The organism is Paraburkholderia sp. Ac-20342 (assembly GCF_017104985.1).
In the GTDB taxonomy this organism is placed as follows: Bacteria; Pseudomonadota; Gammaproteobacteria; order Burkholderiales; family Burkholderiaceae; genus Paraburkholderia.
Genome location: NZ_JAAGPQ010000003.1, coordinates 56,721 through 114,391 on the forward strand (window position 1 = coordinate 56,721; position 57,671 = coordinate 114,391).

The window sequence follows — 57,671 nt, forward strand, 5'->3', positions numbered from 1 at the left end:
ATGCCGCACGCCACGGTCAGCAGGCCGTCAACGTCGAATGGGTGCTGCTCGACGGCGGGAACTCGGTCGACGACGCGATGATGGCCGGCACGCTGGACTTCGCGAGCGCCGGTGCACCCGGCTTCATCGAGTTGTGGGCCCGTGCACGCGGCATACCGAATGTGGAAGTGATCGGCATATCGGGGCTATCGACAACCGCGTTGTCGCTCAACACGAACCGGCAACAGATCGTCTCATTGGGCGACTTCACCCAGGCTGACCGGATCGCCGTGCCGGGAATTCGCACGTCGCTGTCCGCAGTCGTGTTGCAGATGCTCGCGGCCAGGTTGCTCGGAGCGCAGCACTTCGCCCGGCTCGATTCCATCACCGTGAACCTGCCTCATCCCGAAGCAATGCGCGCGCTGTTGCAGCACGAACAGGGCATTACCGCGCACTTCACGTCGCCGCCGTTTTCGACGCTCGAACTGCGTCAGCCCGGTATTCACCAGGTCGCGGACTCGGTCGATGTGCTGGGGCCGCTGACGCTGGACGTCGTATTTTCGCCGAAGCGCCTGGTGGACGACGAACCCGCGATGGTATCGGCCTTCCTCGACGCACTGGCCGAGGCGAACCGGCTCATCCGTCAGGACCCCGGCGCTGCCGCCGCGATCTACGTCGCGGCATCGGGCCTGAAGGTGTCGAAGGAAGATGTCGTGCAAATGCTCGGTACGCCGCACACGCGCTTCTCGCTACAGCCGGATCAATTGATGGATTACGTCCAATTCCTGTCGATGGCGGGCACGATCAAGAACAAGCCTCGCGCGTGGCAGGACATGTTCGTCGCGGAGCTCGGCCAATACCCGGCCTAGCGCCCCGGCTGGCGGAGAGTCATTCGATTGCTTGTCCGCGATTTTTCGTCGATACGCGCGACATCCTTTAAGGATGCCGTATCAGTTCATCAACATGAATATCTGGAGGAATACGCGATGAACGCCAATCCGGTCACAGAACAGCGCAATACGGAGGAACAGCAGGTCATGGCAAAGATGTCCCGACATCTTCTGCCGATCCTCGTCGTCATGTTTCTGATTTCATTTATCGACAGACAGAACGTCGGGTTCGCGAAGCTGCAGATGGTTCATAGCCTCGGCATGACCGAAGCCGCATTCGGCCTCGCCTCTTCGCTGTTTTTTATCGGCTACCTGATTTTCGAAGTACCTAGCACGCTGGCGCTGCATCGTTACGGCGCCCGTATCTGGCTTGCCCGCATCATGCTGACGTGGGGCCTCATTACCGTGTTGATGGGCTTCACCACGTCCGTGCCGGTTTTTTACGGCCTGCGCTTCGTGCTCGGCATCGCCGAGGCGGGCTTCTATCCCGGCGTCATTTATTACCTGACGCTCTGGTTTCCGCAAAGCTACCGTGCCCGCGTTCTCGGTGTCTTCACGCTCGGCAGCGCGCTTGCGAACATGCTCGGCTCGCTCGTGGGCGGCCTGCTTCTGAGCCTCGACGGTGCCGCCGGCCTCGCGGGCTGGCAATGGGTATTCATCGCGACCGGGTTGCCTGCCGTGCTCGTCGGGGTTCTTGTGTTTCGCATCCTGCCCGCGTCGTATCGCGAAGCGCGCTTCCTGAACGAGCGGGAAAAGCAGGTAGTCGCCGCGGCACTCGAGCGCGAAAAGCCCGCGAACGCCGTGCACTCGCAACCGTGGAAGGCACTGCTGGACCCGCGCGTCATGCTGTTCGCCGGTACGTACATGCTGATGTCGACGTCCCTGTATGGCGTGACCTACTGGCTGCCGACAATCGTGAAATCGTTCGGCGTGTCGAACACCACGAACGGTCTTCTGAGCATGCTGCCGTGGGCGCTCGCGGTCCTGTTGCTGCTGTATCTGCCGAAGCGGCTGCGTCATGGCAAAAGTATCCTGCGCACGATCGCAATCGTCGCCGCACTCGGCTCGCTCGGTTTTCTTCTCAGCCTGCTGCTGCCCACTACACCGTTGCGCTTTATTGCGCTGGTTCTTGGCGGTGCGTGCATTCCGCTGCTTTACCCGTGCTTCTGGTCGATGCCGCCGCGCTATTTCACGGGTGCCCGCGCAGCCGCGAGCGTCGCGGCAATCAATTCGATCGGCAATCTGGGCGGCTTCTTCAGCCAGAACCTCATGCCGCTCGCCGGCAAGCTCACGGGAACAGCGTTCGGTCCGATGATCGTGCCTATCGCCTGTCTCGCGCTGCTGGGGCTCGGCGCCATCGTGGCCTGGATGCGCGCGGGTGAAGAGCAACTGGCCGTTGCAAGAGCCTGAACGAGGCTCGATGTCGAACCACGAAGCCGATACGAGCGACGACGTTGTGTCGCCTGCCATGCCGCCTCGATTTGCACGCTCGGTCCGGATACGGTGAGCGCGTGCGGATCGAGGCACAATGATCGAACCCACGGGCGCCTGTGTTCCTGGTGTGACCCAGGCGTGCCCCAGGTGTGAAGGTGCGCACCACTCGCCAGCGTACGGTCGGAAAATCGCCCGACACAGTGCTGCGCACATAGCAGCCGGCGTAACGTCCGGCCGCCCGTGGCCACTTATTTTCCCCCTCTCTCCACGCCCCGATCTGCGCGAACTATCTCGCGCACGATGACGCACGCGGCGAGTCCCGTCGCTCATACCACTCGGCATCCGACGTTCACAAACGATGGTGTGCTTACTGACTGAGTGGCGCGATGAAATCCGTCCTGTGGCAGCGCATCCATATCGTCCCATGAACCGAACGTCGAGGATCGTTCTCGCGAAAGAACTTCGACAAGTTTCGGCATGCCTGGAAACATTTCAAACAGTAACCCGTAAGCATCAGGCCGATGCACCGCACCGGCCGGTGCACGTCTCGAATCTACCCTGCATAACCAAATCCCCAGCCGACGCGCCATCACATCGATCTCTTGACTGTCTCTTTATTCTGACTATGATTCACGCACTCGCATCGTGTTAAACAAGTTCAATCGAATACTTGATGCGCATGCGAGGCCGACATACGGGGGATCACTTTGACCACAGACCAGCGCAACGCAATCCACTCCCTATAGTCAGGATGGCAGATCAACTTGCCATTTCCTTACCGGATTTTTTTGACCGGCTGATGACAGCTCGCGCGTAGCCGATCCGGCGTTTGCCGATCGACGCACGACAGAACGATTCGACTGGATTTATCTGCACATAACCGTTGCGCCAATGGCTAGCCAGGCCGTCGGCTGGCTGTACGCACCTCTATGCAATAGACAGATTTTTCCCTGAACAGTGGGAGAAAGGCGTAGTAGACGTAGCTCGATCAGCATGGATTTTCGAATGGGTCATTTACTTCGCATACCTTATGGAATGAAAGCATGGCCCGAGTTCCATTCAGCGCAAGACTCTTTGGAGAAGAGAATCATGACGGACAAAGTCTTATCGTGGTTGACCCTGCACGACCCGGTATTGTTCACGGGCCCGAATGGCATTCATACGCCTGAAGTCAAGGACACGCTGCGCATGGTCGCAGCGGCAAATGGCTCCACCGAAAAGGCGCCGTCACAAGCGACGCTGACGGGTGCGGGCGCATCGGCCGCCATCGCCACGGACAAACAGGCGCAAGCGCTTCTCAAGGCGAAGGGTCCGAGCGATCCCGGCTTCCTCGACCTATGGAACCAGGACCTCGTCGGCGGCGCAATGACGCTCTCGGAAATGGCGCGCAACGCGGCCGGCTATCAGCCGCAAACGCTGACCAACGACTCGGCATCAGCCGCCGCCTATCAGGAATATCTGCGCCGGATCGGCAGCTGCCCGCTGTTCGTGCTGAAAATGTCGGACCGGCTGACCATCACGAAGCAGACCTCGGACTGGAACACGCTGATCGACGCGATCGCCGACACGTTCACAGGCATCGCCAACGAAGACAAGAACTCGATCGTGTCCGGCCTCAAGCAGTTGGCGCAGGCTGCTTCGAGCACGATGGAAACGACCGAGACCGAAAACGTGTTCGTGCAGAACGCGATGAACGTCGACGGCGTCATCAGCTTCTACCTGTACAACAGTACCGTCAGCTTCTACGAGAAAAAAGGTAAGGGCTACGACACGAAGCAGAGTTCCTACGACGTGACACGCCTGCGCCTCGAGTTCCAGAGCAAGCTGTGGCCGCAATATGCAGCAGCGGTTGCAGCCAAGTACACGTCGAGCATCGACGATTGGCTCAACAGCAACGCGACCAGCACGGCCGGCACGCAGCCGATCCCGGCGCTCAACGGCTAACCGCGCGGGTCGAGCTGGCCGGATGAGTGCCTGACAGCAGCCGTTTTGCTTCATCCGGCCGGATTGCATCAAGGCGCGCGGCAGCGCGCGTACGTGAGGTTCCGTTCAGTGTCATGACGGAATCTCGCGCATTGCCCTGCCGCGCCAGCGCGATCCTCATCGAATGTTCGCGCTGTTTTCCACGCCCTCGTCGTGAAGGTGAAAACTGATGGCTGAGATCAATACCGGTATCGCCGCGTTCGAACAATGGGTCGCTCGCAACGCCCACCCTCATGCGCCCGATACGGTTCGCGACGTCGCCCGCAAAATCGCCGTGGTGTCCAGCAGCGTGTTGGCCACCCTGCCTCACATCGAGTCGCTGGTGGCGACTGCGAACGGACAGCCGGTGGTGTCGAACGGCAAGCTGGTCGGGCCGAACGCACAGCAGGTATTGAACGCCGACCAGGCGGTTGCGCGCGCCCGCGCGTCGGGCCAGCCGCAACAACTGCAAGCCAGTCTCGCGGCCAGCCCCGCGACCGGCTGCGCGATGGCGATGAGCCTCGCGCAACGCGCCTCGGGTTTCAACCCGTCGAGTCCCGCGGCGGCCGGCAATCTCAACGGCTTTCTCGCCTACGTCGGTCAACTCCTGCAATGCCCGCTATTTTCCGCGCAACTCAAGGACGAAGTGACGCCGAACATGTCGGGTGACTGGAACTCGGTCATCAACCAGATCGTCGGGTATTACGTCGGCATCGCCGCTCAGGACCTGCAGGACATTCGCGCCGGACTCTGGTCTCTCGCACAGGCCGCGTCGAGCACGCCGTCGACCAACGAAACGCAGAACCTCTTCACGCAGAACACGCTGAATGCCGGTGCCGATTTGCAGGTGTACCTGTATCAGAGCTTCATCGACATGAGAACCGATGTTCAGCACGGCGGCAAGCATTCGCCCGATACCGTGACCAACAACGCATCGCTGCAGTTATGGCGCACCATCCTGCGCTTCGACAGCCAGCATTGGCCCGCGTACGCGCCGGTCATCATGAGCCAGACCGACGCCACGCTGCAAAGCTGGCTGAACGATACGACCACGCCGCAAGGCCCCGTTAAAGTTAACTGGAATATCTGATGAACCGTCGCCTCGAAGACTGGCGTAGCGCCGACGCGTTGCGGCCAGATGAATCCGTTTCCGCGCGCGATGCGCGCATCGCGATCGTCGGCATAGGCTGCCGGTTTCCGGGGCCCGCCATCTCGCCCGACGCCTACTGGCGCATGCTGCTGGAAAGCACGAGCGCGGTTGGCGAAGTGCCCGCCGGGCGCTGGAGCCTCGAACGCTTTTTCAACCCGGACCCGAACGTGCCGGGACGCGCCTATGTACGGCGCGCGGCGTTCCTGCAGCAACCGCTCGACCGCTTCGACGCGGCCTTCTTCGGCATCTCGCCGCGCGAGGCGATGCTGCTCGACCCGCAGCAGCGTCTGCTGCTCGAAGTCGCGGCCGAAGCACTCGACGACGGCGGCATTCCGCTCGACCGGCTGCGCGGCTCGCAGACCGGCGTCTATGTCGGCGGCTTCATGCTCGACAACCAGACGCATCTGCTCAACACCTACAACCGCGACACGATCACGACCCACACGGCGATCGGCTCGACGATGGTGATGCTGTCGAATCGCCTCTCGTATACGTTCGATCTGCGCGGTCCCAGCATGTCGATCGACACCGCGTGTTCGTCGTCGCTCGTCGCATTGCACGTCGCTTGCAGCGCGCTGCTCGCGGGCGAATGCGAAATGGCGCTGTGCGGTGGCGTCAACGTGATGCTGCGGCCCGAGTATATGGTCGCGATGTGCAAGGGCGGCTTTCTCGCGCCGGACGGCCTCAGCAAGGCGTTCGATGCAAGCGGCGACGGCTACGGCCGCGGCGAAGGCGCCGGCCTGCTGATCCTGAAGCCCTTGCATGCAGCGTTGCGCGATGGCGATCCGATCCGCGCGGTGATCGCCGGAACCGGCATCAATCAGGACGGCCGCACCGAAGGCATCACGACGCCCAACGCCGCGGCGCAAAGCGCATTGATCCGCCAGGTGCAGGCAAGCGCGGGCGTGAGTCCCGATGCGATTCAATACGTCGAGGCGCACGGCACCGGCACGCGCGCCGGCGATCGCGCCGAAAGCGGCTCGATCGGCGCGAGCATTGCGACACAACGCAACGGTCACGACGCGCTGCGCATCGGCTCGGCCAAGACCCATATCGGCCACCTCGAAGCAGCGGCCGGCATGGCCGGCGTCATCAAGACCGTGCTCGCGCTCGAACATCGGGTGATCCCGCCGAACCTGCACTTCAGCACACCGAACCCCGACATCGACTTCGCTGCGCTGCGCCTGCACGTTCCGGTCACGCCGGAACCGTGGCCCGCGCACGATGGGCCGGCCGGTGCCGCGATCAACGGCTTCGGCTACGGCGGCACCAACGCGCACGCGATTCTCTTCGAAGCGCCGCAGCGCCCGTGCGCCGTGCCGGAAGAACGGACTCGCCCCGCCGTGTTTCCGCTATCGGCCGCGAGCGAATCCGCGCTCATCGCACGAGCCCGTCAGTTCGCCGATCTGCTCGACGGTAATCCCGCCATGACGCTCAACGACATCGGCTACACCGTCGCGCGCCATCGGACGCAATACCCGCACCGCGTCGGCATCGTTGCGGATTCGCCGGACAGGCTCGCGCAGCAGTTGCGCCTGCTCGCCGACAAACAGGCCGTGGATTCGCTGACCGTCAGCGGCCCCTATACGGCACACACGCAACGCAAGGTCGCTTTCGTCTTCACGGGCATGGGCCCGCAGTTCTATGGCATGGGCGTCGAATTGCTCAAACAAGAGCCCGTCGCGCGCAGCCTGTTCGAACGTTGTGACGCAATCTGGCAGCCGCTCGCCGGCTGGTCGCTCGGCGAACTGTTCACGCACGCGAGCGGCGAGCCGATGACGGCGCCCGAGCATGCGCAAATCGGCAACCTCGTCTTGCAGTTGATGCTCACGGAAGTCGCGCGCAGCTATGGCCTGCACCCCGAGGCCGTGGTCGGCCATAGCGTCGGCGAAATCGCGGCGGCTTATGCGAGCGGCGCACTCAGCCTCGCCGATGTACTGCTGCTGACCTATCATCGCAGCCGGCTCATGCAGCGCACGGCCGGGCTCGGCAAGATGCTGGCGGTCGACCTCGGCGCGCACGAGATCGCGCCGTTCCTCAAAAGCGTCGAGGGCCGCGCGACGATCGCGGCGGTGAACAGTCCCACGTCGGTCACGGTCGCGGGCGATGCGGACGCCATCGTTCAGCTTAACGAAGTACTGACGGTCGAGCATATTTTCAGCCGCATTCTCAAGGTCGAAGTCGCGTATCACAGCCATCACATCGATCCGTTCGAGGCCGAATTCAATGCCTCGCTCGCGTCGCTCGTCGCGCATGTCCCGAGCTTGCCCGCGTATTCGACCGTGAGCGGCACGCTGCTCGACACGGCGGCTCAAACCACTGCGTACTGGTGGCAAAACGCGCGTCAGCCGGTGCGCCTCGCCGACGCGCTCGCCACGATGATTGCCGACGGCTACGACACGTTCGTCGAAGTCGGTCCGCATCCGGTTCTTGCTGTCGCGATCAATGCGTGTCTCCGGCATGCCGGCGCCGAAGGTATCAGCGTGCCGTTGCAGCGGCGCGATCAGGACAGCCGCGACACGCTGCTCGGCTGCGTCGCGCAACTCTATTGCCGTGGCGCCGCAATCGACTGGCGCGCGCATTATCCGGCGGGACAGCGCGTGGCGTTGCCCAACTATCCGTGGGATCGCGACGTGCTCTGGAGCGAGACCGAACTCTCGCGCGCGGACCGGCTCGGCAGCAACAAGGTGCATCCCCTGCTCGCGCAGCGGCTGGACGAACCGCACGCGGCATGGGACGGCGAACTGGCCGCGCATCTGTACCCCTATATGCAGGACCACCAGGTTCAGGGCGAAGCGATTCTGCCGGCCGCCGCCTTCATCGAAATGGCGCTCGTCGCCAAGCGTTCGAAGGGCGAGCCCATTGCCATCGACGCATTGACGATTCATCGCTCGCTGAGCCTCGCGCATACGCCCATCGTGCGGCTGCAACTCGACGACGAAGGCTCGCGCTTCACGATTCACAGCCGTGCGCGCGACGCCGCATCGCCGTGGTCGCTCGGCGCATCGGGACGGCTCTCGGCAATACCCGCGCCGGCGCGCAGTGCCGCGCTCGACCATGCCGCGCTGGCGGCCCGCTGCTCGCTGCCGGTCGATCTCGACTCGTTCTATCGCACCTTTGCCGGTCTCGGTCTGCAATACGGCCCCGCGTTTCGCTGCCTGCAAACGGTCCGCACGAATCCCGGCCGCGACGAAGCGCAAGCCAGCATCGAGATTCCCGTCGAGCATGCGGCCGATGCCATCGACTACTACGTGCATCCCGTGCTGCTCGACGGCGCACTGCAAACCCTGCTCGCGCTGAAAACGGCGGACGCGCCGACGGATCGCTCGATCTACCTGCCCGTTTCGATCGATCAGGTTCGCTTCCAGCACAAGCCGGGCACGATGGCGATCTGCCATGCGCGGCTGACGCGCGAGCCCAGCGGAGAAGCCGACGAAGTCTCCGGCGATCTGGTTCTCTACGATGCGCACGGTCAGGTGGCGGTCGAACTCTTCGGCGTGCGCGCCCGAGCCGTAAAAGTCGTGGCCGAGGCGGAATCGTCACGCGATGCACTTCTGTACAAGACCGACTGGCGCAAGCAGACCGCCAAAACCGGCAAGGCATTTCTCACGCAACAATGGCTCATATTCAACGATGCCGGCGGAATGGGCGACGAACTGGCCGCACGGGCGCACGAACAACGCATCGCCTGCATCACGGTGACACCGGGCGAGGGTTTCCGTCAGACCGGCGACGCCAGCTATGAGGTGGCGCGCGAGTCGCGCGACGACATGGCGCGCCTGATGGCCGCACTCGCCGACCGTAAGCTCGACGCGGCAATCTATCTATGGGGACTCGACGCCGCCACCAACATGTCGGCAAGCGAATCGCGCATCGCGACCGGCATCGTCGATACGATCGACCTGCTGCATATCGTGCAGGAATTCGAGCGCGCCCGTCCCACCGACGATCTCGCGCTCAGTATCGCCACGCTGCGCACCCAGCATGTCGTGCGCGACGAACTTCACGACGCACCGGGCCAGCACGCGCTGCTCGGCGTCGGCCGCGTTCTGACGCTTGAGCGGCCGCAGTCGCGCGTGCTCATGATCGATCTGAACAGCGCGCAGCCGCTGAGCGCGGCCGGAACGCTGCTCGGCGAACTCGTGAGCGGCAGCGACGAAACCGAAGTGGCGTTCCGCGACGGCGAACGCTACGTCGCGCGCATCGTGCCCTGGCGCGAACCGCGCCGCGAACCGGCGCGCTCCACGCCGGCCACCGGCTACGCGATGCAGGCTGTCGCGCCGGCTCCGAACGCGAGCATCGTCTTCCATGAGATCGCGCGCTGCGCGCCACGCGACGGCGAAGTCGAGATTGCGTTGCAGGACTATGCAATCGACGTCTCCGATACCGGCGAACTCGACGGCCGCGCGAGCGGCATCGTCGTGACGGCGGGCCGCGAGGCCGGCGGCCTGCAAGTTGGCGACCGCGTCGCAGTGCTTGCGCCCACCTCGTCTCTCGTATCGCACGTCACAGTGCCTCATGCGTATGCAGTCCCATGCCGACCGGCGGTTGCCGCGCATCCCGCCGCGACCCGGCTCGACTGGGCGCTCGCGTGGCACGCGCTCTTCGACGTCGCGCAGTTGCGTCACGGCGAGTCGGTGCTGATTCAGCGCGCCGAAAGCGGCTTCGGAATCGCCGCGGCGCAACTGGCGCGCTGGAAAGGCGCGACCGTGTTCACGACCGCGGGCACGGCGGAACAATGCGACCTGCTGCGCGATTTCGGTATCGCCCATGTTTCCGATGGCCGCTCGCTGCGCTTCGTCGATGAAGTCAGCGCATGGACCTCGAACGCCGGAGTCGACGTGGTGCTGAACCGCGCATCGGGCAATCTGCGCGATCGATGCTTCGGACTGCTCGCCTCGCGCGGCAGGTTTGTCGACATCGCAAAAGCATCCAGCGCGCGGCAGCGTGCAAGCGTGCCGCCGGAAGTCTTCGAACGCGGCTTCGTCTATGTGCCGCTCGATCCCGAACGCGTCCGCCGCGAGCAGGCCGACACATTACGCCGCGCGCTCGATACGCTGACACCGCTGCTCGACGACACGACGTTCAAGCCGCTGCCGACCTCGGCATTTCTTCTCTCACACGTCGACGAGGCCTGGCAGATGCTGGCCAAAGACACGCACAGCGGCAACGTCAGCATCGATTTGCGGGATCAGGTCGTCGAACTGGAAACGTGCCTGCCGCGCCCACTCGCGCATGAACAAGCCTGCTATCTCGTGACGGGCGGCTTCACCGGCCTCGGTCTCGAAACCGTCAAATGGCTCGCGATGAACGGTGCGCGCCATATCGCGGTATTGAGCCGCAGCGGTCCGCGCACGGAAGAGGCACAACGTGTGCTCGATTCGCTGCGCGATGAACAGGTACAGGTGCGGAGCGAGCAACTCGACATCGCGGATGCGGCCGCCGTGCAACAGGCGATTGCGAAGATCGAACGGAATATGCCGCCGATACGCGGGGTGATCCATTCCGCCGGACTCGCCGAAGATGCCGGCATCGCCACGTTGCAGGCCGCGGCGGTCGAACGTGTGATGCAGGCCAAGGCGGTCGGCGCATGGAACCTGCATTGCGCGCTCGCGCAGTCGAAGCTCGATTTCTTCGTCTGCTATTCGTCGGTGAGCGCGGCGCTCGGCAATGCGGGCCAGCTCAACTATGCGGCGGCCAATGCATTCCTCGACGGACTCGCGCTGCACCGGCGCGCGCAGGGTCAAGCGGGCACGAGCATCGGCTGGGGTGTCATCGGCGATGTCGGTATGGTCGCGCGCGATGCGTCGCTCGCCGGCCACCTCGACCTGCTCGGCTTGCGCGGCATGGCGTCGGCGCAGGCACTCGCGGTTCTCGAAAGCGCGCTGCAGGAGCACTGGGGCCAGTTCGGCGCGTTCGACATCGACTGGCAACGCTGGCAGGAACGCCTCGCGGGACCACCGGCGCGGCGCCTGTCGGAAATGCTGTCGGTATCGGCCGATAATAGTCATCCCGCTGCGCCGTTCCGCCAGAACGTCGCGACGGCTGCATCGGAAGAGCGCTGGCAGAAGGTCTACGCCGAAGTCGCGGAGCGAATTTGCGGCGTGCTCAAGCTGCCCGCGAGCCGCGTCGATGCGCTCAGCAACCTCACCGATCTCGGCGTCGATTCGCTGATGGCGACCGAGATCGCACTCGTGCTCGAACGCTGCACCGGATACCGGTTCCGCGCGCTCTTTCTCGTGCGCGGCCCGACCATCGCCGAACTGTCCACGCAGATTCTCGATGACATCCTGCAAGCGTAGAGGCGCAACTCGCGACGGTGCGAATACCGAAGAACCGCCGTCGCGAGTCATGCAGACCCGGCGATGATTCACGATCGCGTCACCGCTGAAATCGAGGGCGACTTCGTCGTGTTCATGATCGGCATGCGCATCAACCGGCTCTGGAAAATCCACCGCTGGTTGCCGGTGGTGCGCGCGCTACCGCGCATGCTGCGCGAGTTGAAGACGATGCCGGACGCGGGCCTGCTGTCGTACGAAATGTGGCCTGGACGTACCACGATCGCCGTGCAGTACTGGCGCTCGCTCGAACAACTGCGCGCCTATGCCGCGAATCCCGCAGCGAAACATCTGCCCGCGTGGCGCGCGTTCAGCCGTTTGAGCGGCACTCGCGGTGACGTCGGCATCTGGCACGAAACCTATCTCGTGACTGCCGGTTCGTTCGAGAACGTTTATGTGAACATGCCTCGGTTCGGGTTGGGGAGAGCCGGGGTGTTGAGGTCGTCGCGCAATACGTGAGGCGGGATGTGAACGTGCTTCGTGTGGTGGTCGGGCCCGGTGGGGCGCACTCGCCAGCAACTTAAGGTGCCTGAGTGTCCGAGGTTACAGGCTCAACTCCAATTCCTACGCAATTCGAGAGAAGTCGGTATGCCGCACAGCGACAACAGGCGACATACCGAACACTCGGTTAACGGATTCGAGATTCGCAGGAAACTTCAATGCCTCCTATGAGTTTCCAACGCCGCTCGATGGATGGTCATGAAATTCAGTGCACGCGTTATTGCCTATTCAGGAAGCACGACTATCAATCGGAGCCCCAATAGCCGGGGCGTTTACATTTTGCTTAAGCAGAGCCATAAACTGCTCCGGAGTGTGAGTGCCTTTGTGTGGAAGAATGCTAGCGAACGCGGCACCAAAAAACTCGTGCTTCAACGCGTCAGAATCAGATTCGAACAAGCGAATCGCAGATGCCAGGGAAGTCTCATCAATCAATTTGATCGAATCGTTTTCGGATAGATCGATGACCGCATTTAATCCCAGACTGACGCCGTCCTGGGTGTCATAATTCGAGTCATCGAAGCATTTTTCCAGATCGGAGGTAATCACATCTGAGCACTCGCTCTTAAATTTTCTGATGAGATCTGCTGCACGGTCGCGAACTTCCCGATTTCCCAGGTCTGCCGGCTCGAGGCCGTTGCTCTTATCGCCGAATACAAGCTCTACCGCTGCGGCATAGAAAGGTTTCGCTCTTGAGAGTTTTTCATTCAAGACAGATACCTCACGATTCAATTGGTCTGCCGGGACAATCTCTCTATTTACATAGAGCCCTGTAACATTAAGGAATAGATTTCCGGGTTTGGCCTGCACATCAACGATCCGCTTGGCGATCTCAGCAGCCGACGTTCCGATCTGATTACGCCCGTTTATAGCTCTCAAATTGCGCTCGTCAAGCGTATTGAACAGAGGACCACCGGGAGTGGGATTGCCGAGTTCTTCGAAAAATTCTCGCTTGGCGGTTTGTCCGATCGATTCATTCTTTTCGCACGCACCGTTAGTCTGGACAACCAGTTTTCTCCGTTGACTGTTTGCCGCGACCAGGAGTAAACCCGATTCAGTGTGCACCATCATCATGACAGCACCACTCGCATTCACGGAGTGGTTCATTGCATGTTCCAGCAGCCCTCGATTCTGTTGCGTCTGCCTCCCCGTCGGTAGAGCATCGAAGAGCGAGTCAATCACGCGCCATGTTGGGATTTTCAGCTGTCTCGCTGTGTAGTCCAGGATCGAACTGGATACAAAATCCGGGTTTTCATACACGTCACCTGGAAGCCACCCATCCTTGAGACCGACTTTCGGAAGCTCGTCGAATTTAATCGGACTGACAGGTCGAGTGGTGTGCTGGATTGCGTTCATATTTGGTACCGTGACAAGGTTCTTGTCCTTGACCAAACCGGCGAGTGGGCCATCGACGTTACGACGCGCCCGAGTCAGACTTGCCGTGGGAGGACCGCTCCGCTCAAGTGGGTCTGATAGGGCAGGGGAAACCGTAGTGCGGTTGGAAATGGAGGGTAATCTGGACATAAACGGGTAAGTTCGAGTTAAAAACGTTTTTGTACGGAAAAAATGAGTTCCGTACTCGGTGTAGGAATGCCGACGACCAGCGGACTATCTGGGAAATGTTACATACACATCGTTTTTGCCTGAGTCGCTTTGCGAATACCGTGCACACGGCACGAAGTTAGTCCCGATGGTCGATCACATGGACCGTTTAACAGCAGGTAAACCTCGCAGGCCATTTCCGCCATGACCGCTTCGCATTTAATGAGCGGACTTCGCTTCTGTCGGGACTTTTCCAGTAGAAAGAATGAACCTAGCAGACAGTTGAAATAGCTCCTGCCATCATCATTGGAACGGAAGTGGTAAGTGTCGAAAAAAGAACGGACAACACTGAGATCGAAACTATGCGCAAAGCTGACGGCTACGGATCATGCAAAGACGGTGCTCTTCTTGCATCGCAGTTGAAGGACGGACATCTACAGGCAACACTTTGCCTACATCGAACACGGCACTTCGCGGTTCCACGCGTTGATGATGGTCGGCATGAGAATGCTTCGGCCGTGTGCCAACGCGCCAGCAATAAAGTCCAACGGCCTGCTTTCGTCCGTGACATTGGACGTCGGCATAATCACACGCAGATGACTCGGACTATTTTTACGCCGTTTCAGAGACAACAAAAGACCTCTTGTGCTGTACAGCCGTTCAACCAGCATGCAGGTTGATCGATTTTTTCATCTATGCACTCGATTGTGATTTTCCGTGAATGCTATTTATAGGTTCTCAACCTCTACTTTTAGGTTTTCAAAATGCAACGAATTACCGATCAAGTTCGCCATCTTTGGGATCATGTAAAGGGCAAGTCGTCAAATATTAATGCAAACCCGACTACCTATTCCAATCGACCTGCACGAAGCGCCTCACTAGATGGCCTGAACAATTTGCCAACGGAATTGAAATCTCACATCGCGAGCCTCGCACTGAGGTTCCCCCGGTTTTTCGCTTTCCAGAGGCCCCGGGTTATGCCGCCGCATCCCTTGTCCGCTGAGCCGCAAACCAGTCTTGCATGAACTGGGTTGGCGACATGAAGCCAAGCGATGAATGACGACGACTGCGGTTGTAAAACACTTCGATGTATTCGAACAAGTCCGCGACGGCTTCGCGATGCGCGCGATACCTCGTGCCATGCACCCGCTCGTTCTTCAGGCTGTTGAAGAAGCTCTCCGTCGGTGCGTTATCCCAGCAACTGCCTTTGCGGCTCATGGAGCATTGCATGCCGTACGAGTCCAGCTTGCGCTGGAAGTCGCGGCTGGCGTATTGACTGCCCCTATCCGAGTGATGCAGCACGCCGGGCGCGGGCCGGCGGCGGAACCATGCCATCGTCAGCGCGTCGGTCACGAGCTCCGTCGTCATGCGCGGCTTGACGGACCAGCCCACGACCTCCCGATTGAACAGGTCCAGCGTGAGAGCCAGGTACAGCCAACCTTCGTCGGTCCAGATGTACGTGATGTCCGAGGTGAACACCTGATTGGGCTCGACCGGCGTGAAGTTGCGGTTCAACACGTTTGGCGCGACCGGCAGTTTGTGCCGGGAATCGGTTGTCACGCGGTAACGGCGCTTGTGGCGGGCTCGAATACCGTTGGCGCTCATCAACCGCTCGACCCGTGCCTTGCTGGCCGGGAAGCCGCGCGAGCGAACCTCTTCGGTCATGCGCGGCGAGCCGTAGGCGCCCTTGACCTCGGCGTGAATCGTCCGAATCAACGTGAGCATCTGTGCATCGGTTAGCCGCTGGCGCTCGGGCGTGCCGCCGCGCTTCCATGCACGATAACCGTTCACGCTCACGCAAAGGACCTCGCACAGCGCGGCAAGCGGATATTGCCGGCACTGTGTGTCAATCCAGGCGAACTTCACAGGAGGTCTCTATGAACGCGTCCCGTTTTGCAACAGCTTTCGTGTGTTCAGATTGACAGGATGGGTCGCAGCTCTCTATCCGGCCTTTATGCAGCCGGTGCTGCCGCTGCGGGCCCCTATGAAATTCGCTGACTCGCACCTCATTCCTTCGGCGAGCTCGAAAGCTCCTCCTCCTGTTCAGGTTTTGCGAGTCCCGGTCCTACCTGGCTGGTCATCACACTCGATTGCTGCGCAACCTTTCGACGTTCACCCTTTGCTAAACGTTACTCTTCTCCGTGGCATCCACCGGTCAGGCCGGTTTCATGCTCACGTAGTCTTTTTGGTACGCCCTGTCGTGGGCAAGCACGGCCCAGATCGTGCGCGCCATCTTGTTGGCTAGTGCGACGACCACCACATTTCGCGGTCGCCGTTTCTCTATTTGCTCGACCCACCGGCCTGGCTCTTTCGCGTGCGTTAATACACTGCGAGCGCCGTGAATCAGGAGAGTCCGCAAATAGGTATCACCCCTCTTGCTGATGCCGTGCAGACTTACCTTACCGCCTGAGCCGGTCTGCCTGGGTACGAGACCTGCCCATGCAGCGAACTCCCTACCCGAGTTGAATGCGTTCGCGTCGCCTATCATCGCGACCGCTGCGGTTGCCGTCAGTAAGCCCACACCAGGAATTTCGCTAATCGCCTTGACCGCGGAGTCTTCCTTCTTCCACTCGCGCATGCGCCGCTCAATCTGAGCAATCTGTTCGTCCAGCTTCGCCAGCCCGTTCCATTGATCACGCAGAGTGTCTATCAGGACCGCCGGCAGCCGATCCGCAAGCCGACCGAGTACTTCCGGTATCGTCTTGTCGAGCGCCGCTCGTCCCTTGTTCATCACTTCGCCGTACTCCGTCATCAATCCGCGCAGCGCATTCACCTGCATCGTGCGGAACTTCACCAGTTGCTCCCGCATACGGTGCAATCCGAGCATAGCCTGTTGCATCTCGGTTTTCACCGCTACAGCCTTGCTTGGCTGCTGTACTGCCAGCCAGATTGCCTTGGCATCCGCCGCATCGCTCTTGTTGCGAATGTTGAACGCCTTGACAAATTCCGCCGGCATTAGCCGGACCTTATGGCCCATCCTGGTCAGTTGCCTCGCCCAATGGTGCGCGCCGCCACAGGCCTCCATCCCTATCAAACACGGAGCACGGTTCGCAAAGTGCTCCAGAAATTTTGCCCGCTTAACCGGCTTGTTCACGACCTCTCCGGTTTGCTGATCGACGTAATGCACCTGGAAAACCTGCTTGGCGATGTCTACGCCCACAGCCATACTGTTCATTGTGGATCCTCCGGTTGCCGGGAAATGCTTGCATTTTCCACCTGGGCACACATCGATGCCGTTGGCCCGTGAGGATCCACCTTCCTTTGCTTACGTTCACGGGTGGGACGCGTTCATTTCATTCCTTCGCGAAGAACGCCGCCGCTTTTTTTGCGATTTCCAGCTCCATCTGCAAGCGTTTGTTTTCCGCTCGAAGTCGCGACAGCTCCATCTGTTCCGCCGTGACGGCCTTCGCCCCGGGACCATTCAGCTTGCCGGCCTCAAAAACCTTCAGCCAGTTGCGCAGGGTCTGCGTCGACATACCCAATTCGCGGGCCACGGCGCTCACGCCTTGCCCGTCCTTGATTCGTTGCACGGCGGCTTCCTTGAACTCCGCCGTGTACACCTGGTGCGGTACCTTGAACATTGCTTTTCTTCCTTTGGGTCGAGTTTATACGCGACCTGCTGGAAGACGAAATTTCAGGGGAAGCTCACACAACCTGAAATTCGAAATAACTTGAGACTACTCAACCACGAATGGTCGGCCATCGCGAATTATGCAACGCAAGCAGTCGTCCTCCGGGACGTCGAACATCTGACAGATGTTCTGAATAAGTATCCGATGTTGCGTGATATTGAGGCGGTTGGTCACAGGCTGGAAGAAGCGAAAGATGATGTAAAACAGGAAAGATTGACCGACAAGGAAGCGCAAGAAATTGCGAATTCAGCCGTCAACGTCACCCACCTTGATCTAGGACACAATCGGATCGGTGACGCGGGCGCGCAAGCACTGGCGACGAATCGTACGTTTACCCGTGTGAATCTTGAACGCAACGCCATCGGGAATAGCGGCGCGCAGACCTTGGCAGAAAATGACACGCTCATTGCGCTTGATTTGAGCTTCAACAACATCAAAGATGCTGACGCGAAGGCACTAGTGAACAGTACCTCCCTCGTCTATCTTGATCTGCGTCACAACCCCATCATCCCTGAAGCAAAGGAATGGATTCGGGATAAGGCAGCTGAAAATGAGATGGAGGTCCATCTGTCGGACTAGACCTGAAAGCCGTGGCGAAATTAAATTTCGGGTCTGTCTGTGCGGGACGAACCTGTACAGCGGCAAAACGTGAGGAAAGTGTCGCGTTGCTGCTTTCCCGCCATGTAATCGTTTGCCAGGCGTTAAGGGGTAATTGCGTGGCCAGTTCCTTGACCGCGAACGGTTCATGGCCGGGCGCACGCCGCAACAATGTCGGCGGCTTGCTGCGGACCTGGATGGAAGTGGTGCCGTACCAAGCGCCCACACAGAGGTGCCCGACTGCCCCCTACCGCGTAGAACAAACCCAGTCCCGTTACGCCATCCCGGAAAGCGGTTTCGTCGCCGCATCCGGCATCGGCCAGCACGATCCCCGGCGCAACGCCGGATGCTATAGCCTCGCGAAGCTGGGCCAGCGCAATCTATGGCCTGCTTTCGAAGGCCAGATCGTCTGGGGAATGCCAGCGCAGCGGGCACGTTCCCGGCCGTCAATCCATTCCCTGGCAACATACGTGTGACGTCAGGACCTCATCCACCAACGACTGTTTGAATTTCCGGCAAGTACTTTGCCATGTACTCCCCCAAAGAGAGCGGACGGGCGTCCAACATTTAATGGCATCGAGTTCACTCGCGGGGCTTTCCCTCCTGCATCCAGCAGGACTCGCGGCATCACACCGCGAGTCCCGCACCTTCAAGAGAACAATCTTTACTTCACATTCGGAAACACCGGCCAGGACGATGCCTGATCGCACAGCGACAGCTTCGGATTCTGCGCGACGATCGTCGCCGCGGGGTTCGTGTCGCCCGCCGCGCCCGCGTCGTCGCTGCCGTTGACGGTCAGGTTCAGCGTGTTCGTCGTGGCCGTGTACTTGCCCGCGCCGCTCGACGTGTTCGTCAGAATACCGCCTGTACCGTGAGCGAACGACTGGCCGATCAGGCTGACATTCGCGCCGAGGTTCAGCGTCGCATTGGCCGCCTTCGATTGCGAAGAACCGTCGGTCGAACCGATGTTCACCACGCCCTTGCTCAGGTTCGAGATGCCGAGCACAACGTCGTTATCCGCGACCACGTTATTCATGTTCAACTGAATGACGCTTTGCGTATTGGCGAAGCTCGTATCGGCATGCAGGCCGCGGAAGGTCAGATTGCCGCCGCCCGCTTTACCCGCAGCCTTGTTGGCCGGAATGTTCATCATCCGGACGTTGCTGAGGTTGATGTCGTGGAAGCTCGGAATCAACCAGCCAAGACCGGTGTACGAAATCGGATCGGCACTCGGGCCCGTGTAGTACATGTCGAACACGAGGAAGTCCTTCACCCCACGCATACATGCGCCGTCGTAGTAGATGTTGCTGACGTCGCCACCGCGCGCCTGGCCGCTCTTGATGCGCAGACCCACGATGCCCATATCCGTCGACGCATTGGTGCCGTCGTAGATATTGTCGAAGTAGTTGTCGTAGAAGTGAATGTTTCGGATACCTGCATTGGTCGGGCTGCCGATCGACAGGCCGTGACCGTTGTAGTTGTGGTTGTGCGCAACCGTAATGCCGTAGGTGCGGTTCGACGAAACGTCGCGGTTGCCGTCGATGCCCCACGCCATATTGGCCGCCGCCGAGCCGTTCTGTGCGCCGTGCGTCGCGGCCGGACGCGGGTCCTGCAGGCCGCCCTTGAACGCGACGTTGTCGTCGGACGGGCTCAGGTAGTTGTAGACGATCGCGACGTTCTTCACATAACCGTCGAAGTAGACCTGCCCCGCCGACGTCGTCGTGCTGCCCGTGCCGAGCGCAGCGTGCTCCGGCCCCGCCGCAACGCTCGGATCGACGCCATCGGTGTTCTTCACGCCGGTCGAGCTGGCGTCGATCGTCGCGCCCGTGTAGAGATGCGAGTACGAACCGCTGACGCCGTCGAAACCGTCGTTGTTCATGCCGACGCTCGCCTGGTTCGCCGCATCGGGCAGCAACGGCGTGATGATCTTGATGCCCCACACGCTCAGGCCATCCACGCCGTCGGCTTCGACGGTGAAGAAGGTGCTGTTGCGCAGCGTGATCTGATACAGCGAGAGGTTCTTCGATTGCTGCATCCAGACCATGCCGGGGTTGCCCTGGAAGCTGTACGGGCCGCCGCCGATGTCCTTGTTGCCGTGATACGAGATGTCCCACCAGCTCGCCGGTACCCAGCGCGCGCAACCGGCCGTGCCGGCATTGCAGCCCCCGCCCGTGACCGTCATGCCGCCCGGCACGCTGGTCGCCTGGCGGTTCACCACATAGGTGACGGCCGGCGTGGTGAGCGTCGTCTTGCCCATCGCGGTCACGACGTCGCAAGCGGTGCCTTCGGGCGCGAGCGTGCCCGCGCGGTAAGCCGCGATCGTGTTCGTGCAGCTGAACTTCGGCGTCGTGACGCCGCTGATGTTGTTGCCCGAATACGTGAACGCCTCGGTGACGCCGGTTGCCCAGCGGATCGTCGGATACTGCGACGACGAGCTGATGAGCGGCATATAGCCACGCGCGTCGATCGAGCCGTTACCCATGATCGAGGTATTGACCGTATGCGTACCGCGAATCAGCGGATAGCAGTTCTGCATGCCGCTGACGCCCGCGAGCGTCGCCTGGCCCGCGTTGACAGTGCCGGCCGGTGCGGGCAGCCCGCTCGGATTGTTGATCGCGGCACCGCAGGTGATCGCGTTCGGCCGGTCTTGCGCGCTCTTGTCGTAGACCACGACGTCGCGGCTCGCGAACAGCGTGACGCCGTCGTCGATCCACAGCGTCACGCCCGACGGCAGCACGAGCGGACCGCTCAGGAACGCATTGCCCGCGCCGCCGCTGTTCCTGACCAGACGCACCGCGAATTTGGTGGCCTTGTAGGACGGATCCGAGAGTGTTTCGCTTGAGGCACCCGCGATGTTGACGAGCGGATTATTGGCCGCCTGTTGCGTGGCAGCAGCCTGCTGATCGGCCTGCACGATCTTCGCGCCGACTTCCGCGTCGACGGTTGCGCCGCATGCGTCGAGCGCGGCCTGGATGCGCGCCTGGTCCGGATTGTTTAGCGCCATCGTCGCGCCACCATAGGTCGCGGGCGTCGGGTCCGCGCTGACCGGCAGCGAGCCGTCCGCGTTCTTGACGAGCTTGTTGCTGGCTTCGAGAACCGAGCAAACCTGGGTATCCGACGGCAATGCCGGGGAATCGGGCAGGTTCGCGTCGGCGGCGTAGCGGCCCGGCGTCCAGGCCGGGGTAGTCGGCGTGGTCGGGTTGGTGGGTGGGGGCGTCGTCGAGCTGGTGCTGGAGCTTGCAAGGCCGTTTCCATCGCCGCAACCGGCAACGGTCAGGACCAGCAGGCCGAGCACGACCAGCTCTCGGGCTGAGCGCATCTTCATGAGTCATCTCCTTGGGGTAAATCCAGTCCGTGCTCTTGTCAGACCTCTTCCGCTCCTCGTGTCGATGCCGGGAACGCAGCAGATCAGGCAGAGACGTTAGTGTTTGTTATAAGACATCGTATAAGACACAACCTAAATTCTGGGCGGCGAGCCGGTCCGCGAAAACTTCCACGGATATCGCGACACGTATGCCGACAGGGCGATACAGCCACGGACCGAAAGCCTGAAAACCGCGCTGCAACAGGAATTTTCATCCTGCATGAGGCGATGTCTCGCCGCTGATTGCCTACTAGGCCAGCCGCCCGGCAATGACCGGCCTCGGCAAACTTCACGGAGCAAAGTCGTCGAGCAATGACGTAATTCATCGTACAACGTGTGCCGAATAATGCGTCAGCCGACCCGGCTCTTTCAATTACAGTAAACCCCACCCTTTCGGAGCAGGATCGCGTTGGGACGAGGTAAAGAGAGGCTGAATGGCGCGATTTTCGGACATGCCATCCGGCTTGATCGGTCGAAGTTTGTGAGGCTCATGTTGTCAGTCATATTTATCCAAAACCTGACAAATCATGAGCGCAGCGAGAGACCTTGCTGACAGATACGGACGGATCGCCCATGCGATCGTCCGCGCCGCGCAACCTCATGCCACGCGAGCACCCGACACCAGACGAACCACACAGGGCTTCTTCTGCAAGAAAGGGGGACGCTAAAGAATTTCCCCGATGCGTCGTTAATCCTTACGGCGACTTGATCGACATCTTCGGCCCCCGTTCTTTGGCAACACGCCCGCGTGCCATGCGATTTGATACCGCTGCTCAGGCGACGCATTCCAGGTGAGCCGACGTGCATCAGCACCTTACGTCAAACCACATCTCCTGAAGGGACTCCTTTTGAACCAGTTTTTCTCGACTGTCAGGTCCAAGATCATCGTGGTATTCGTGACCTGCATGGCACTCACCTTGATGATCGGCGCCTTCGGCCTGCGTGGGATATCGGCACTGAGCGAATCGCTACATGACACCTACGCCAACATCGTCATCCCGATGAACAACGTGAATGCCAGCGGCGCCGACCTGCTGCATATCCGCCTGATGCTCTGGCGCACGCTGGCGCAAAAGGACATGACGCTGGTTTCGAAGACGCGCAACTATTCCGCACAGTTGGAAAAGGACTGGAAAAGCTACTACCCGAACGGCGTGTCGAACAGCGAAGAACGTGCAGTGGCCGACAAGATGGATGGTCAGATTACCCAGTACCGCGAAGCCGTCGACAAGGAATTGCAGATCATCGAGCAAGGCTATTTCGACCAGGCGGCCAGTTGGCAGGGGCAATCCGTCACTCCGGTGGGAGACAGTCTCACCTCCCTGCTTGCGCAGGATGCGCGGATCAACGCCAACCATGCAAGAGACAACGACCGCGATGGCACGACTCGCGCCGGACAACTGAAATGGATTTCCGGCGCGCTGCTTCTCGCCGGCACCTTGTTGTCCATCGGCGCGGCGGTCTATCTGGTACGCGCCATTACGCGGCCGCTGGACCGGACCGTGCGCATCGCCGGCAACATTTCGCAAGGCCGGCTCGACGGTCAGATCACCGTGGATGTGGGCGGCGAGTTCGGCCAGTTGCTGGAAGCCATGAAGACCATGAGCCGGCAACTGGCCACCACGATTCGCGGCATTCGCGCCGGCAGCGAATCGGTAACGGTCGCTTCGGGGCAGATTGCCGCGGGCAACCAGGACCTCTCGGCACGCACCGAAGAACAGGCGGCGTCGCTCGAACAAACCGCCGCGAGCATGTCCCAACTGACCGAGACGGTCAAGCAGAACGCCGAAAACGCCCGCCAGGCCAATTCGCTCGCGGCCAATGCGCGCGAGATGACCGATGCGGGCAGCACGGCAGTCGGCACGATGGTGGCGACGATGCGGGAGATCAGTACCGACTCCGCAAAAATCGCGGAGATCACCGCGATGATCGAGGGCATCGCGTTTCAGACCAACATCCTGGCGCTGAATGCGGCAGTCGAGGCAGCCCGTGCCGGTGAGCAGGGCCGCGGCTTCGCGGTGGTCGCCGGCGAAGTGCGCTCGCTGGCGCAACGCGCGTCGGCGGCGGCCAAGGAGATCAAGGAGCTAATCGAGGCGTCGTCGGGCAAGGTTCAGCGCGGTGCGCAGCAGGCCGGCGAAGTGGGCGGAACCATGGACAAGGTCATCGAAGCGATTGGCCGGGTATCCGATATCGTGGGCGAAATCTCGGCGGCCTCGGACGAGCAAAGCAAAGGCATCGTTCAGGTACACCAGGCGATCAACCAGATCGACGAGGTGACGCAGCAAAACGCGGCACTGGTGGAAGAGGCTGCTGCTGCGGCTCAGTCGCTGCAGGAACAGGCCGGCAAGATGAAAGCCGACGTGATGTTCTTCAGGCTCGGCGAGGAAGTATCGTCGGTCCAGCAGGCTGCTTTCAAGGAGACGAGAGCCGCGCAGCCGGTGAAGCCGCAGGTGGCGAAGGTAACAGCTGCGGCCCTGCCGGCACCGGTTGCGGTCGCGGCAGCCAGCAATGCGCAGGAATGGGAAAATTTTTGAGCGGCGTGAAGTGCTGCTGATGGCTTTGAAAAGAAGCCCCGTCGCCGGGGCTTTTTCTACTTCGTGCGATATCGCCGCCATAGCCTCATGATTGCCGCATAGGCAAGCGTAGTTGCGATGAGGTTCATTGCTACCGTGATCCCAAAAAATAAATCGTCGGGGTCACGGATGCCTAACCGGTTAGCGGCGTTCAACCATGCGAGCGACTGGCTTTCTGTCCACTCAACGGGGTAGGGATGGACGTACGGCAGCAAAAGACGGAACAGGCCGCAGAACAGAACGACCTTGAACACCCTACGGGCAAGTGTTGCCATATGTCACTACCTCGATCGTTTTATATGCGTGGAGCCCCGGATTACGCATGGGGATCGTAGCGAACGGGGCGTCCATCTACTTCGCGCGATACCGCCGCCATAGCTTCATGAGCGTCAGATACACCGCAGTGGTGACGATCAATTGAATAGTCACCCACACCACGAAATATAAGTCCTCGGGATCGCGAATACCGAGCCATTCCGAAGCATTCCACCACACGAGCAACTGGCTCTCCGTCATCGGGTCGGGGTACGTATGGACATAACGAATCGCAAGAACAAACAGGCCGAGAAACAGCGCGACCTTGAAAATCCTACGGACAAGTGTTGCCATATGTCACTACCTCGATCGTTCCATACGCGTGGAGCCCCGAATTGCGCACCGGGATCGTAGCGGTGTGCAAAAGCGCACGCCGGATAATCAAAAAGTCAGTATGACGCGACAGGGTGATGCAGCCTAATGAAGTCCCTTGGCCGCCTGCTGGATGTAACCGGAACTGCCCACGCTTGACCCCATTGACCCAGGTCACATCATCAATCACCCTATCATCCCGGTATAGGGCGAACCATTCAGCGTGATCGGACGGAGTCCCCTTGATGGCATTCCATGTATCTTTCGTCCATGCATAAGTCTTCGAACGGATGCCACCAGTAGGACGCGCGACGATCCAGTACTTACCAGCGGGAATCGGACCGTTATCGGGCACGGCCGTGCAGCCACCCCGATTGCGGTATTGCTTGTCACCCGAATACGCCTCAAATGTGCCGATACCCAAAAAGCTGAGCGGCGATAGAAGCTCGTTATTGACCAGAAACTTTCCCGTAAGAGCCATCTTTCACGCCTCCCTATCCACGCTTACTGCACGAGTCTGTGTATTTGATATTCCCATCAAGGCAATGTCACGTAGTGCAAACATGCTAAGTCAGACCTCCTAATATTGAGAGAAGCGTTTCAGTCAAGGCACGCCTTGCTTGATCAACGACTTCGCTACACTGCCCCAATAACGGAGAATCAGGAAGTGATCCAGCGCAAAGAAGAATGTGAATTGACGAGAATTAACGCCATCGCAAAAAAGCCCGCGCAAGGCGGGCTTCGTCGGGGCAGTGGGCGGCACGCTGAAGTCACCTGTCCCCGGTAGCTTGTGTGGGTACGGCGTGCGCATGTCAGCACTAGCCTCGATCCACTTCACGGTAGCCGCGCGCAGGTCGCCGCCTTTTTGCTGTTCCGGTTCGTAGCGGTTGTGTTCGGGGTTGCGATCGCGGCAGAAAACAATGTGTCGGAATGGAAAATTTTTGAGCAGCGTAAACCGCCGTCGATCGAAAAGCCATAAGCCGGATAGAGGCACGCGCCCCTATCCGGTCCATGACTTGATCCGCCCTATTGCAAGCCGCCTGAAAACACCCTATTGCGTCGTATAACCGCCATCGACCACAAGGTTTTCTCCATTGATCATGGCCGCAGCATCGCTTGCGAGATAGAGCGCGGCGAACGCAATTTCATCGGGTTGCGCGAAGCGGCCCGACGGAATCTTGCGCTTGAACTGCGCGCCGACTTCGCCGGCCCATGCGCGCCGCCCGAGTTCCGTTTCGACGACGGTCGGTGAAATCGCGTTGACGGTAATGCCGCGCGGCCCCCATTCGCCGGCCAGCACGCGGGTCATGCCGAGTAGCGCTGCTTTGCTGGCACTGTAGGCCAGATGCTTGTCGAGCCCCACGAGCGCCGCCTGCGACGCCATGTTGACGATGCGGCCCGCGCCCCGCTCCAGCATGTGCCGCCCGACCTCGCGCGTGTAGAGAAAAGGGCCCCTGAGATTGATCGCCATAGTCTGATCCCAGAGCGCCGCGCTCATGTCCTCGGCCTTCTCGATCAAGCCGATGCCCACGTTGTTGACGAGTACGTCGATGCGTCCGAAACGAGCAATAACGTCCGCCACGATAGCTTGCGTGCGCGCTTCGTCGCTGACGTCGCCACACCATCCGGCACTGCCGTTGCCGAACGACGCCGCAACGCGTTCGACCTCGTCGCTGATGTCAACCAGCGCGACGTGCGCGCCCTGGGCCACGAACTGGGTGGCAATGGCAAGGCCGATACCCGAGGCACCGCCGGTAATCAGAACGACCTTATGGCTAAAGTCGAACGCTTGCTGAAAAGATCCGGGCATGACAAGACAACCTTTCTAGATACGGAGTACGGGGAAAAACTGGCCGGAGCAGAGACAAACCCGCAGATCAATCCGTAGATAAACCCGGCGGACAAACCCTCCGCACTCCGGCCAACGCATCACGCTTTCCTAATGCGCCGCCTCGAACTGCGCAGCGTTCGCTTTCGTCACTTCGGTCCAGGGCACCGCGTACAGTTTCGCGGTACCGTCGCCCCACGGCATGGTACTCGCGTACTGCTGCCAGATCGTCGACTGCGGCTTGTAGCTCGGCCCGATCTCGTGACGCAGCATGATATCGAGCGCGCCTTGCGCCTGCGCCTTGGCGTCCTGCCGCTCGGTCAGCACCATCTCGCCGCGGGCGATGGCCTTGATCGCATCGGTCACGCCGTCGATGCCGGCGATGGGGATCGTCTTCGGATCGATATTCGCGGCCTTCAACGCGGCAATCGCGCCGAGCGCCATTTCGTCGTTTTCGGCAATCACGCCATTGATCTGCCCGGGATGAGCCGTGATCCAGTTCTGCATCAACGTCAACGCTTCGGCACGCGACCAGTTGGCGGTCTTGCGCTCCAGCACCTTGATGCCCGGGTTCTGCTTGAGCACCTTGTCGATGCCTTCACCGCGCTGCATCGCGCCCATTTGTCCGACCGGACCTTCGAGAATCACGACGTTGCCTTTGCCGCCGAGTTTCTTCACGACCGCGCCCGCTTCGAGCTCGCCGCCGAGCACGTCGTTCGAGCCGATATACGAAACCAGTTGATCGCTCTTGACCGGGCCGTTCGATCCGACGACCGGCAGACCCGCGGCAGCGGCCTTGCGCACCACATTGCCGCCGGCAATCGAGTCGATCGGAATATAGAGCGCACCGTCGTATTTCTGCGTAATCATCGTATCGAACTGGCCGTCCTGCGTCATGTGATCGTAGCGGCCGTCGAAGACCGTCAGATTGACGAGGCCGCTCTTCACCGCGGGGTGATCCTTCAGCGCATTCACCCATAGCTGCGCATACTCGTTTCTCTGCCCATACACGGCCGCGCCGATTTTCCATGTCTTGACCGGCGCGCTTTGCGCGAACGCCGCCGCGCACGCGACACCGAGCGTAACTGCCGTGAGCCATTTTGCTGATTTCATATCGTCTCCTGGTTGTAAGTTTGCGCGAGGCAAGGCCTCAGTTGCTTTCCCGGCGCGCGGCGATATCGAGCAGAACCGCGCACACGATGACCGCGCCCTTGATGACTTGCTGGTAATACGAAGACACGCCCATCAAATCGAGTCCGTTGTTGATGACACCAATGATCAGTACGCCAAACAGCGTGCCCGCGACGCCGCCAATCCCGCCCGACAGACTCGTGCCGCCGATCACGACGGCCGCAATCGCATCGAGTTCATACCCCACCCCCGCCTGGGTCAGCGCCGAAGTCGTGCGCGCGTTGAGCACCACGCCGGCGAGTCCCGCGCAACCGCCGCAGATCGCATACACGGACAGCAGGATCAGCCGGGTCGGCACGCCACTCGCACGCGCGCTCTTTTCGTTGCCGCCGACCGCATAGACATAGCGGCCAAAGCGGGAATAGCGCAGCACGACGAGCGAGGCGGCGAACAGGGCCAGGAAGATCAGCACGGGAATCGGCACGCCGGCCACCTTCCCCTGGCCAATCAGCAGAAACGCATCGGACAGGCCGGAGATCGGCATGCCGTCGTTGTAGATCTGGGTCGCACCGCGAGCGATGCTGAGCATGCCGAGCGTGACGACGAAAGCCGGCACGCGAAAGCGGGCAATCACCAGACCGTTGAGCGCGCCGGACGCCACGCCGACCGCGACGCCCGCAACAACTGCGAGGAACGGAGCGTGCGGTGCATCGCCCGCGACGACGCTCGCCGCAACCATGCCGGCAAACGCGAGCACCGAACCGACCGACAGATCGATTCCCCCGGCGAGAATCACGAAGGTCATGCCGATGGCGAGCAGACCGTTGATCGACACCTGCTGCAGGATATTCAGCAGATTGTTGATGGTCAGAAAATACGGATTCATCGACGACAGCGCAATACAGATCGCGACAAAGGCCGCGACGATGCCGTAGCGCGACAGGTGCTTCATCGACAGGGAGCGTTGTGCAAGCATCATGATGTGGAGTCCAGATAAGTGCGGGAACAGGCAGCGCCTACGACGCGAGATGCGTCAACGCATGATGTGAAGCCTCGGCGCGTGTCAGCGTGCCGGTGATCCGGCCGCGCGCGAACACGGCGATCCGGTCGCTGACCTGCATCACCTCGTCGAGCTCCGACGACACGACAATCGCGCATCGGCCATCCGCCACGAACGTGTTGAGAAACTCGTAGATCTGCTGCTTGGTCCCTTCGTCGATACCGCGAGTCGGTTCGTCGCACAGCAGAATGCGCGGCTGCGTGAGCAGAAAACGCGCGAGAATGACTTTCTGCTGGTTGCCGCCCGAGAGTTGCTGCACGGGAATTTCAGCGGAGCTGGTGCGAATCGAGAATTGCTGGACCATCTGCGCGAGGGCGTGCCGTTCGCGTTCGGCGCGAATCCAGCCGGCTTTCGAATAGCCGCGCAGCGCCGCGAGAGAAACGTTCTCGCGCACCGAACGACAACCGACGAGACCCGTGTCCTTGCGATCCTCGGTGATAAGCGCGAGGCCGTTGCCGAGCGCATCGGCCGGCTTGTCGATGCGCACCGGTTTTCCGTCGATCAGCAGCGTGCCTTCGTCGGGCCGCGTCAGACCGAATACGGCATTGAGAAATTCGCTGCGGCCCGCGCCCATCGGCCCATAAATGCCGAGAATCTCGCCGCGCCTGACCTGCAGATCGATGCCGGTAAAACGCTTGCGCTGCGCGTAGCCGCGCGCTTCGAGCATGACCGGCGCGTCGGGCAGCGTGGTCGGGCGCTGGCTCTTCGTCACGCGCTCGCCGACGATCCCATGCACCAGATGCGCGGCGTCGATATCCGCGAGCCTCCCCGCTTCGATAAAGCCGCCGTTGCGAAAGATCGTGTATTCGGTAGCGATCGAAAATATCTCGCTCATGCGGTGCGAGACGTAGATCACGCCCACCCCGCGAGCGGTCAGCCGGTGGATCGCGTCGAAAAGGATCGCCGTTTCGGCCTCGCCGATCGCGGAAGTCGGCTCGTCCATGATCAGAATGTCGCTGTCGTAGCTGATCGCCTTGGCGATTTCGACAAGCTGGCGCTTGGCGAGACTCAAGCGTCGCAGCGGCGCCCGCACGTCGATCGAGAAACCGAGCGACTCCATCAGTTCGGCCGCGCGTTTGAAGAGGCGGCGGTAGTCGACGACGAGCCCGCCGAGCTTCATCGGTTCGCGGCCGAGAAACAGATTCTCCGCGACAGTCATGTCGAGCAACGGATTCAGCTCCTGGCTGATCATCGCAATGCCGGCCGCCAGGGAGTCCGCCGGCGACTCGAAATTGACCGGCTTGCCCTTGCAACTGATCGTGCCGCCGTCGCGCCTCAGCATGCCGGTCAGGATGTTCAGAAACGTCGACTTGCCGGCGCCGTTGCCGCCGCACAATGCGTGCACCGTGCCCGGCCGCAGTTCGAGCCGGCCGTCGCGCAGCGCCGGCACGCCGTTGAACGATTTCTGCACACCCGCGGCATGCAGCAGGTAGTGATCGTTGTCCATGTTTCCACCACGTTGCGTTTTTATACGGTGTCCCGATCGATGCCGAAAGATTCGCTGCCGCCCGCTGTGGGGTGCGTGAGGCAGCCGGTGGCTCAGCGGGCTCAGTGGATCTCAGCGGATTTCACCGGATTCACCGGGTAAAGGCGGCAGCGTTGCCTGCGTCGACGTTGAGGATGTTCCCGGTCGACTTGGCCGACAGATCGCTCGCGAAGAAGTACACGCCTTCGGCAATGTCCTCGGGCAGCACGCTGAGCTTGAGCATGCTGCGCTTGCGATAGAAGTCTTCGATGTCGTCCGTCGCGATCTTGTTGGTGGCGGCACGCTCTTCCTTCCACTTGCCGTTCCATATCTTCGAGCCGCGTATCACCGCATCGGGATTCACGACGTTGACGCGAATGCCGTGCTCGGCGCCTTCCAGCGCGAGACAACGCGCCAGATGGATTTCCGACGCCTTGGCCGTGCAATAGGCGGCCGCGCCCGCCGACGCAACGAGCCCGTTCTTGCTCGCGACAAATACGATGCTTCCGCCGACACCCTGCTCGCGCAACAGCCGATACGCGGCACGCGCGACCAGAAAATAACCGGTCGACAGAATGTTCATATTGCGATTCCAGAGTTCGAGGCTGGTATCGCCGATCGCCGCCGAGGACGCGATGCCCGCGTTCGACACCACCAGGTCGAGCCCGCCGAAACTCGCGAGGGCCGCGGCCATCGATGCCTGCACTGACGCCTCGTTCGTCACGTCGGTCACGGCGCTGGCCACCATGTCCTTGCCGAAACGCTGGCGCAGGCTTGCCTCGGCTTCGGTCAAGGCGTTCGCATCGATGTCGGCGAGCAGCACGCACGCGCCTTCCTGCAAGAAACGCTCGGCGGTCGCCCGGCCGATGCCGCCCGCCGCCCCGGTGACCAATGCGATGCGGCCCGCCAGGCTCTTCGGCTTGGGCATGCGTTGCAGCTTGGCCTCTTCGAGCAGCCAGTATTCGATGTCGAACGCTTCCTGTTCGGGCAGACCGACATAGCGGTCGACACGCTGCGCCTCGCGCATCACGTTGATCGCATTGATGTAGAACTCGCTCGCGATGCGGGCCGTGGCCTTGTCGCGCGCGAAGCTCAGCATACCCACGCCGGGGATCAGGTAGATCACCGCGTTCGGGTCGCGCATGGCCGGGCTGTTCGGACGCTTGCAACGTTCGTAGTAGTCCCGATAGTTCTCGCGGTACTGCTCGAGCGTGACGTCGAGGCCCGCGATCACCTCGTCGAGGTTGTTGCGCTGCGGATCGAAGTCCAGCACCAGCGGATAGATCTTCGTGCGCAGAAAATGATCGGGACAGGACGTGCCGAGCGCGGCCAACGGCGCCAGTTCCTTGCTGCACACGAATTCGAGCACTTCCGCGCGATCGTCGAAATGCCCCTGCTTGTACTGGCCGCCCGCCGCCGCGCCGCTAATCTTGCCGCGCAACGCCGGAACGAGCCGCTCGACCACGTGCAACCTCGCCTCGCTGTCGAGCGGCGCCTGCACCGCACCGCCGAAGGCCGGTTTGTCGCTACGCGCGGCAAGCCACGCATTGGCCTGCGCGATCACGCGCACTGTGTTCTCGTAACACGCCTTCGAGGTGTCGCCCCAGGTGAAAAGACCATGGTTTTGCAGCACCAGGCCTTTGAGCCCCGGATGGTCGCGAGTGATGTTGCCGAGCTGGACACCAAGGTCGAAGCCGGGGCGTTGCCACGGCACCCAGGCAAGCTCGCCGTGAAAAATCTCGCGCGTCAGCTGCTCGCCGTTCTCGCTCGCCGCGATTGCGATCACCGCGTCCGGGTGCATGTGATCGACGTGCGCTTTCGGAATGTACGCATGCAGCGCGGTGTCGATGCTCGCGGCGCGCGGATTCAGGTTGAAGGTGCAATGGGAGGCCATCGCCACCATCTCGTCCTCGTGAGCGAGTCCGCGATAGCGCGACTTGAGCGCTTGCAGCTTGTCCATATAGAGCGTGGCAAAGCCGTCGAGCCTCATACTGCCGACGTCGCCGCCCGATCCCTTGACCCACAGGACCTGCACCGGCTGCCCGGTCAGGGGATCGGGCATGTCGATCTTGCCGGACGTATTGCCACCGCCGAAGTTGGTGATGCGCAGGTCACTTCCCAGCAGATTGGAGCGATACAGCAAAAGCTCCGGCTCGGACATCGATGCAGCCCGCGTGTCGTCCCACAGGGAGACGATCGGGGTCGAAGCGGCAAGATCGGAAGAGGTCTTCATGGAAGCGTTGTCTCGCGGGTTTCGTGGATTGATGGAGCGCAGTTTGTCCACAAAACGCTCATTTTTCAATCGAATTCCGATCAACTTTTTGATTGTTTTGAGCGAGGGTTTTCCATTATCAGGCAATTGATGATTGTTCTGTGAGCGAATGACATAATCCGCCTGAACATGGAGAACCGGCCTTGATCAACCATACGCGGCGCAAGAAATTGCTGAAAATCCTCGCTGAGCGGGGCAGCGTGACCGTCACCGAACTCGAGGGCGCGCTCAACGCGTCCGCCGCCACCATCCGGCGCGACATCGCGGTGCTGGCAACCAGCGGACAACTCGTCAAGGTGCACGGCGGCGCGCAGCATATCGCGCCTGACAAACCGGGTGGACTGGTGGGATCGAACTTCCGGGAAAGCACGGCGGTGCATCCCGAGCGCAAGCGGGCGATCGCCCGGCGCGCGGCGCAGATGTGCCTCGATGGCGAGACCGTCATCATCAATGGCGGAAGCACCACGCACATGATGGCGGAGTACCTCGCCGAGAGTCAGCTCACCATCCTGACCAACTCGTTCCTCACGGCCCAGCAGTTGCTCACGCAGAGCCGCAACGAAATCCTGCTGCCGGGCGGCAAGGTTTATCGCGAGCAGAACGTGATCGTCAGTCCCTTCGAGAACGACGTGATCCAGAATCACTACGCGAGCAAGATGTTCATCGGCGCCGCCGCCGTCTCGCCGTTAGGACTGCTCGAAAGCGATCCGCTGCTCGTGCGCGCCGAGATCAAGCTGATGAAGCAGGCCGACGAGATCATCGTGCTCGTCGACAGTTCCAAGTTCGCGAGCCGGCGTGGCGGACTCATCGTATGCCCGCTCTCGCGCGTGAAGATGCTGATCACCGACAGCGGCGTCGCGGCGGAAACCGTGGAGATGCTGCAAGGCCAGGGCATCGACGTGATCGTGGTCGAGGCCGACCCGGTGGCATCATGAGTGCCGCGCCAGGCCGTCCGGGCGGCGGCAGGGTCGCGGTGTTCGACATCGGCAAGACCAACCTCAAACTCAGCCTGATCGACGAGAACGGTACCTCGCTTGCGGAAGCCCGCCGCGCCAATCATGCCGTGAACGCGGGCCCTTATCCGCACTTCGACGTCGGTACCATCTGGGACTGGCTGCTAGGCGAACTGGCGCGATTTTCCGAGCCGCACCGGATCGGCTCGATCATTACGACGACCCACGGCGCCACCGTTGCGCTGCTGGGCGACGCGGAACTCGCCCTACCCGTGCTCGACTACGAATTCACGGGCATAGAGGAAGTCGACGCCGCCTATGCGTCGCTGCGCGACGATTTCGATCGCACGTTTTCGCCGGCACTACCCGGCGGCCTGAATGTCGGCAAGCAACTGTACTGGCAGTCGCTGCGGTTTCCCGAGGCATTTGCGCGGACGCGCGCGATCGTGCCTTATCCGCAGTACTGGGCATGGCGTCTGTGCGGCGTGGCGGCGGGAGAAATCACCTCGTGGGGCTGTCATACCGATCTGTGGGACGTGGCGAACGGCGAACTCGCGCCGATGGTACGCAAGATGGGCTGGCAGGATCTTTTTCCGCCGCTGCGCGAGGCCGATGCGGTCCTCGGCGTATTACGGCCGGAAGTGGCCGCGCGCACCGGCCTGCCCGCCGATTGCCGCGTCGTGTGCGGCATCCACGACAGCAACGCGTCGATGGTCAAGCACGTCTATGGCGCGCGAGTTCCGCAAGCGCCGTTGAACGTCATCTCATCGGGTACGTGGACACTCGTAGCCGGTATCGGCGCGCCGCTTTCGGTACTCGATCCACGACGTGACATGCTGGCCAACGTCGATGCGTGGGGCCGTCCGGTCGCATGCGCCCGCTTCATGGGCGGACGCGAATTCTCGATACTCAATGCGGGACACGCGAACGACTGCCGCTGGGAAGATATCGCCGCGCTCGTCGTGCGCCGAACCCTCGCGCTACCGAGCTTCGCACCGCTGGGCGGCCCCTGGCCTGACCGGCGCGGTGAAATTCGCGGACCGCAACCGGCTTCCGCACAGGAATCCTATGCACTGGCCACGCTCTACACCGCGCTGGTCGCCGACGATTGCCTCTCGCACCTGAATAGCAGCGGAGAGATCGTGATCGAAGGCCCGTTGACGGCCAATCCCCACTTCGCCGCCCTGCTCGCGACACTGCGGCCCGCACAGGCGGTGTGGGTATCCGAAGACCGCTCAGGGACGACCGGTGGCGCCTATCTTCTGGCGTGCCGGCCCACGGCATACGACCCGCCGCGTTCGCGCGCGCGGCCCGTTGCGACGTTGCCGATGTCGGACTATGTCGCCGATTGGCACAATGCGTTGACACACGCGCCGCACGCGCATCCTTAAGCCCGCGCTCAATACGCCGGCGCGCAACCATCCTTGCGATGCCCGGATGCGCCGGCCGCGCAGCGCCGCAAGCGGATCGGCATTCGGCAATGCCGACGGTTCGGCCGTCGGCGAGCGCTCCGTTTTCGCGTTCTCCGTGAAAACAGACTTCAGACCGGGTTCAATGCGAACCGCCCATCAAGCACCGCCGCAATGTTGTCCAAAGCAGTGAAACCCATCTGGTCGCGCGTCTCGACTGTCGCACTCGCCATGTGAGGCGAAAGGAACACGTTATCGAGACCGGCGAAGCGCGGGTCGACGTTGGGCTCGTTCCGGTAAACGTCGAGTCCCGCGCCGAACAGATGTCCCGATGTCAACGCATCGTAGAGCGCCTCTTCGTCGACCAGCGCGCCACGAGCAGCATTGACGAAAACCGCTCCCTTCGGCAGCAGGGCGAATTCTTTTTTCGTCATGATCGGCGTGCCGCTGCCGGGAACGTGCAGTGTCAGTACCTCGCAGTGCGGCAGCAATTCGTCGAGACTGCCGTAAAACGTCGCGCCATTCTCCAGCGACGGCGACGCACGCTGGATGTCCGTATAAACGACGCGCATGCCGAATCCTTGCGCGCGTCTCGCCACGGCTCGTCCGATACGGCCGAATCCGACGATCCCGAGCGTCCGTCCATGCACACGCGTTCCCAACATGTCAGTCATGCCAAACGATTTCCCCCAGCCCTGGCGCATGATCCGTTCGTATTCGGACGCGCGCCGGCTCGCGGCGAGAACCAGCAGCATGGAAAAATCGGCGGTGCATTCGGTCAATGCATCGGGTGCGTTCGTCACGGCGATTCCGCGTTCGCGGGCGAACGCGACGTTCATATGATCGACACCCGCACTGGCATTCGCAATGATCCTGACGTTGGCAGGCAACTCCGCAATGTGCTCCTTCTGCAAGCCCGATTTTTTCCCGATGAGAACAGCCGGCACCTCGTGCTGCTTGCAGAAGTCGACGACCGACCACGAGTCCATATCGGCATCGGTCACGAAGGCATGAAAGTCATTGACCGCGCGACTTGCCACGGCAGTGGGAACCCTTCGGGCAACCAGGAGTTGGGGTTTGTTTTCAGACATGAGAGGTTCCTTGAGATCGATGGGTGCGCTTAGGCTACGAAAACCGATCCCCGGCGGTCAATGTTGATTGGAAGAATCAACTTGAGCGCGTCTCCATGCGTCCCTGTTTCGGCCGGCACAACACGTCCACCTCTCGAACCTCAGGAAAACCCTGATGTCAGGCCCGCCAGTCAAGACATTGGATGTTGATTCATCGAATCAAGATTGCCTCGCACTTTGTGTCAATGCAATTCTTCTTTCGTCATCACTTCACTGACGAGGAGCATCGAGCAATGTCCGCACTGAAGAAATTCGCCGCCGTCACGGGCGCCGGCTCAGGCATCGGCCGCGCCGCCGCGCAGGCGCTGGCCGCCGCGGGATTCACCGTCGCGCTGATCGGGCGCCGGGAAGAACCGCTGCTGGAAACGCTGGAGGCCATCAGGTCCGAGGGCGGCGAGGCGCGGGTGTTTCCTGCGGACGTCACCAACGAAGCTTCCGTCGAGCATGCGTTCTCCCGTATTGCGCAGGAATTCGGCCGCCTGGACGTGCTCTTCAACAATGCCGGCCGGAACGCCGGCGCGGTTCCTCTCGAAGAATACGAACTCGATTTCTGGAGCGATGTCGTCGCGACCAATCTGACCGGCGTGTTCCTGTGTGCCCGGGCGGCATGGCGTCTGATGAAAACGCAAACGCCGCAAGGCGGAAGAATCATCAACAACGGATCGATCTCGGCGCATTCTCCTCGCCCCAATACGATCGCCTATACGGCGACGAAACACGCCGTCACCGGCATCACAAAATCGCTGGCTCTCGATGGACGCGCCTACCACATCGCTTGCGGCCAGATCGACATCGGCAACGCGGCCACGCCGCTCACCGAGCGCATGAAACGCGGCGTCCTGCAAGCCGATGGAAGCACCGCTCCCGAGGCAAGAATAGACGTCGGGCACGTTGCCGACGCCGTCGTGCAGATGGCGAGTCTTCCGCTGGAGGCCAACGTGCTGAACATGACGATCATGGCGACTGCCATGCCTTTTGTCGGCCGCGGATAACCCGGCTTCCCGCCAGATAACGACAACAACAGGCGACTGTTAAGGAGACACCGATGAAAGCGGTAGGAGAACAACCGATGTCGATTCAGGATTCGTCCGACTACGTCATCGCGGCCAAACCGTCGAAAGTCCGATACGTGGTGCTCGCGATGCTGCTCGTCGCCACCACCCTCAATTACGTCGACCGATCGGCACTCGGTATTGTGGCACCCGGCCTGTCCAAAAGTCTGTCGCTCGACAAGATGCAGATGGGCGAGCTGTTCGCCGCCTTCGGCCTCGCCTATTCCTTCGCGCTGCTGCCAGGCGGGCTGCTCGCCGACGTATTGGGCTCGCGGCTCGCCTACGCGCTCTCTCTCGTCGGCTGGTCCTTCGCTACGCTGACACAGGGTCTCGCCAACGGTTATCACATGCTGCTCGGCTCCCGGCTCACGATGGGCGCGCTCGAAGCGCCCGCCTTTCCGTCCAATGCCCGTTCGGTGACACTGTGGTTTCCGGCCCAGGAACGCGGCTTTGCGACCAGCGTCTACGTGATGGGGCAATACATCGGAACGCCGCTTTTCACCGGGCTGCTGTTGTGGATCTCCACCACCTACGGCTGGCGCTCGGTCTTCTTCGTCACGGGCGCATGCGGTATTCTCTTCAGCCTCGTGTGGTATCGCCTCTATCGCGACCCGCATCAGCACAAGACCGTCAACGCAGCGGAACTTCAATACATCAACGAAGGACGCTCGACAGGAGCGCAGAAAGCCCGCGAGAAATTCAACTGGCGCATGGCGATCCAGTTGCTGCGCTACCGGCAGATTCTCGCGATCTGCCTCGGGAAATTCTGCAATAACACCCTGCTGGTTTTCTTCACGACCTGGTTCATGACCTATCTGATCGAAGCGCGTCATATGTCGATGATCAAGGTCGGCATATTTCAGGCACTTCCATTCCTCGGTGCAACGGCAGGCATTCTCGTCGCCGGGTCGCTGTCGGATTTCTTCATCCGGCGCGGCGTGTCCGTTTCCGCGGCCCGAAAGGCGCCGCTTATCATCGGCACGCTGCTCGGTGCCTCCGTTGTCTTCGTGAACTTTGTCGAATCGAACGCCATGGTAATTGCGATCCTGACGATTGCATTCTTTGCCCAGGGGATCGGCTCGATGTCGTGGGCCGCGGTTTCGGAAATCGCGCCGCGACAGTACGTGGGCCTGACCAGCAGCATCACCAGTCTCGCGGCAAACATCGCGGGGGTGACGACGCCGCTCATGATCGGCTATATCACGCACCATACCGGCCACTTCTACTGGGCACTCAACCTGATGGGTGCCATCTGCCTGCTTGGCACGTTCTCCTATTCGATTTTTCTCGGGAAACTTTCCCGTATCGAACTTTGATCCGGAAACATCCGGTGAAATAGATCAGGTACAACGACATGATTGAATTCAAATGGGACCATCTCCAGCTCCGTTCCACCGACGCCGAAGCGACAGCTGCATGGTTTGCCCGCTGTCTGAACGCCGAAATCGTACGTCGCCCCGCAAGAGTGGATCTTCGTCTCGGCAGCATCAATCTCTTCATCACCGCACTGACGCAAGCGCACGCTGTTCAGTTGCCCGCGGGAGCCCGGAAAGAAGGCATCGATCATTTTGGCGTCACCGTGAATGATCTGGACGCGGCATTCGAACATCTGATCCACTGCGGAGCGGATATCGTCGAGCCTATCAAGCCGGTTCGGGCCGGTGTCCGGGCCTGCTTCGTGCGTGCCCCGGGCAACATCCTCGTCGAAATCCTGGAGCGCAAGCCCGCCGAGATGACTTTTACCTGAAAAGCGGTCAATATCGAAACCACATCGATAGCGACGGCGCGCCATGTGCGAGCGCTATCGCGCGGTCTTCCCTCTCATCCACTGCATCGCGACGCATCCATTTCATGCGCAACTGGATCACCCTGACTGAAGCGGCCCGACAACTCGGCGTACAACCGCAAACGGTCTACGCGTACGTCAGTCGGGGCAGCATTGCCGTCATGCCCGATCCGCTCGATCCGAGAAAGAGTCTCTACCGGGCCGAGGACGTGCTCGGGCTCTGCCGGAAAAAACAGGTCGGGCGCAAGCGCGAAGCACTCGCTGCCGGGACGATATTCGGTGCCGAGCCTTGCATCTATAGCGGTATCACGACCTTTTCGAAGGGGCGTGCGTACTATCGCGGACACAACAGCATCCGGCTGTCGGAGACGGCGACGCTCGAAGAAGTCGCCGCGATCCTGTGGAACGCGCGGCCCCCCATCTCTTTCGAGTCCGCCAGCATCCCGCTGCAAGGCGACGAGCGCGGCAGACAATGCGCGTTCATGTCGCTCGCGGCGCTGGCCGCCAACGGACACTCCACGCACGGACGTACCGACAGTGCGCTGCATGCCGAGACAGGCCGGCTGGTCGCGGTTGTCGCGCAGGCGTTCGGCGCGCAATGCGACGGCCATGCCCAATGGACCCACGAGCGGCTTGCCCTGGGCTGGCGGCAGGACGCCGCCGTGGCCGATCTGATCCGGCGAGCGCTGGTACTGATCGCCGACCACGAAATCACCAGTTCCACGTTTGCCGCGAGAATTACCGCGTCTACCGGTGCATCGCTGGCCGGGTGCCTGCTGACCGGGCTCGCCACGTTCTCCGGTCCCTTGCATGGTGATGCATCGGGGCGCGTGCGCGCGGTCTTCGACGACGTCGAAAGACTGGGCGCCGAGCACGTTGTCAGCCACCATCTGCAATCCGCGATCCCGATTCCCGGCTTCGGGCACCATCTTTATCCGGACGGCGACCCGCGAGCGCGTGCCTTGCTGGATCGGCTCGATCCGCCCAAGGAACTGGCGTCGTTCATCGACAAGGTCGTGACGCTCACGGGTCTGCAACCGACTATCGACGTCGCGCTCGCGACGTTGGCCACGCAATTTCAGCTTCCGCGCGACGCCGCATTCGGTCTGTTTGCAACCGCCCGCAGCGTCGGACTGCTCGCGCATTGCATCGAGCAGCTCAGGGTAGGCAAAGTCATCCGGCCGCGAGGACGCTATACCGGCCCGGCTCTAGAAGAAAGCAGAACGGATGGATCGGCGGAGAACGAAGACAAAACGCTCGATCCCGTCCTGCTCGACAAGAATCGGGTCTTCAAGACGATTGCCCGCTGAACGGGCCGACGTGTTCGAGATCCGCCCGAACGCCGTTCGAATCTCACCCGAAACGCGACAACGCCCAAACGGCAGCGATGCAGCCCGCGTGCCGCGGCACCTCTTCGCCCCCGCCGTCAAAATCTACGCCCCATGCCGCCCAAACCGCTCCGCCAGAAAGTCGATAAAAGCGCGGGCACGCGCCGACTGATTGCGCCGGTTCGGGTAATAGACGAACAGGTCGGCCGACGGCTGCACGAACTCGGGCAGCACCACGCGCAAGCGGCCGCTTTCGAGGTATTTCGCAAGGTCCCACTCGGAGCGCAGCAGGATGCCGTGACCATCGAGCGCCCAGCTCAGCACGATGTCGCCATCGTTGCTCGACAGCACGCCGCGCACCTTCACCGAGTGCGGCTCGCCGTTGCGTTCGAGACGCCAGATGCCGTAGGCATCGTCGTTCTGCCGATGGACGATGCACTGATGGCTCGCAAGATCGGCCAGGCTTTCGGGTGTGCCGTGCAACTCGAGATAACGCGGCGACGCGCATAGAAAGCGCCGGTTCGCCATGATGCGGCGCGCGTTGAGCCGCTTGTCCGGCAATTCGCCAAAGCGAATCGCGAGATCGACTCCGCTTTCGACAAGATCGATCGGCCTGTCGGTCACGTCCAGTTGCACCTCGACATGCGGATAGCGCTTCGCGAACTCGGACACGAACGGCGCAATCGTCGTGCGGCCGAAGCCGAGCGTCGCGTTCACGCGCAACAAGCCGCGCGGCACCGAACGGCTCGACGATACGATGTCTTCCATCTCCCTGACTTCGGCGAGAATCCGCGTCGCGTAGTGCAGGAAAGTCTCGCCCTCGGCGGTCAGACTGACACTGCGCGTGGTGCGATTCACGAGCCGCACGCCGAGCCGCGCTTCGAGTTGCGCGAGGCGCTTGGTCGCCGCCGGCGGCGTAATGTCGAGATCGCGCGCGGCGGCCGACAGGTTGCCGTAGCGCCCGAGCAGGACGAAAAACTCGAGGTACGAGGTCAGGTCGTTTTTCACCACAGGTTAATAAAGAAGTGAATTCAGGTGAATCATAGTACCGATTCCAACGCCTAATCTAGCGCCTTGAACCGCCAGTCATTCCGAACACTGGCCGTGCCATCTGGAGACATCCATGAAAATCGTAGAAATCCGCGAAAAGACCGTTCCGATCAGCTCCTCGATCCGCAACGCCTACATCGACTTCAGCAAGATGACGCTGAGTCTCGTCGCCGTGGTCACGGACGTGATCCGCGACGGCAAGCCCGTCATCGGTTACGGCTTCAACTCGAACGGCCGCTACGGCCAAGGCAAGCTGATGCGCGAGCGCTTCATTCCGCGCGTGCTCGACGCCGATCCGGCGACGCTCGTCAACGATGCCGGCGACAATCTCGACCCGCACCGTGTCTGGGCGACGATGTTCACGAACGAAAAACCGGGTGGCCACGGCGAGCGCTCGGTCGCCATCGGCACGATCGACATGGCCGTGTGGGACGCGGTCGCGAAGATCGCAGGCAAGCCCCTGTTCCAGCTGCTCGCCGACCGCTACGGCAACGGTCAGCCCGATCGCAAGGTGTTCGTCTACGCCGCGGGCGGCTACTACTATCCGGGCCAGGACCACAGCAAGCTGAAGGACGAAATGCGCAGCTATATCGACCGTGGCTATACGGTCGTGAAGAAGAAGATCGGCGGTGCGTCGCTCGACGAAGACCTGCGCCGTATCGACTCCATCCTGAGCGTACTGCAAGACGGCCAGAAACTCGCCGTCGACGCAAACGGCCGCTTCGATCTCGACACGGCGATTCAATACGCCAAGGCGCTCTCGCAATACGATCTGTTCTGGTACGAGGAAGCCGGCGATCCGCTCGACTTCGAATTGCAGGCGACGCTGCGCAACTACTACGACAAACCGATGGCGACCGGCGAGAACCTGTTTTCAATGCAGGACGCGCGCAACCTGATTCGCTACGGCGGCATGCGTGCCGATCGCGACTGGCTGCAATTCGACTGTGCGCTGAGCTATGGCCTCGTCGAATATCTGCGCACGCTCGAGATGCTGCATCAGCATGGCTGGTCCGCGAGCCGCTGCATCCCGCACGGCGGCCACCAGATGTCGCTCAACATCGCGGCGGGTCTCGGCCTCGGCGGCAACGAGTCGTATCCCGATCTGTTCCAGCCGTATGGCGGCTTCCCCGACGGCGTGAAGGTCGAGAACGGCTACATCACGATGCCCGAGCTGCCCGGCATCGGCTTCGAAGGCAAGGCCGATCTGTTCGCGGAAATGCAGAAGCTCTCGGCATAACCGCCCGGCGCATGTGCCGGCCACCGCAAGCCGGCACATGCGCACGAGCAGTCCTCTATGGAAATAACGGCGCGGACACGCTAGAGTCCCAGCAGGTTAGAGGCAACGTCGCTGCTGCCTTCATGTACTGCGCCGAACGGCTTTGCAACGGTTTGGTGAACTCGGCGGCTGGCGTGCAGGCAAGGTTTTCGTCGTGTGCACACGAACTGAATAACGCTGCATTTCCAGGGGCCAACGATGACGCCATTCGAATCGCTCGCGCAGCGTAGCGCGACCGGCCACAACGCACGCAAGAACGCCCCACGCAGCGCCCACGCCGGGATCGGCAAGGTCGATCGCGATCCGGTCCGCCTGCTGCGCGAAAGCAGCCGCGGCCGCGTCGAATCCCTCGTGCCGCTGCGCTACGGACGCATGCTCGAATCACCGTTCACGTTCTATCGCGGCAGCGCGATCATCCAGGCGCATGATCTCGCGGCGACCGCGAACAGCGGCTTTCACTTCCAGATTTGCGGCGACTGCCATCTGATGAATTTCGGCGGCTTCGCGACACCCGAGCGCGCGCTCGTGTTCGACATCAACGACTTCGACGAAACCGCCGTCGGTCCGTGGGAGTGGGACCTGAAGCGTCTCGCGGCGAGCCTCTATATCGCCGTCCGCCATCTCGGCCACGGCGACAAGCTCGCCGACGAAGTCGTCGCGCATTGCGTGCAAAGCTATCAGCACTGGACCGCGCGCTACTCGGACATGAGTCCGCTCGAACTGTGGTACGAGCTCATCACGTTCGCGCGTCTCGAGGAAATCTCGCCGACCGAGGATGCGCGGCAACGCATCCGCAACAGCATCGCCAGAGCATCGCGCCGCACGCATGAAACGATCCTGCCGAAGCTCGCGAACCGCCGCGAAGGCATCTGGCAGATTCGCGACGTGCCGCCGACCGTGTTCCACGTGCACGGCAAGAGCACGCTCTTCACGCACGAGGACGACTGGCTCGGCCTCGGCGACTGGCGCACGTTGATGGAGCCGATCTATAAGCACTACCTGAAATCGCTCGGCACGGTGCGGCGTACGCTGCTCGATCACTTCGAGATGCACGACATGGCGTTCAAGGTCGTCGGCGTCGGCAGCGTGGGCACGCGCTGCCTGATCCTGCTGATGGTCGATCAGCACGAGAAGCCGCTCTTCATCCAGTTCAAGGAAGCGTCCACCTCGGTCGTGACGCGCTACTTCAAGGCGCCGGGGCCGAAGCATCAGGGCCAGCGCGTCGTCGATGGACAACGGCTCATGCAGGGCGCGAGCGATCCGTTCCTCGGCTGGACCACCGGCCCGTTCGGGCGCGCGATCTACGGCCGCCAGTTACGCGACATGAAGATTTCGGCCACGCTCGAACTGTTTGCGAAAGACACGTTCCGCCAATATGCGGGCATGTGCGGCTGGGTGCTCGCGCGCGCTCACGCGAAAGCGGGCGGACTCGCAACCGAAGTCGCGGCCTATCTCGGCAATGGCGATCAGATGTCCGAAGCACTCGTCGCTTATTCGCGCGCCTACGCGGATCAGGTGGAGAAAGACTACGAGGTATTCCGCGCCGCCTGCCGCAGCGGCCGGCTCGAAGCGCGCACCGACGCGGACATGGCGGCCGATTTCGTCGCGTAGGCGCACAGGCGTGCATCAGGTTTTCGGCATGCTCCTATCGCCCTCATCGTCCTCGCCGACGACGCCGAATTCGACCGCCGTCTTCACATAGAACAGATGCAGCCCCTCCGCGCGAAGCCGCTCGAATAACCGCCCGGCTTCATCGGCCGTGACCGCCATGACGACGGACAGCGGCTGATCCGCGAGCTCGAAGAAGTGCGCGGAATGAATCCGGTGATGCTGCCCGACACCCTCGCAGGCCGGAATCACGGTCGCACCGCGCAGACCGAGTTCGCCCGCCAGATGCACGAGCCAGTCGGCGAGCGGTTTGCCATGATGGCTGCGCGCCTGCTGGGTAAAGAAGGTGATCTGATAGCCGTTCATGTCGAGGCTCCCCAACCTTCAGTGCATCCGGTTTCGGGACGGGTATGAAACCAGTGTAGATGGCGGGCGGCGGCAGCGCCAGGTGGAGAAGCGCGACCGGTATGGGTAGCGTGGCTACGCGTTCCTATACGAGGCTTCGAGCGGCATACGCTGGGGGTAATGCGTGCGCCGTCCGCCATAAGCACTGCGGGGTCTTGCCCGTGAAGGCAAGACCCCGCGATGTTTTCGCGCCGTATCGACAGCGCGTGGTTGCTACGGCGAGATTACTGGCCGTACACGTCGAAATCGAAATACTTCTTCGCGATCCGGTCGTACGTGCCATCGGCGCGAATATCGGCGATCGCCTTGTCGATTTTTTCCTTCAGGTCGGTATCTTCCTTACGCAAGCCAATTGCCGTTCCGCTGCCGAGCGTTTTCGCGTCGTAAAGCGGATTGCCGGCAAATGCAAAGTCCTTGCCGCGCGGCGTACGCAGGAAGCCGATTTCGGCTTGCACCGCGTTCTGCAACGACGCGTCGATGCGCCCGGCGAGCAAGTCCGAGTACACGAGGTCCTGGTCCTGATAAGGCACGATCACGGCACCGGCGGGTTCCCAATACGTCTTCGCATACGTCTCCTGGATCGAGCCCTGTTCGACGCCGATGCGCTTGCCCTTCAGCGCTTCCGGCGTCGGCACGATCGATGAGTCCTTCTTCGCGACGAGACGCGTCGGAATGCGGAACACCTTCGACGAGAACGCGATCTGCGCCTGACGCGCGGGCGTCATCGACATGGTCGACAGCACGCCGTCGAATTTACGCCCCTTCAACCCCGGGATCATGCCGTCGAACGAGTTTTCGACCCACACGCATTTCGCGTTCAGACGACGGCAGATTTCATTGCCGAGGTCGATATCGAAACCGACGAGCTTGCCATCGGCGGCCTTCGATTCGAACGGCGGATAGCTCGCGTCGACGCCGAATCGCATGGTCGACCAGTCCTTGGCGATCGCGCTGCCGGACGAGACGGCGAGCAACGCAAGCGTCAGGGCTGCAAGCGTGGTTTTCATTTTGGCTCCTTTTACTCTTCTGAAGAAAGACGGATACGCGGCGCGCTTCACCGCGTTGGCGCACCCCGGCGCCCGGAACCCGACATTCGACCGTGATCTGCGTGGCCGCGCAAATTCATTTAGGGAATTAATTTATGCGTGGAGCGCATAGACCGTACAACAAGCCCACCCTCTCGACTCAATGCGGACTACGCACTAACCACACGAAGAAGATGCCCCCGAACAAACCCGTCACCACACCGATAGGCAGATCGTCAGGCGAGATCAGCGTACGCGCCGCCACGTCGGCCCAAACCAGCATGATCGCGCCCACGAGGGCCGACGTCGGCAAGAGCCGCGCGTGCCCTGCGCCGACCAGCCGGCGCGCCGCATGCGGCGCCACGAGGCCGACGAAGCCGATCGCGCCGCTCACCGCGACCATCCCCGCCGTGAGGAGCGAGCACACGACGAACAATTCCCGGCGCAGGCGGGTCACGTTCACGCCGAGCGTAACGGCAACGACGTCGCCGCTCATCAGCGCATCGAGTTCGCGGCGGCGGCCGATCAGCAAAATCAGGCTGATGCCGACGAGCGCCGCCGGTACGTCAAGCAGGTTCCAGCGCGCAAGCCCGAGCCCGCCGAGCATCCAGAACAGTACCGACGAGGCAGCGCGTTGATCGCCGAGATAAAGCAGCAGATTCGCGAGGGCCATCAGCACGAACGAGATCGCGACGCCGGCGAGCAGCAAGCGCTGCGCATCGACTCGCCCGCCGCGCGCGCCGCATGCGATCACGAGCGCCGTTGCCGCGAGCGCGCCGGCGAAGGCGCAAACCGGCAGTGTCAGCACGCCCCACGCCGCCCCGATCCACAACGTCGCCGCCACCGCACCGACGCTCGCACCCGCGCTCACGCCGAGCAGATGCGGATCCGCAAGCCGGTTCGAGGTCGCGGCCTGCAAGACCGCCCCCGCGACCGCGAGCGCCGCGCCGACCAATGCGCCGAGCAGCACACGCGGCACGCGGATCATCCAGACGATGGCGTCGTTCATGTCGGCCGGATGCGTGCGGCCAACAGCATGTGCGGCGATCGTGCGCATGACGTCGCCCGCAGCGATGCGTGTTGAGCCGAGGCCGACCGCGAGCACGATCGACACCGCCAGCACGATCGCGAGCAACGCGAACGGCAGCACGCGCGCGCGTCGGCCTGTCGCGCTCATCGTGAAACGCGCGGCGGGCGCGCAAAGGCTTCGGGATGCAAACCGCGCGCGATCGTCCCGATCGCTTCCGCGTTCCGCACGCCGGGCGTGGCCGCGTCATAGGGCACCACGATAAAACGCCGCTCGCGAATCGCCGCGACGTTCGCGAGCGCGGGCGACGCAAGCAGGAACGCCTCTTTCTGGGCCGCCGTCACCGCGCCATAGTCGACGATCACGATCACTTGCGGATCGCGCGCCACCACGCTTTCCCAGCTCACCTGCGCCCAGCTCTGGGCCACGTCGTCCATCACATTGCGTCCGCCTGCCGCGCGAATCAACGCGGTCGGCATCGCGAGCTTGCCGGCGGTAAAGGGCTTGTCCTCGCCGCTATCGTAGACGAACACGCGCGGGCGATCATGCGTTCCGTTCAACGCGCGAGCGACATCGGCGATGCGTGTCTGCATGGACGCGATCACGCTTTGGGCCTGCGCATCGGCATCGAAGATCGCGCCGAGATTGCGCAGATCGTTGTAGACGTCGTCGAGCGAGGCGGCGGGACGTGGCATCACATGCCCGCACGATTCGGAGAGTTCGTAGGTCGCAATGCCGAATGGCGCGAGCGTCGCGGGCGTAATCGGGCCGCCCACGCGCATGCCGTAATTCCAGCCCGCGACATAGAGGTCGGCCTGCGCGGCCACGAGCGTTTCGAGCGACGGATAACGTTGCGCGAGTTCGGGCAGGCCGTTCAGTTCTCCCGCAAACGCGGCATCGGCGCTCTTCCAGCCGCTGATGCCCGTATAACCCGCCATATGCGATCGCACGCCGAGCGCGAGCAGCATCTCCGTGAGATTGACGTCGTTGCTCACCGCGCGCGTTGGCGCTCTGGTGAAGGTGACGTCGCGGTTGCAGCTATGCACGGTCACCGGATAGTGGCCCCCATGCGCCGCAGCACTCGCGCCCGCGAACAGCCATGCGCCAAGCACGGCGCGCAGTCGTGTCGTTTTCATCGTTGCGATCCCGTATGCGCCGCAATCAGGGTAATGCGCGGACAGTGATTGATGGGGTGGCGATCGACGAGTGCGTCAATGCCATAAACGCGCCTGAGCAGTGTCTCGGTGAGCACGGTTTCGGGGGTGCCGTACGCGACGATCTCGCCCGCATGGATGACGAACAGCCGGTCGCAGAACGCGGCGGCAAGATTGAGGTCGTGAATCGTCGCGAGCGTCGCGATCCGCTGGCGCTTCACCAGCGCGAGCAGTTCAAGCTGATGGCGCGGATCGAGATGATTGGTCGGCTCGTCGAGCATCAGCACGGCCGGCTGCTGCACGAGCGCGCGCGCAAGCAGCGCGCGTTGGCGCTCGCCGCCCGAGAGCGTCGCGAACGGCCGCGCGCGCAGATCGGCAAGACCGACGTCGTCAAGCGCACGCGCTATCCGGGCGCGGTCGTCCGGCGTTTCGCCTTCGAGCGCGCGCTTGTGCGGCATGCGTCCCATCGCGACGACCTCCTCCACGCTCAAGCCGAAGTCGTCGGGCGCATCCTGCAGCAGCACCGCGATGCGCTGCGCGCTCCAGCGTGCCGGGTGCGCCCAGACATCCTCGCCGTCGAACGTGACCGTGCCGCGCTGCGGCTTCGCGTAACGAAACGCACAGCGCAGCAGGCTCGTCTTGCCGCTGCCGTTCGGCCCGATCAGTCCGACGAATTCGCCGGGCCTGACGTCGAGGACAATCGAGCGCAGCAGCGCATGCTCGCGCCTCGCGGCATCGCCGTCGCGCGGCGACCACTCGAGTCCGTCGATACTCAATGACGACATGGTTCGCGACTCTAGAAGTTCAGCGTCGCCGTGACCCAGCCCGAACGCGGCGCGCCGAGCAGCCACTCGCCACCGTCGTTCTGCGTCGTGACCACATACGTGCGGTTCGTGAGATTGCGCAGATAGAGCGCCAGCGTGAGGTTGCGCGTGGCGCGCCACAACGCCGAGGCGTCGAACAGCGTGTAGCTCGGAATCGGCGCGGTATTCGCGTTGTCGCCATAACGGCGGCCCACGTAGTGCAGGCCCGCGCCGGCGCGCCAGCCCGGCGCGAACGCCCAGTCGAGCCACAGGTTCGCGGTCTGCTCGGGAATGTTGTACGGCACGTTGCCCGAGCGCGAGAGGCTCTGGCCATTCACGTCCTCGTTGAAGTCGTCGTAACGCGCGCGCAGCAGCGAGGCGTTTGCGTTGACCGACACCCCGCCGCCCAGTTGCAGCGCGCCGGTCCACTCGACGCCGCGCGACGACTGCTTGCCGACCTGCTGCGTGAGATCGGGATTCGACGGATCGGTGCTGAGCAGGTCGTGCTTGACGATCTGGTAGAACGCGAGCGTCCACCACGCGCGTCCGTCCAGTAACTGCTGCTTGACGCCGGCTTCCCACTGCGTGCCGCTTGCGAGCGAAAACTGACTGCTCGACTTCGAGAGCGTGACGAGCGAGCCCACGCCGTCGGCGCCCGTCGTGTACTGCGCATAGACCGAGAAATCGGGTGTCAGCGAGAACACCAGCCCCGTGCGCCAGCCGGTATGCGCAAAGGTCCGGTCAAACGACGAGGCCGGTCCGTTGACCGTCGCGAAGGTATCGCGGTGGTAGTCGAGATGGTCGTAGCGCAGACCGGAGACCCACGCGAGCCGATCCGTCAGTTCGAGCCGGTTTTCCGCGAAAACGGACGCCTGGTGCGTCGTGGTCTGGAACTGCGGCACGGTCGGGTCGGGGCTGGCGAACACGCCCGGATCGAAGCCGAATGCCGGCACGATCGAGGCGCCGTCATACGGCGAGTTGCTCGTATCGAGGAACGAAATCACATTGAAGTCCGCACCGACGACGAGCCGGTTCTGACGTCCGAGCAGCCGGCCATCGAAGGTCGCGTCGAGCGAATCGCCAACCTGCTGTTCGCGGTGCAGGATTTCGATGTAGTCGGAGCGCAGCACGTTGCCGTCGCCGAGCAGCTCGTAGCTTTCGCTGTCGTGCCAGTGGCGGTTGGTCAGCAGATAGTAAAACTGATTGCGCAGCGTGATGCCGGGCGCGGCATTCCATCGGGCGGAGAGGCGCGTCCACTGGTCGTAGTACGAGATCGACGCGTTGCCGACGTTGTAGTTCTGGCGTGCCAGTGCGGGATCGAGTGCGCCGTCCATAACGGGCACGCCGAAGTAGCGCGCGGGAAGCTGGCGGCCGTAGTCGTAATCGAGCGTGAACGACAGGCGCGGATTCACGTCGAGACGCAACGCGCCGCCGAGCGCCGTCGTGTGCGAATCGCCGCGCGGCAGCCAGCCGTTGTCGCGGTCGTCGGCGATATAGAAGCGGTACGAGAGCATCGGACCCAGCGCGCCCGTGGTGTCGAGCGCGACGCGCTTCTTGCCGTAAGTGCCGGCGCCGAGCTCGATTGTCGTCGCGTAGTCGCGCTGCGGCGCCTTCGGCACGATATTGATGACACCGCCGATACCGCCTTCTCCGTAAAGCACCGAGGCCGGTCCGCGCAACACTTCGATGCGTTCGGCCGACCACGTATCAAAGGGAAACGACACGGTGCCCGCGCCCGCGTACATGCGCACGCCGTCGTAGAGCGTCGTGACCGATTCGGGACCGCTGAAGCCGCGCACGGACAGCGACGTGCCGCCGTTGCCCGGTGCCGCGTCGGTCGCGAAACCGGCGGCCCGCGTGACGGCTTGCGTCACGTTGTTGTCGCCGCGCTCGGTCAGTTGCGTGCTGCCGATCGCTTCAACGCTTGCAGCCGTATCGAGACTCGAGAGGCCCAGGCGGCTGCCCGTCGTGAGCGGCGTCGTGAGGTCCGGAACGTTCGAGTTTGCGTTGTTCCCGGCGGTGCCGGTGACACGCACGGCGGGCAAGGTGGCCGTCTGCGGAGATGAATCGGTGGCGGGCGAGGTGCTGCTGGTATCGGCGAAAACCGGCGTCGTGTTGACGAGCCAGGTGCAGGCGATAGCGCTACGCAGGGCGAAGCGCCGCGCGCGGAAAAGCGGTGCGGATGCGTCCATTTTTTTGTGATTCGTTATTGTGATGTGGCGCGCTCGCGACGGGCGCGCGTGCGCCCGCATCGATGCGATGCGGGCGGCAAACCCGGAGAGCGGAAAACGTCGGCGGCTAGCGGATCGACGTGCGTTCAGACGTGGTGATCGACGTTGCCCGACACGCGCGGGAATGGCCGAACGATGAATGGCGGGCACCTGTGCGCCGCACGCTGACCAGTGCAGTCATGCTGATTTCTCCTGGGGTTTCGCGCCCCGCAAGTACGGTTGGAATGAGCCGATGACCAGGTCTGACTTTCGGCGCGAAGGCCGATCACAGTGGCGCGACCGCGCTGGATTTGCACCAGCTTCCGGACATGGCGGGTGGATTGTACCGGGTTGTGGTCGACGCCGTGCCGTAATAGATTTTCGCTTCGCAGGTCAAACTGTCTCCGGCACGCGAACGCCCCACTCCGGAAACGGGTCCGCATACCCGATCCATGCTTGAGGTCCATCGGCCATCTCCGCGTCCGTGAGCAGACAGGCGTCAAGCCGTTGGCGCATGCCGGGTTCGTCGATATCGATACCGATCAGTACCAGTTCCTGTCTCGCATCGCCGACCTCGGGCGTCCAGTTCACATTGATGAAGGCAAGCGATTCGGCGTCCGTCGGCCAGTCCGCTTTCGGTACGGCGGCCCACCAGCGTCCCGCTAAACCATGGCGGCAAACCGCGCCCGCCTGCGACCAGGAACCGGCATGAGAGGGACGGCTTGCAAGCCAGAAGAATCCCTTGGAGCGGACCACGCCCGGCCATTCGCTGTTGATCAGATTCCAGAACCGCTCCGGATTCATCGGCCTGCGCGCGCGCCATACGAAGCTGCGGATTCCATACTCTTCGGTTTCCGGCGTATGTTCGCCGCGCAGTTCCTTCAGCCAGCCAGGTGCTCTGGCGGCTTCCTCGAAGTCGAACAGCTGGGTATCCAGTACCCGATCGAGCGCGACACGACCGAACGTCGACATTTCGATTTTCGCCCGCGGGTTGAGGCTGCGCAAAATCGCCGTGAGCCGTTCAAGGTCCGCCACTTTGACCAGATCCACCTTGTTCAGCACGATCACGTCGCAAAACTCGACCTGTTCGATCAGCAGATCGACAACGGTCCTGTTGTCCTCCGCGCCCAAAGATTCTCCGCGCGATTCGAGGCTATCCCGGGAACTGTAGTCACGCAGAAAATTGCATGCGTCGACGACGGTCACCATCGTGTCGAGCCGCGCGACATCGGCCAGGCTTTTGCCGTCTTCGTCGGCAAACGTAAAGGTTTCCGCAACCGGCAACGGCTCGGAAATGCCGGTCGATTCGATCACGAGCTGATCGAAGCGGCCTTCCCTCGCGAGACGGCTCACCTCCAGCAACAGATCTTCACGCAGGGTGCAGCAGATACATCCGTTGCTCATCTCCACAAGCTTCTCATCGGTTCGCGAAAGCTCGGCACCACCGTCGCGGACAAGCGCCGCATCGATGTTCACCTCGCTCATATCGTTGACGATGACAGCAACTCTGCGGCCTTCGCGGTTGTTCAGGATGTGGTTGAGCAGCGTTGTCTTGCCTGCGCCCAGAAAGCCGGAGAGAACGGTCACGGGCAATCGGTGGTCCATAGAGATGCTCCTCGTGTGTAATAGCGTCGGCCTTGCCGGTGCAAACGGCTTGCGCTGGACGTGTCGCCGGCGCAAGCCCGGGTCATGCGTTAGAACGTGCTGCGCAAACCGACCATGACGCTGCGCGCGCCTTGTGGAGCGATGTCGCGGACAACCGAACTCGCGTAGCGGATTTCCTGATTCGTCAGGTTGTCGCCACGAACATAGGCCAGCCAGTTCGTGGTGCCGACATGAAACTTGTACGTCAGGATCAGATCCAGCTTCGTGTAGCTCGTCGTCGGCAGATCATTTTCGGGTACGCGGTGTTGACCCCATGCGTGCTGTACTTCCGCGCGCGCGCCAAAGGGGCCGTACCCGTAGTCCACCGAAAAGGTGGCACGCAGCGGCGAAATGCGCGGCAACGGCTCGTCGTTGTCCATGTTTCGCGCATGCGTATAGTCGCCAACCAGTTCCACATCCACCTGATGCGCGCCTTTCTCGAACACGCGCCATTTGCCGTCGAGTTCAATGCCGTAAAATTCCGCGCGCACGCCCTTGTAGACGGCTTCGTTCAGTGCGTCGTCGGTTCCCGGCGGAACCACATTGTCATCGTCGTCAACAAGCCGTCCGGTGTTGAATTCGGTCAGGTAATTCTTGAATCGACTGTAGAAAACGCCGACGCTTCCCTTGTTCGGCCCGCTGGCAAAACGCAGCGAAAGATCCGTCGATACCGCTTTTTCTTTCTGCGCTTCGGGGTCGCCAATCAGGTATTGCCCCGTCGCGTCATGAGGCCCGTTCGCATACAGCTCGTAAAGCGCGGGAGCACGTTCGGTGTACGCAACATCGCCCGCGACCGACCAGATCGGCGAGAGCTTGTATAGCGCACCCAGTGATGCACTGACGGCATTGAAATTGCGTCCTGTCGCGCTCTCGAATTTTTCGTTGCCGGCCGCCGTCGGGTCCTGCTTCACATACTCGTAGCGGGCGCCGGCGCTGAGTTTCAGCGCATTGGTAACGTTCCATTCTTCGAGGCCGAACAGCGCGACGTTCGTTGTCTGGGTCGTGGGCACGAGCGCTTCATCGCCAAGCGCAGAAAAGGTGTTCTGGCTTATCTGCACGCCGACTACGCCTTCGAGCGGGCCTATTTTGTGGTGACGCGCCTCGATTCGAGCCTCATAGCCGTGGTTCCGGAAGGTGGTTCCCGTTTCGCCGTTATCGATTTCCTTGTGTTCGTAATCCGTGTAACCGAAGTCGAACTTCAACTGCGAGAAGGGACCTTGCAGATTACGGACCTCGGATGCGAATGCCACATGATCCTGATGCATGCGAAGCCGGACGTCGTCCTCGGCCACCGAACCGTAGTTGGCTTCATAGCCGTTGTATGACAGACCCGCGTAACCGTCCGCCCACGTGTAAGCGCCGCCCACCGAGCCGCCGGACCATCGTCCATCGCTATTCGGAATGGTGCCGTAGGCCTGTTCGGCATCGGGTCCATCGAGCACACGTTGCTGTGCCGAATGGGCATAGCCGGGAATGCGCTCGTTGCTGGTTTGCCGATCGAATGCATCGACGTGGAAAGCGAATTGACCATTGCCCCCTTCGACCTGTGCCGCGCCGGCGCGAGCACGGTTGGCTCCGCCATAGCTTGCGTCCACCTCGCCGTTGACACCCTTGACCGGCTCGCGCGGAATCCGGTTGTCGATCGTGTTCACGACACCGCCAATCGCATTGCCGCCATAAAGCAACGCCGCCGGTCCGCGCACGATTTCCACCCGCTCGATAGTCATGGGTTCCTGGGGCACCGCGTGGTCATATGACAGCGACGATGCGTCCCACGCGGCCACGCCGTTCTGCAGAATCCGGATCCGGTCCCCGTCCATCCCCCGGATGATCGGCCTCCCGACCATCGGGCCATATGTCGTGGTCGACACACCGGGCAGGCCGTTGAGGGTTTCACCGAGCGAGTTCGACTGACGAAGGGTCAGCGCGTCGCCGTACAACGCCGTAGCCGGGGCAATCAGGTCTGTGTCGCCCAGCGGATTGGCCGTCACGAATACGGGCGCGAGAGAGCCGCCCGGGATTGCACCGGCTGATGCGTCCCGTGAAACGTTGCTCGACTGGGCATGTGCAAAGGCGGCACACAAAGCGAGGGTAAGCGGAGAAAAGCGGACGAGGCGTGTCGTCGGGAGGTGGTTTTGCACGGTTTTTATGGAGTGTGGTCGAAAGCTACCAGGCATCGATACGAAACGTTATAACATAACATTACATGTCGATACCTGGCCCCCTATCCAAAAGACATCGAATCATGGTCCCTCACAGGACGACTTCGATTCCTTTTGAATTTGTGCAATGATATAACGTATCATTACATCGGTAAAGTTTGAGGAGGCAACGTGGTTAGATTCGCAAATGACTGGATTTGTTAGCCTGCCGGCAATGGACGCACTGGTGGCACGCTGCATGGCCGATGGTCACCGGCTCACCGCTTTGCGCCAGGATGTGCTCGGCCTTCTGGTGAAGCGCGGCGGCCGTGCTTCGGCATATGAACTCATTAACGAGCTGCCGGGTATTGGTCGGCACGATGCGCCCCCATCGGTGTATCGCGCGCTCCACTTTCTGATTTCCGCGGGCGTCGTGACGCGCATCGCGTCGACCAATACCTTCGTCATCGCGCCGAGGGCTCCAACGCAACATGTGGCTTTTCTCGTATGCAATACCTGTGGCGCAGTAAAGCCCGTGGATGTGGCTTGTCTCGATGGCGCGTTGACGCATGCGGCGAAAGCGGCGCAATACGAGATCACGCATCGTCATACGGAGATCAATGGGATTTGTGCCGCGTGTCGGGGGGAGTGAGGGGTGAATCGATGAGATGCTCCCTGCAATTCTGTTTGGCATGATAGAGCATCATGGCAGAAACCGGCTTGCGGTCCAATGCCGGAGAAGCTTAATCGGCTTATCGAGCAGACTGTCGACGAGCATGTTCCGTAGCTGATGGAAGGAGGTTAGCTGTCGCATTCTCAATCACGGCGCGCTTCAACTGAGCCAAGGCAGGTGGAATGTCCCGGAGCCCGGAGTGCAGGCAGAGTTCGACAGTCGGCAGAGGCGGAAGGCCGTCTTTCTCATCGAGTCGTCGTAGGGACGATGGTATTCCGGCCGCCGTTCTCAACGTGATGCCAAGACCCGCTGCCACACCTGACCAAAGACTCTGGAGGCTGGCCGTGGTATACGCCAGTCTCCAGGAAATATTTGCGCGATCAAGGGCTTCAATGCCGGCGCGACGGAAAAAACACGGCGGATTGTATAAGGCCAGGTCCAACGGACGGCCGGGACTCAGGGCAGTGTCGATTCCAACCGCTCCGATCCATGTCATTTGCAACGTGGCGAGGTGTTCAGCGTCTGAACGACTGCCATATCCCATGACCAGCACGAGATCGAGTTCCTCTCGGTCCAGTCGCTCAAGCAACACACCGTTTCGCTCGACGGCAACTTCCACACGAACCGCAGGATGTGCCTTCTTGAATTGTCCCAGAGCAACCGGAAGCCAGGTCTCTGCGAAATCGCCCGGTAGGCCGAAGCGCACGAGACCCTCAACAGAAGCCCCTCGAACGGCTCGAACAGCTTCATCGTTGAGATCCAAAATGCGGCGCGCATATGAAAGGATCAGATCGCCGGATTCCGTCAGGACCAAGCCTCGTCCTTGCCGGCGGAATAGCGGCTGTCCGACTTGTTCCTCAAGCTTGCGCATCTGCTGGCTCACGGCCGATTGCGAACGGCCTACGCGCTCAGCAGCGCGGTTCAGACTTCCCAGTTGCTGAGTCGCCAAGAGCGTCCTCAGAGCGTCCATATTGAGGTTGGGCGTAGGCACAGTTCAGTTTTTCTAAAGAGACGATGCCGAATTATTGCATTCATTACATATTCGTCCGGCTATTATCAACGGCGGCGTTTGATCGCTATGGGCAGGCCGTGAACATTGCGAGCAAGCCTCGATACAAAACGGGTTGAGAGCCAAATCACGGAGAACTGTATGAGACGCCAGATAATTCTTAAACGAGGCATTCCGGTCGCCGTTTTATCGGTGTGCCTATTGTGGACGGCTGTTGCACGAGCCGACGCAACCGCTTTCGATCCTTCACTAGTGGGCACCTGGACTTTGGTGGCAGCAGATGTCCAACATCCCGATGGCTCGCGAGCATCGGACTACGGCGCCGCCCCCAAGGGGCTGCTGCTCATCGACGCGCAGGGACATTACTCGCTGCAAATTTTCAAGGCAGAACGCCCTCAATTTGCTTCCGGCGACAAGGGAGCAGGAACACCAACCGAGTACAAAGCCGCCGTCATGGGATCGAGCACGCACTTCGGCACGATCAGCGTCGATCAGGCTGGCGGAACTTTGACTTTCCATATTCAAAACGCCTCTTTCCCCAACTGGGAGGGAGCGCAGCAAAAGCGAAGCTACGAGCTTAAAGACGGCAAGCTGAGCTACCGGGTCACTCCTCGACCGAATGGAGATATACCGATTTCGATCTGGCAACGTCTGAACTAGAAGAACGATCGAGCGCTACCGATACCTCTTTCTTGTGGCAAGTGGCATCCCGGATGGCCGCGATCGGTCAAGAAACAGCCGTTCAAGCAAAGCATCTGAGCGGCTCAAGCTCGCCGGCTACTGCGCGATGCGGTGCGGTCGGCTGTAGTAGACCCTTTGCAGCCGCTCATACCCATAGTTTCGCTACGGCGGACCCGGCGGGGCAACGGACATTCTGCGGATCGATGCTGAAGAGCTGATGTTTTTTGACTTGATCCGACGCTACCTACGGCTTCGACGCCAGAGCAGCAACAGGCTACCTATTGCGATCATCATTTCTCCAGTCCGCCGGATACCTGCGCTCAAATTCTCGTATTGACTATTGAGCCAGCCTTGCGTCAGTTTGAAGACGACTGTTCCGGAGACGACTAGCTTTGAAAGGCGTCGACCACAAAATTCCGCATGTGCAGTCGCGCCAGTTAGCCTGCTGTACGCCACCGAAACCGGCTTCAACGCCGCTTTCGTCGTCCCGGCATAACCATCGGAGTGACGGGCAACGGGCTACCTGAGTAGAACTCAGAAATCAGACGCTTGCGTCCGATTTCCGCAAATGCAAAACCGTTTATCCAGATAGCATTTTCGGTGTGTGGCTGTACGATGAGATATCGCCCTCGCATTGCGTCGGCGGTCAGGATATAGGCGCCAAGATGTCGCATTCCCAGCCCCCGCACAGTCCACCGAGGCGTCAAATGACACACCCTCGCATACTCCTCAGCGTGTGCGCGCGAGATGAACAGCGCTCCAAAGAGCTCATCCCCTTGTGCAAAGGAATAGGGTTCTTTCGTCTCAGGGTCGTACAACGTCCAGAATGGTTCGCCTTTCACCTCGGGGCCAGGCATCACAACATCGTCCAGGCGTAACGCAAGAAGTTGCCCTATGGACGGAAGCTCTTCAACCGATAGCACTTTCAGGCCATTTTCGTTGGCGGAGTCAACGGCCCCGCT

Annotated in this window: 42 protein-coding genes, 3 pseudogenes and 1 riboswitch (2 of these 46 cut by a window edge); of the genes and pseudogenes, 18 read left to right on the forward strand and 27 right to left on the reverse strand. The window is 61.6% G+C overall.

Annotation, left to right across the window (positions count from 1 at the left end; all coding sequences use genetic code 11):
• The 6 genes from G3N58_RS01880 to G3N58_RS01905 all read left to right on the forward strand — a co-directional run.
• On the forward strand, nt 1-848 hold the 3' portion of the coding sequence (locus tag G3N58_RS01880; RefSeq protein WP_167281296.1) for an ABC transporter substrate-binding protein. The gene continues 166 nt to the left of window position 1, outside the view; 848 of the gene's 1,014 nt are visible here — the last part of the coding sequence; its start codon lies off the left edge, out of view; it ends in the stop codon at nt 846-848.
• A 27-nt stretch (nt 849-875) separates the two neighbouring features.
• Nucleotides 876-2,279 (forward strand): MFS transporter, encoded by a 1,404-nt coding sequence (locus G3N58_RS01885; protein WP_345890995.1) that lies wholly within the window; start codon nt 876-878, stop codon nt 2,277-2,279.
• 1,113 nt (nt 2,280-3,392) lie between these two features.
• Complete coding sequence (locus tag G3N58_RS01890) at nt 3,393-4,247, forward strand: hypothetical protein (RefSeq protein ID WP_167037261.1); 855 nt, start codon at nt 3,393-3,395, stop codon at nt 4,245-4,247.
• 208 nt (nt 4,248-4,455) lie between these two features.
• The gene (locus G3N58_RS01895; RefSeq protein ID WP_167037264.1) at nt 4,456-5,355 is read left to right on the forward strand and encodes a hypothetical protein; all 900 of its coding nucleotides are present in this window, start codon (nt 4,456-4,458) and stop codon (nt 5,353-5,355) included.
• Nucleotides 5,355-11,717 (forward strand): type I polyketide synthase, encoded by a 6,363-nt coding sequence (locus G3N58_RS01900; protein ID WP_205998355.1) that lies wholly within the window; start codon nt 5,355-5,357, stop codon nt 11,715-11,717. Before G3N58_RS01895 ends, G3N58_RS01900 begins: the two co-directional genes overlap by 1 nt.
• A 63-nt stretch (nt 11,718-11,780) precedes the next feature.
• Nucleotides 11,781-12,212 (forward strand): DUF4188 domain-containing protein, encoded by a 432-nt coding sequence (locus tag G3N58_RS01905; protein ID WP_205998356.1) that lies wholly within the window; start codon nt 11,781-11,783, stop codon nt 12,210-12,212.
• A 270-nt stretch (nt 12,213-12,482) separates the two neighbouring features.
• Here G3N58_RS01905 and G3N58_RS01910 read toward each other — a convergent pair whose 3' ends face one another.
• From G3N58_RS01910 to G3N58_RS01925, 4 genes and pseudogenes are all read right to left on the reverse strand, one after another.
• Nucleotides 12,483-13,607 carry an NUDIX hydrolase gene (locus G3N58_RS01910; RefSeq protein WP_167037272.1) on the reverse strand — a complete coding sequence of 375 codons (1,125 nt, stop codon included), beginning with the start codon at nt 13,605-13,607 and terminating at the stop codon, nt 12,483-12,485.
• A gap of 1,161 nt (nt 13,608-14,768) precedes the next feature.
• Nucleotides 14,769-15,665: pseudogene (locus tag G3N58_RS01915) on the reverse strand (IS3 family transposase); the annotation flags it as partial.
• A 283-nt stretch (nt 15,666-15,948) separates the two neighbouring features.
• Nucleotides 15,949-16,968 (reverse strand): IS110 family transposase, encoded by a 1,020-nt coding sequence (locus G3N58_RS01920; protein WP_205998357.1) that lies wholly within the window; start codon nt 16,966-16,968, stop codon nt 15,949-15,951.
• 122 nt (nt 16,969-17,090) lie between these two features.
• Nucleotides 17,091-17,374, reverse strand: a pseudogene (locus G3N58_RS01925) (transposase); the annotation flags it as partial.
• 90 nt (nt 17,375-17,464) lie between these two features.
• On the opposite strand from G3N58_RS01925, the gene G3N58_RS01930 reads away from it, so the two are divergent.
• A complete protein-coding gene (locus G3N58_RS01930) occupies nt 17,465-18,004 on the forward strand; it encodes a hypothetical protein (protein ID WP_205998358.1) in 540 nt (179 codons plus the stop codon).
• 40 nt (nt 18,005-18,044) lie between these two features.
• Here the strand turns inward: G3N58_RS01930 and G3N58_RS01935 are convergent.
• Nucleotides 18,045-18,491: pseudogene (locus G3N58_RS01935) on the reverse strand (transposase); the annotation flags it as partial.
• A gap of 195 nt (nt 18,492-18,686) precedes the next feature.
• On the reverse strand, nt 18,687-21,347 hold the full coding sequence (locus tag G3N58_RS01940) for a glycosyl hydrolase family 28 protein (RefSeq protein ID WP_205998359.1): 2,661 nt from the start codon (nt 21,345-21,347) through the stop codon (nt 18,687-18,689).
• 830 nt (nt 21,348-22,177) lie between these two features.
• Between G3N58_RS01940 and G3N58_RS01945 the strand changes: the two genes are divergently transcribed.
• On the forward strand, nt 22,178-23,920 hold the full coding sequence (locus tag G3N58_RS01945; protein ID WP_346778230.1) for a methyl-accepting chemotaxis protein: 1,743 nt from the start codon (nt 22,178-22,180) through the stop codon (nt 23,918-23,920).
• Nucleotides 23,921-23,976: 56 nt separating this feature from the next.
• Here the strand turns inward: G3N58_RS01945 and G3N58_RS01950 are convergent, their stop codons facing one another.
• The 9 genes from G3N58_RS01950 to G3N58_RS01990 form a co-directional block, all read right to left on the reverse strand.
• Nucleotides 23,977-24,234: a hypothetical protein gene (locus G3N58_RS01950; protein WP_205998360.1), complete on the reverse strand. Its 258-nt coding sequence runs from the start codon at nt 24,232-24,234 to the stop codon at nt 23,977-23,979.
• A gap of 76 nt (nt 24,235-24,310) precedes the next feature.
• Nucleotides 24,311-24,568: a hypothetical protein gene (locus G3N58_RS01955; protein WP_167037281.1), complete on the reverse strand. Its 258-nt coding sequence runs from the start codon at nt 24,566-24,568 to the stop codon at nt 24,311-24,313.
• On the reverse strand, nt 24,549-25,067 hold the full coding sequence (locus G3N58_RS01960; RefSeq protein ID WP_167037283.1) for a DUF2778 domain-containing protein: 519 nt from the start codon (nt 25,065-25,067) through the stop codon (nt 24,549-24,551). The genes G3N58_RS01955 and G3N58_RS01960 overlap by 20 nt, the downstream gene beginning before the upstream one ends.
• A gap of 123 nt (nt 25,068-25,190) precedes the next feature.
• The gene (locus tag G3N58_RS01965) at nt 25,191-25,580 is read right to left on the reverse strand and encodes a hypothetical protein (protein ID WP_205998361.1); all 390 of its coding nucleotides are present in this window, start codon (nt 25,578-25,580) and stop codon (nt 25,191-25,193) included.
• A 57-nt stretch (nt 25,581-25,637) separates the two neighbouring features.
• Nucleotides 25,638-26,396, reverse strand: coding sequence for an SDR family oxidoreductase (locus tag G3N58_RS01970; protein WP_205998362.1), 759 nt, complete (start codon nt 26,394-26,396; stop codon nt 25,638-25,640).
• Between the two features lie 129 nt (nt 26,397-26,525).
• Nucleotides 26,526-27,527 (reverse strand): substrate-binding domain-containing protein, encoded by a 1,002-nt coding sequence (locus tag G3N58_RS01975; RefSeq protein ID WP_167037292.1) that lies wholly within the window; start codon nt 27,525-27,527, stop codon nt 26,526-26,528.
• A 37-nt stretch (nt 27,528-27,564) separates the two neighbouring features.
• A complete protein-coding gene (locus G3N58_RS01980; protein ID WP_167037294.1) occupies nt 27,565-28,524 on the reverse strand; it encodes an ABC transporter permease in 960 nt (319 codons plus the stop codon).
• A gap of 37 nt (nt 28,525-28,561) precedes the next feature.
• On the reverse strand, nt 28,562-30,052 hold the full coding sequence (locus tag G3N58_RS01985; RefSeq protein WP_205998363.1) for a sugar ABC transporter ATP-binding protein: 1,491 nt from the start codon (nt 30,050-30,052) through the stop codon (nt 28,562-28,564).
• Nucleotides 30,053-30,182: 130 nt separating this feature from the next.
• On the reverse strand, nt 30,183-32,303 hold the full coding sequence (locus G3N58_RS01990) for a bifunctional rhamnulose-1-phosphate aldolase/short-chain dehydrogenase (protein WP_205998364.1): 2,121 nt from the start codon (nt 32,301-32,303) through the stop codon (nt 30,183-30,185).
• 182 nt (nt 32,304-32,485) lie between these two features.
• On the opposite strand from G3N58_RS01990, the gene G3N58_RS01995 reads away from it, so the two are divergent.
• Nucleotides 32,486-33,277: a DeoR/GlpR family DNA-binding transcription regulator gene (locus G3N58_RS01995; protein WP_167037303.1), complete on the forward strand. Its 792-nt coding sequence runs from the start codon at nt 32,486-32,488 to the stop codon at nt 33,275-33,277.
• Nucleotides 33,274-34,686, forward strand: a complete 1,413-nt coding sequence (locus G3N58_RS02000; RefSeq protein WP_205998365.1) for an FGGY family carbohydrate kinase — start codon at nt 33,274-33,276, stop codon at nt 34,684-34,686. The genes G3N58_RS01995 and G3N58_RS02000 overlap by 4 nt, the downstream gene beginning before the upstream one ends.
• A 149-nt stretch (nt 34,687-34,835) precedes the next feature.
• Here the strand turns inward: G3N58_RS02000 and G3N58_RS02005 are convergent, their stop codons facing one another.
• Nucleotides 34,836-35,795 (reverse strand): D-glycerate dehydrogenase, encoded by a 960-nt coding sequence (locus G3N58_RS02005; RefSeq protein ID WP_205998366.1) that lies wholly within the window; start codon nt 35,793-35,795, stop codon nt 34,836-34,838.
• A gap of 272 nt (nt 35,796-36,067) precedes the next feature.
• Between G3N58_RS02005 and G3N58_RS02010 the strand changes: the two genes are divergently transcribed.
• The 4 genes from G3N58_RS02010 (at nt 36,068) to G3N58_RS02025 (ending at nt 39,982) form a co-directional block, all read left to right on the forward strand.
• The gene (locus G3N58_RS02010) at nt 36,068-36,826 is read left to right on the forward strand and encodes an SDR family oxidoreductase (protein ID WP_167037311.1); all 759 of its coding nucleotides are present in this window, start codon (nt 36,068-36,070) and stop codon (nt 36,824-36,826) included.
• Between the two features lie 53 nt (nt 36,827-36,879).
• On the forward strand, nt 36,880-38,202 hold the full coding sequence (locus tag G3N58_RS02015; protein WP_167281323.1) for an MFS transporter: 1,323 nt from the start codon (nt 36,880-36,882) through the stop codon (nt 38,200-38,202).
• Nucleotides 38,203-38,240: 38 nt separating this feature from the next.
• Nucleotides 38,241-38,633 (forward strand): VOC family protein, encoded by a 393-nt coding sequence (locus tag G3N58_RS02020; RefSeq protein WP_205998367.1) that lies wholly within the window; start codon nt 38,241-38,243, stop codon nt 38,631-38,633.
• Nucleotides 38,634-38,737: 104 nt separating this feature from the next.
• Nucleotides 38,738-39,982: a citrate/2-methylcitrate synthase gene (locus tag G3N58_RS02025; RefSeq protein WP_167037319.1), complete on the forward strand. Its 1,245-nt coding sequence runs from the start codon at nt 38,738-38,740 to the stop codon at nt 39,980-39,982.
• Between the two features lie 123 nt (nt 39,983-40,105).
• Here G3N58_RS02025 and G3N58_RS02030 read toward each other — a convergent pair whose 3' ends face one another.
• Nucleotides 40,106-41,008 carry a LysR substrate-binding domain-containing protein gene (locus tag G3N58_RS02030; RefSeq protein WP_167037322.1) on the reverse strand — a complete coding sequence of 301 codons (903 nt, stop codon included), beginning with the start codon at nt 41,006-41,008 and terminating at the stop codon, nt 40,106-40,108.
• Between the two features lie 115 nt (nt 41,009-41,123).
• Here G3N58_RS02030 and G3N58_RS02035 point away from each other — a divergent pair, with 115 nt between their 5' ends.
• Both G3N58_RS02035 and G3N58_RS02040 read left to right on the forward strand, forming a co-directional pair.
• Nucleotides 41,124-42,290, forward strand: coding sequence for a mandelate racemase/muconate lactonizing enzyme family protein (locus G3N58_RS02035; protein WP_167037325.1), 1,167 nt, complete (start codon nt 41,124-41,126; stop codon nt 42,288-42,290).
• 237 nt (nt 42,291-42,527) lie between these two features.
• The gene (locus tag G3N58_RS02040; protein WP_205998368.1) at nt 42,528-43,940 is read left to right on the forward strand and encodes a DUF2252 domain-containing protein; all 1,413 of its coding nucleotides are present in this window, start codon (nt 42,528-42,530) and stop codon (nt 43,938-43,940) included.
• Nucleotides 43,941-43,955: 15 nt separating this feature from the next.
• Here G3N58_RS02040 and G3N58_RS02045 read toward each other — a convergent pair whose 3' ends face one another.
• From G3N58_RS02045 to G3N58_RS02080, 8 genes are all read right to left on the reverse strand, one after another.
• The gene (locus G3N58_RS02045; RefSeq protein WP_167037331.1) at nt 43,956-44,303 is read right to left on the reverse strand and encodes a DUF190 domain-containing protein; all 348 of its coding nucleotides are present in this window, start codon (nt 44,301-44,303) and stop codon (nt 43,956-43,958) included.
• Nucleotides 44,304-44,566: 263 nt separating this feature from the next.
• Nucleotides 44,567-45,349, reverse strand: a complete 783-nt coding sequence (locus tag G3N58_RS02050; protein WP_167037333.1) for an ABC transporter substrate-binding protein — start codon at nt 45,347-45,349, stop codon at nt 44,567-44,569.
• Nucleotides 45,350-45,527: 178 nt separating this feature from the next.
• Nucleotides 45,528-46,544 (reverse strand): iron ABC transporter permease, encoded by a 1,017-nt coding sequence (locus G3N58_RS02055; RefSeq protein ID WP_167037336.1) that lies wholly within the window; start codon nt 46,542-46,544, stop codon nt 45,528-45,530.
• Nucleotides 46,541-47,530 (reverse strand): ABC transporter substrate-binding protein, encoded by a 990-nt coding sequence (locus G3N58_RS02060; RefSeq protein ID WP_167037338.1) that lies wholly within the window; start codon nt 47,528-47,530, stop codon nt 46,541-46,543. Before G3N58_RS02060 ends, G3N58_RS02055 begins: the two co-directional genes overlap by 4 nt.
• Nucleotides 47,527-48,333, reverse strand: a complete 807-nt coding sequence (locus G3N58_RS02065) for an ABC transporter ATP-binding protein (protein WP_167037340.1) — start codon at nt 48,331-48,333, stop codon at nt 47,527-47,529. Before G3N58_RS02065 ends, G3N58_RS02060 begins: the two co-directional genes overlap by 4 nt.
• A gap of 11 nt (nt 48,334-48,344) precedes the next feature.
• A complete protein-coding gene (locus tag G3N58_RS02070; RefSeq protein WP_241016959.1) occupies nt 48,345-50,543 on the reverse strand; it encodes a TonB-dependent receptor in 2,199 nt (732 codons plus the stop codon).
• Nucleotides 50,544-50,822: 279 nt separating this feature from the next.
• Nucleotides 50,823-50,886, reverse strand: a riboswitch (cobalamin riboswitch).
• A gap of 68 nt (nt 50,887-50,954) precedes the next feature.
• Entirely contained in the window at nt 50,955-52,166 is a 1,212-nt protein-coding gene (gene zigA, locus G3N58_RS02075; RefSeq protein WP_205998370.1) for a zinc metallochaperone GTPase ZigA, read from the reverse strand.
• A gap of 89 nt (nt 52,167-52,255) precedes the next feature.
• The gene (locus G3N58_RS02080) at nt 52,256-54,346 is read right to left on the reverse strand and encodes a TonB-dependent receptor (protein WP_346778231.1); all 2,091 of its coding nucleotides are present in this window, start codon (nt 54,344-54,346) and stop codon (nt 52,256-52,258) included.
• Nucleotides 54,347-54,554: 208 nt separating this feature from the next.
• Here G3N58_RS02080 and G3N58_RS02085 point away from each other — a divergent pair, with 208 nt between their 5' ends.
• On the forward strand, nt 54,555-54,998 hold the full coding sequence (locus G3N58_RS02085; protein WP_167037352.1) for a Fur family transcriptional regulator: 444 nt from the start codon (nt 54,555-54,557) through the stop codon (nt 54,996-54,998).
• A 100-nt stretch (nt 54,999-55,098) separates the two neighbouring features.
• On the opposite strand, the gene G3N58_RS02090 is transcribed toward G3N58_RS02085, so the two are convergent.
• Nucleotides 55,099-55,989: a LysR substrate-binding domain-containing protein gene (locus tag G3N58_RS02090; RefSeq protein ID WP_167037985.1), complete on the reverse strand. Its 891-nt coding sequence runs from the start codon at nt 55,987-55,989 to the stop codon at nt 55,099-55,101.
• A 180-nt stretch (nt 55,990-56,169) separates the two neighbouring features.
• On the opposite strand from G3N58_RS02090, the gene G3N58_RS02095 reads away from it, so the two are divergent.
• Nucleotides 56,170-56,688 (forward strand): lipocalin-like domain-containing protein, encoded by a 519-nt coding sequence (locus G3N58_RS02095; RefSeq protein ID WP_167037355.1) that lies wholly within the window; start codon nt 56,170-56,172, stop codon nt 56,686-56,688.
• 488 nt (nt 56,689-57,176) lie between these two features.
• On the opposite strand, the gene G3N58_RS02100 is transcribed toward G3N58_RS02095, so the two are convergent.
• Nucleotides 57,177-57,671, reverse strand: the 3' portion of a protein-coding gene (locus tag G3N58_RS02100; protein WP_345890996.1) for a restriction endonuclease. It continues 360 nt past the right edge of the window; 495 of the gene's 855 nt are visible here — the last part of the coding sequence; its start codon lies beyond the right edge, outside the window; its stop codon occupies nt 57,177-57,179.

Coding starts and splice junctions, on each gene's coding strand:
- G3N58_RS01890 (WP_167037261.1), top strand. CDS start 3,393: ATGACGGACAAAGTCTTATCGTGGTTGACCCTGCACGACCCGGTATTG.
- G3N58_RS01895 (WP_167037264.1), top strand. CDS start 4,456: ATGGCTGAGATCAATACCGGTATCGCCGCGTTCGAACAATGGGTCGCT.
- G3N58_RS01900 (WP_205998355.1), top strand. CDS start 5,355: ATGAACCGTCGCCTCGAAGACTGGCGTAGCGCCGACGCGTTGCGGCCA.
- G3N58_RS01905 (WP_205998356.1), top strand. CDS start 11,781: ATGATTCACGATCGCGTCACCGCTGAAATCGAGGGCGACTTCGTCGTG.
- G3N58_RS01910 (WP_167037272.1), bottom strand. CDS start 13,607: ATGAACGCAATCCAGCACACCACTCGACCTGTCAGTCCGATTAAATTC.
- G3N58_RS01920 (WP_205998357.1), bottom strand. CDS start 16,968: ATGAACAGTATGGCTGTGGGCGTAGACATCGCCAAGCAGGTTTTCCAG.
- G3N58_RS01940 (WP_205998359.1), bottom strand. CDS start 21,347: ATGAAGATGCGCTCAGCCCGAGAGCTGGTCGTGCTCGGCCTGCTGGTC.
- G3N58_RS01950 (WP_205998360.1), bottom strand. CDS start 24,234: ATGGCAACACTTGCCCGTAGGGTGTTCAAGGTCGTTCTGTTCTGCGGC.
- G3N58_RS01955 (WP_167037281.1), bottom strand. CDS start 24,568: ATGGCAACACTTGTCCGTAGGATTTTCAAGGTCGCGCTGTTTCTCGGC.
- G3N58_RS01960 (WP_167037283.1), bottom strand. CDS start 25,067: ATGGCTCTTACGGGAAAGTTTCTGGTCAATAACGAGCTTCTATCGCCG.
- G3N58_RS01970 (WP_205998362.1), bottom strand. CDS start 26,396: ATGCCCGGATCTTTTCAGCAAGCGTTCGACTTTAGCCATAAGGTCGTT.
- G3N58_RS01975 (WP_167037292.1), bottom strand. CDS start 27,527: ATGAAATCAGCAAAATGGCTCACGGCAGTTACGCTCGGTGTCGCGTGC.
- G3N58_RS01980 (WP_167037294.1), bottom strand. CDS start 28,524: ATGATGCTTGCACAACGCTCCCTGTCGATGAAGCACCTGTCGCGCTAC.
- G3N58_RS01985 (WP_205998363.1), bottom strand. CDS start 30,052: ATGGACAACGATCACTACCTGCTGCATGCCGCGGGTGTGCAGAAATCG.
- G3N58_RS01990 (WP_205998364.1), bottom strand. CDS start 32,303: ATGAAGACCTCTTCCGATCTTGCCGCTTCGACCCCGATCGTCTCCCTG.
- G3N58_RS02000 (WP_205998365.1), top strand. CDS start 33,274: ATGAGTGCCGCGCCAGGCCGTCCGGGCGGCGGCAGGGTCGCGGTGTTC.
- G3N58_RS02005 (WP_205998366.1), bottom strand. CDS start 35,795: ATGTCTGAAAACAAACCCCAACTCCTGGTTGCCCGAAGGGTTCCCACT.
- G3N58_RS02010 (WP_167037311.1), top strand. CDS start 36,068: ATGTCCGCACTGAAGAAATTCGCCGCCGTCACGGGCGCCGGCTCAGGC.
- G3N58_RS02015 (WP_167281323.1), top strand. CDS start 36,880: ATGAAAGCGGTAGGAGAACAACCGATGTCGATTCAGGATTCGTCCGAC.
- G3N58_RS02020 (WP_205998367.1), top strand. CDS start 38,241: ATGATTGAATTCAAATGGGACCATCTCCAGCTCCGTTCCACCGACGCC.
- G3N58_RS02025 (WP_167037319.1), top strand. CDS start 38,738: ATGCGCAACTGGATCACCCTGACTGAAGCGGCCCGACAACTCGGCGTA.
- G3N58_RS02035 (WP_167037325.1), top strand. CDS start 41,124: ATGAAAATCGTAGAAATCCGCGAAAAGACCGTTCCGATCAGCTCCTCG.
- G3N58_RS02040 (WP_205998368.1), top strand. CDS start 42,528: ATGACGCCATTCGAATCGCTCGCGCAGCGTAGCGCGACCGGCCACAAC.
- G3N58_RS02045 (WP_167037331.1), bottom strand. CDS start 44,303: ATGAACGGCTATCAGATCACCTTCTTTACCCAGCAGGCGCGCAGCCAT.
- G3N58_RS02050 (WP_167037333.1), bottom strand. CDS start 45,349: ATGAAAACCACGCTTGCAGCCCTGACGCTTGCGTTGCTCGCCGTCTCG.
- G3N58_RS02055 (WP_167037336.1), bottom strand. CDS start 46,544: ATGAGCGCGACAGGCCGACGCGCGCGCGTGCTGCCGTTCGCGTTGCTC.
- G3N58_RS02060 (WP_167037338.1), bottom strand. CDS start 47,530: ATGAAAACGACACGACTGCGCGCCGTGCTTGGCGCATGGCTGTTCGCG.
- G3N58_RS02065 (WP_167037340.1), bottom strand. CDS start 48,333: ATGTCGTCATTGAGTATCGACGGACTCGAGTGGTCGCCGCGCGACGGC.
- G3N58_RS02070 (WP_241016959.1), bottom strand. CDS start 50,543: ATGGACGCATCCGCACCGCTTTTCCGCGCGCGGCGCTTCGCCCTGCGT.
- zigA (WP_205998370.1), bottom strand. CDS start 52,166: ATGGACCACCGATTGCCCGTGACCGTTCTCTCCGGCTTTCTGGGCGCA.
- G3N58_RS02085 (WP_167037352.1), top strand. CDS start 54,555: ATGACTGGATTTGTTAGCCTGCCGGCAATGGACGCACTGGTGGCACGC.
- G3N58_RS02090 (WP_167037985.1), bottom strand. CDS start 55,989: ATGGACGCTCTGAGGACGCTCTTGGCGACTCAGCAACTGGGAAGTCTG.
- G3N58_RS02095 (WP_167037355.1), top strand. CDS start 56,170: ATGAGACGCCAGATAATTCTTAAACGAGGCATTCCGGTCGCCGTTTTA.